This is a genomic window from Endozoicomonas sp. 2B-B (assembly GCF_053470045.1).
In genome coordinates, this window is record NZ_JBLZMU010000001.1 from 1,183,415 (window position 1) to 1,238,187 (window position 54,773).

Here is a 54,773-nt window from a genome sequence, read left to right on the forward strand (position 1 = left end):
CGGCATCCTGCTGAAGCGAATCACGGGCAAACTGTAACTGCTCTCTGGACAGCGTCACTCCGGAATAATTCTGTCCTCCCTGCTGCTGTAATGAGCGGGCAAAACCTCCCCAGCCACAACCGATTTCGAGCACGGAATGTTCTGGCATCACATCCAGCCAGTTCAGTACCCATTTGTATTTATTGGCTTGAGCCTGTTCAAGTGTTTCATTGTTGTCGCTGAATAAGGCACTGGAATAGGTCATGGAGTCATCCAGCCACAACCGGTAGAAGTCATTGCCCAGATCATAATGGGCGGCAATATTGCGACGACTCCCTGAACGACTATTGTTGTTTAAAAGATGACTTAATCGATTCAGTTTTCGAAACAGCCAGTTTGAGGAAAATTGCTTGTCAATCTGCTTTTCATTAAACATTCCCCAGTCCAGCAAAGCCTGCAGGTCTGGCGTATCCCAGTCGCCTTTCATGTAGGATTCTGCCAGCCCGATGATCCCCCGGTTAGCTGCCAGGAGCATGCTGAAAGGACGATTAATCATGACTCTGGCAATCGGTACGTCCCGTAAAGACGAACCTACTTTTATCAAACTGTTTTTTTGCTCTAACTCAATACGACTCAGCGAAGCCTTCTCCAGGCGTTTAACCAGCCAATTAAGGGCTTTGGACGGTGTTTTATTGAGAAACAATTCACTTTCGCCAAGGGCATTTCCTTCGCTTTGGGCGCTGCTTTCACTACGCAGGCTGGCTGCACTCTGCCCGGGAGGCAATCCATTCTGCGACAGGGTTTTTCCTGAGATGTCCAACATTTACGCCCCCTGTTTCTGGTACTTTTTTTGTTCGTTCATGGTTGTTGTTTTTCCTGTGCGTTTCAGGGTGCTATTCCAGCGGTGTGTGATGCCGCGACTCCAACTGAAGAAGCGATCTTTTGGAACATGTCGAACTACCTGAATACCTTTAATGAAAAGCCGCAGAGCTTCCCAATGAATGGCCAGAGTCACCTTGAAAGCCTGCAATGGCAAAACAAACAACTGCCTGAGAATGTTCAGATCACTGAGCGCCTGTCGCTCGCCTTTGAGAACTGCTGCAAACAGCCGACCATCAGCATTATGCAGATGAATGCCCAGTTTCAGAATCTGGTCGGGCAGGCGGGCCTTGAAACGGTATTCACATTCGGTTTCAAAAAAGGGTGAAACGTGAAGTTGCTTCTTCACGGACTGGTGAAAGGTTGTTTTTTTACCCCCACGGTTTTCTATCGGAATAACGTAACTGTGTCGTTCACCAAAGGTGTTGGACACTTCATAGATAAGGGTAGACAGTTTCTCCTCTGAGTCCAGACAGTAATAGACCGTCAGAGGATTAAAGATATAGCCAAGCACCCTGGGGTAACACAACATAAAGATTTGCTCAGGCGCCGGGATGTCATATGCCAACAAAAGCTTGGTTGCCTGGGTTTTGAGACAGTTTCCGGAACCGTCAGCAAAGTCTTTTGGATGAAAAGAGAGCACATTGAATCGGCTCACTGAAAACAGCTTGAGCTCGTCATCAAGCTGATTCAGCTCATCCAGATCGATAAGCCAGGAAGCCACCCGGTAACTGAAACGGTGCTTCCGGGGCCGAATACGGTTATGCATTAACTGTCCCCAATAGACCGCTGACTTCATGTCCGCCTCCCGTTACTGACACTGCTGTCCGTAAGGTTGTTGCTAATGTTGCTTGTGAAATGAGTAACCGGCCTTTTCCCGATACCGTGTTCGGGCCAGATCAACCTGTCATTCTGGTTTTCAACAGACCATGGTCTTCTTTTTCCACCCAGTGCTTCCGCAACGGCCAGTCCGGATTGAAGGCCGTCTTCGTGAAAACCGAAACCAAACCAGGCGCCACAGAACCATGTACGATTACGGCCCTGTAATTCCCATAATCTTGACTGTGCCTCCAGAGCATTTCGATCAAACACAGGGTGGTCGTAGAGGTAGCAACCATGAATAGATTCAGGCTCTATGGAAGGATTGAGAGTGACAAACAGAGGTAGGCCTTCCATATGCTGAAGACGATTCATCCAGTATGTGACGGAAGGACCCTCATTGCTCTGGGTGCCAAAATAGTTCCAGCTCGCCCAGGCTCTTTTTCGGGTAGGCATCAGTCGTTCATCGCTGTGCAAAATAGCCCGGTTACGCTGGAAACTAAACGATCCTAAGAGTAATTGTTCCAACTCACTGGGTTCACTCAACATCGCCAGAGAAGTATCTGCGTGACAGGCCATGACAACATGATCAAATTCATGAGTATCGCCCTGCAAGTCAGAAATGATAACCCGGTCAGCGTGGCGTTTGACCTTTCGAACACAGCGGTTTTTGATGGCCAGACCGTCCATGTCGTCCAGAATGCGGCGAACATACTCTTTGCTACCGCCATTGACAGTTTGCCACTGAGGACGATTTGTCAGCTGCAGTAAGCCATGATTCTGGCAAAAACGCATAAAAGCCAGGGCGGGATAATCCAGCATTCGATCGGATGGCGTTGACCAGATAGCCGCCCCCATCGGAACCAAGTGATCATCCATAAAACGTTGGCTGTAGCCCCGACCTGAGAGCAGTTCCCGGAGCGTGATTGATGGGTCCAGCTGTTTCATTAATTCTGCACTGGACCGATAGAACCGGAAAATATCCAGCAGCATCTTCAGAAATCCGGGCTTAACGGCATTCAATCTTTGGGCAAACAGTCCATTCAGGTCTGTTCCGGAATATTCAGTCTGTCCTTTATTCATGGATACCGCAAAAGACATATCCGTATTGGTGACAGGTACATCCAAATGGTCAAAAAGAGCCGTTAGATTGGGGTAAGTTTTATCATTGAAGACAATAAAACCGGTATCCACGGGTATAGACTGATCATCATCCTGAACCATCACCGTGTTACTGTGACCTCCAAAACGATCATCTTTTTCAAATAGAGTGACTTGATGTTGCTTGGACAGTAACCAGGCGCTGGAAAGCCCACTGATGCCTGATCCGATTACAGCAATGCTGAGTCCTTTAGCTGTCATAGGGCGACCTGTAAACATAATCTTCAAGATTTTTACGCTATAACAATTTATTTGGATCACTGACTAAAAAATCGGAATTCAGATGATCCAAACGACGTTTCATTGCGTAAAGAGAGACAAATGAGCTGGACACACGATATTCTGATGATAAGTCCATCTACGAACAAAATCACAATGGATTCAGAAAACAGTCACTCTGAAATGCCAGACAAGCTCAAGCAGTCACTGGTTGATCTGGGCCGCTACCGAGACAAACAAACGTTTGCGCTCCTGTATAGTTTTTTTGCACCCAGACTCAAAAGACACTTAATGACTAAAGGCGCACACGGAGAAATGGCTGAGGAGCTGGTTCAGGAAACCATGCTCTCTGTCTGGAGACATTGCAAAAGCTACGACCCCGAGAAATCTACGGCGTCCACCTGGATCTTCAGGATTGCACGCAACCTCTGGATTGATCGGTTGAGAAAGGAAAAAGCGGACTTGATGACGCCGTTAGATAATTATCCGGAAAGCCATTTTGAGCCAGCCATGGCGGAGCTTGATTCAGAAAAGATCAAGTCCGCTCTCAAGAGCCTGCCTCAACAACAGGCTCAGTTGGTGTACAAGGTCTACTACGAAGGAAAAAGCCACCGGGAAATTTCTGAAGACATGGACATGCCTCTGGGCAGTGTCAAGTCAGGCTTGAGACTGGCTTTCAACAAACTTCGTAGTCAGGCGGGAGGGTTAAAATGACTACACATCATCCTGACCTCAGCACCCTGATGAGCTACTCTGCGGGCAGTCTGCCTGATGCCATTGCTACTGTGGTTGCTGCTCATCTGAGTGTTTGCAGTCATTGCAGACAACAGGTTCAGGAAGCTGAACAAGTCGGTATCAGTTTACTGGAAGAGTTAGAACCAGCACCCATGTCTGACCATGCTAAAGACGACATTCTTGCCCTGCTTGATGAGATTGAGCAGGCTCCCGTCAGTAGCAGAGAGGAGCGGGATGTTCCGGTTGATGCCGATATACCGGCTCCATTCAGACCCTTGCTCGGCTATTACCTGGACGATCTGCATTGGCGGTACATGGCTCCGGGCCTGAAGCAATTCTTACTGCCAGCGTCTGGTGGCAGCAACCTGCGGTTGTTAAAGATCGCACCTGGCACCTGCATGCCTTCCCACGGGCATACCGGCTCAGAACTTACCATGGTATTGAGAGGTTCCTATTCGGATGAGCTGGGTCGATTCTGCGCTGGAGATGTAGCCGATCTGGACCCGGACGTTCAACATCAACCGGTGGCAGACACCGGCGAAGACTGCATTTGTCTGATTGCCACTGATGCACCTTTACGATTCAATGGTCTCGTTCCCAGGCTTCTGCAACCCTTCTTCCAGCTTTGAGTTGAGTCATTTTACAGTCAGTCTTCCGGGATGCATGGGTTATCCACACTCTTTGCGTTCCGACGACTGAATCTAAACGACAGCCTTAAAGTATCTACATAAATAGTTGGTTATTTTTTGATCAATTGACAAAAAAAAACCGTTTAATGAGGCTTCCAGATGTATCCAGAAAGAAGTCACAAGGTTATCCACAATATTTGTGGATAATGAAACATAACTGTCATCATCGTGCAGATATGACGTGGTATTCCAGCAATCCCCGGTGTTGCATCCAGCGGATAAACCAGACCAGCAGCCGCAAACGAATCCAGACTTTTGGACGGGTAACAGGCGACAGTTGACGATAGTGCTGCGAGAACCAGAAGCAGAAGCCCGAAAGAACATCCTGGCTGATGTCCAGACACTCAACTTTTTCAAAGCCCGCTTCTTTAAGATGGAATTCATACTTTTGCCGAACCATTAAGCCTTTCACAGAAATACCACAGGGTCTTGCCAGCAGGTTTACCATTCTTCGTTCCATGGGATTCCTGAAAGGGCGGCTGAGTATCATATCGGTCAGGGTAAGGCTGCCGCCATCCTTAAGGACTTTTCTGGCGTTGTTGAAAAAACGCGATTTGTTATCAAACTGGTAAGCGCAATCAAGGGCCAGCAATTTGTCAAAAGAATCAGCCTCCAGCTTCGCCAGCTCCAGCTCGTGGCCTCTTACCAGCTTTAGCTGGTCATAGTGATCACACTGGTCCTGGGCGCCTGCCAGCAGTTGCTCTGTTTCTGCCAATGCAGTGAGTGAATCAACCTGATAATAATCGAGCCAGACCAAAAGCTGATCGTTGCTGGAGAAACCCACATCCAGCACCTTATCCTGATTGGAGAGGCAGGCTTTATCGGCAAGCAGACCTGCCAGCTCGGAACAGGCATGACCATAATCGGAAGTCTCGCGCCAATAACCGATCAGCCTCCAGCCGGAGGAAGTTGATACACCACTGTTCAAAAGCCACTGATCAGCCAGCATGCCACGCTCTCCATTAGAAGGGGGCCACCAGATATTGACGATCAGACTGATCAGCTGGGACAAAAGTCCTGACATTACCAGCCAAGTTAACAGGATGCCTGAAAGAAATGCGAAGATGGTCATAGAGTATAAATAATTAATTCCTTTGGATAAGCCTGTATGTCCGCACAGAGCTCGGGCAGTTAGCTGATAATAGTGAGATCCTTCTTCTATTGCCAGCGGCAAACCGGGAGGCCATAGCCGTTTGCTGACGGACACTGTCACTATCAACAGGGAAGTATGGAGCACCTCTGATAACCAAACAGGCACATTTGTGTAATAATTGGCGGTTTATCTTTTAAATGATGTATAGGCTGTCTGGTCAGGCAGATCGCCAAGGGGGAGCTAGGTTATGCTGATAACGTCTAATGTGACCATGCAATTCGGGGACAAACCCCTCTTTGAAGATATCTCCGTCAAGTTTGGCGACGGCAACCGTTACGGTCTGATCGGTGCTAACGGTTGTGGTAAGTCCACCTTGATGAAAATTATCAGTGGCGAACTGGAACCCTCTGCCGGCAATGTCAGCTACGATCCCAACGAGCGTATTGCAAAGCTGAACCAGGATCAGTTTGCCTATGAAGAAAACACGGTGATTGATACCGTGATCATGGGCCATGCCGAACTCTGGAAGGTCAAGGAAGAGCGTGACCGCATTTATGCCAAGGCTGACATGACAGAAGAAGAAGGTATGCGTGTCGCAGATCTGGAAGTTCTGTTTGGTGAAATGGACGGTTATTCCGCCGAAGCCCGTGCCGGTGAACTGCTGCTGGGCCTGGATATTCCTCTGGAGCAACACTATGGTCCAATGAGTGCTGTTGCCCCGGGCTGGAAGCTCCGTGTTCTGTTGGCTCAGGTATTGTTTGCCGATCCGGACATCATGCTGCTGGACGAACCCACCAACAACCTGGACATCAATGCGATCCGCTGGCTGGAAGGGGTACTCAAGCAGCGCGACTGCACCATGATCATTATTTCCCACGACCGTCACTTCCTGAACAGTGTCTGCACCCACATGGCCGATCTGGACTACGGTGAGCTGCGAATGTTCCCGGGTAATTACGACGAGTACATGATTGCGGCTACCCAGGCTCGTGAGCGTATGCAGGCTGATAATGCCAAGAAGAAAGCCCAGATTGCCGAGCTCCAGAGTTTTGTCAGTCGCTTTTCTGCCAATGCTTCCAAAGCCAAACAGGCGACCTCCAGGGCCAGGCTGATCGACAAAATCAAGCTCGAAGAGGTTAAACCTTCCAGCCGACAGAATCCGTTTATCCGTTTTGAACAGGAAAAGAAACTGTTCCGCAATGCGCTGGTGATGGAGAAAATGTCCCAGGGTTACCAGGACAACATGCTGTTCAACGACGTTAACCTGATGGTTGAAGTAGGTGAGCGCATTGCCATCATTGGTCAGAACGGTATTGGCAAGTCCACATTGCTGCATACTCTGGCCGGTAAGATGGCACCGAAGGGAGGCACTATCCAGTGGTCAGAAAACGCTGATATCGGTTACTACGCCCAGAACCACAGCGACGAGTTCGATAAGGATATGAACCTGTACGACTGGATGAGTCAATGGATGAACGAAGGCGACGATGAGCAGGTGATCCGTGGTGTTCTGGGCCGTATGCTGTTCTCCCAGAGCGACATCAAAAAGTCAGTCCGCGTTATTTCCGGTGGTGAGCAGGGCCGTATGTTGTTCGGCAAACTGATTCAACAAAAACCGAACGTATTACTGATGGATGAGCCGACTAACCACATGGATATGGAATCCATTGAATCTCTGAACCTGGCATTGGAAAACTATCCGGGCACACTGATTTTTGTCAGTCATGATCGTCAGTTTGTATCGTCTCTGGCGACCCGCATCATTGAAATCACAGAAAATGGCATCGTCGATTTCCACGGAACTTATGACGATTACCTGCGCAAGCAGGGGGTTGTTGAAGAATAAGTGATTAATGGGGCAGAGGGCCTCTGCCCTTATATTGAATGAATGGTTTATTCGATACCCAGCAGCTCCACATCAAAGATCAGCGCAGAGTTGCCGGGGATTTTACCGGCACCCCCGCTGCCGTATGCCAGATTGGCAGGAATAAACAGTCGGAACTTGTCGCCTACCGACATCCGTTGCAGACCTTCGGTCCAGCCCGGAATCACCTGATTCAGTCCAAAAGAAATCGGCTGTCCACGGTCTACAGAACTATCAAACACCTGACCATTAATTAACGTACCGTGATAGTGCACTTTCACTTTGCTGGTGGCTGTGGGGTGATCGGAATCTTCACCCTTCTCAAGAATCTTGTACTGCAATCCGGACTCTGTAGTCATCACGCCTTCTTCATTCTGGTTTTTTTCCAGAAAAGCCTGACCCTGAACCAGGGCCTCCTGAGCCAGTTGTTTTTTCTGGTCAAAGCGGCGTTTGCCCCAGAACAAGATGACAGCAATAAAAACAATGAGGATAGCAGTAGACACAAGGATCACCCGATCTGTGGATAAGTCGATGAAAAATACCTTATCCGGACAGCTAACTCAAAAATATCAGCCTCCTATCTCCGCTTCCCTGTCGGTTTCTGCGGGCTCAGGTTTAGGATTAACCAGCTTTTCCTCTCTGGGCCATTCTCCACTCTGTTTTCGGGTCCCCATAAAAAGAACAGCAACCATGCCCACCAGAATCAGCCCCATCTGAACCATAAAGATCAGCATGATCAGCGGCAGCATCAGTACAAACAGGCCAGTGAGAATAACAGTGCCGAGAATTGCTTTAAACGGGCTGATGGCAGCGCCATTACGCTGCTCAAAAAAAGCAGTCTTAACTTGATTGAAGCCATTTTTTAATTGATTGAGCCATTTTTCCATGATTTACCTCGATCAGGGAGGAAGTTAGTCATGGCTCAAGTGTAGAGGGTTGTGGATAAACAGATCGTGTCCGGTAGATTAAAGTTTGTTCATGGAAAAGGGTTATGTTTATAAACGCCAGGAGTTTCCACTGGCCGGTGAAGGACTGTTTTGACGAAGATTACTGGTTTAGTCTGATCCCCCTTCTACGTTACCTCTGCTCCAGTCATAAAGCATAATGCCTACTCGAGGTGAATATACGCATGCTGCCAGACCTCCATAGATTAAAGCACCTCTCAACGCCCTGATGTGGGGTGATCCATAGTAAATACAATACCCTGTAACAGCGCCTATAAATGCGTGTGGAGTCACAATATAAACAACAACTCCCGTTCCAAACAATGCCACCAAAGTTTTCAAGAAGCTTTCTGCAGTGTATAAACCCCACAAAACGGGTTTTTTGCCGTGGCTGTCAGGACCAAAGTTGTCATCATCATCGCAGCAGCCATAATTGTAATTGCCATGATCACTGCCGCCACTGGAGAAGACAGCGCCTGAGAAAACACTCACATATCCAAGCATTATGACAAACAGGAAGTTTTTCATTAGATGATCTCAATGGCCATTAGTTCCTGATTGAACACGCAGGATAGCATTTGACTGAAAGCTTGCAAGCCGGGCTGCTTTGAGCATGATTGAAAAAATTCTTGGACTAGTGTCCAGACTAACAGGCTTCTGATTGGAATCAGCATCTTTGGTGAAAAGGAAAGAAAGAAACGAAGAGTACTTTGAGAATGAGGCAGGTGAATATTCATATTGTGCAAGAAACAATAGAGGATATTCACGCTTTAAGTCGGGGAGATTACGAAATATACGGGTGATCTGTTTTTCTTTCAGTGCGACCCCTACTTTACATTATCAATACGACAATTATAAAGCATAACGCCAGCCGCAGTTGAAAATTCACATGCTGACAGCCCTCCCAGAATTGCAGCACCCTTCAACGCCCTGATGTGGGGTGATCCAGAGAAAAAATAATAGCCTCCAACAGCGCCTAAACATGCACGTGGAATCACCCAATAAACAACAAGCCCCATTGCGTGCAATGCCAGCAAGGTCCTCCTCAAGCTTATCTCATCGTATAAACCCCACAAAATGGGTTCTCGATTGTGGTTGTGAGGGACAACGTAGTCATCATTGGAGTTTTCCTCATCGTATAAACCTGACAACATGGGTTTCTGATCATAGCTGCGAGGGACGACGCAGACGTCATTAGAGCGGGCAGTGCTTGAGAAAACACTCGTATACCCAAGCATTATTACAAACAGGTAATTCTTCATAAAGCGACCTCAATGTTAATTAATTCGTGATTGGACATGAAAAAATAGCATTTGACTGAAAACTTGCAATTCTGGCTGCTTTGGGTCTGATTCAAAGGATTGGAAAATTGGCTCGTTCCCACGCTCCAGAGGGTGTCGCAAAAGCTCAACAACTCGTTCCCACGCGGGGACCCACAGGGCCTAAAAGCATGGGAACCAGGGTTTTGCAACAGCCTCTCCAGCGTGGGGACGAGTCATATGCACCAACAGCGCGACATCTTTCTTGGCACATGGGGATTTGAACCCTTGGACTTTTTTAAGGATCCTTTTCTTTAAAGCAATATATCAGTTGCTTTTCTCAAAAATGAAACTAATATGTTTCTTTATAGCTAACAAAGCAACTGGTAAATTGACAAGATGATATGGATACTCTGCTTCAACAACTTAAAAAAAGGCGCTTAGATTTAGGTCTGAAACAAAACGACATGATGCTGCGTGTTGGTGTTTCCCGCCAGCAATATCAGCGCCTGGAGTCTAAAGGGAATCCACGGCTAGACACGCTCCAATTGATCGCAAACGGCCTGAATAGTGAGGTAGTGCTTATACCCAAAGAGAAGCTTGGCGCGGTTCTGGCTGTTTTAGAGAGAAGCGTTGACGAAGAACAGGAGGCAGGATCTGAAGGCGTTAGCTCAGGCCAAAGAGATCAGTCTAATTCAGTGAACAAGAAAAGCTTGTTTGATGATCCGTGGCAAGATTTGCTTGGAGATGATTCGTGAGCAACGATGTTAACGTCGTTAAGCTGACACTTCATGGAGAGTGCGTGGGTTATTTGGCTGGCTACCAGAGTGGTAGGAATGTACTTTTTTTTGCCGATGAATTTAGCAGTAATATTCATCGGTCAACGTTTAGCCTGATCACCCATCCTGCATTTCCTCATTCTGATAAATTGATGTCAGAGCCTTGGGCACGAAATCAACGCTTGCATCCAACGCTATCAAATTTATTACCAGAAGGATCGCTGCGAGAACTCATTGCACAGGGATTAAAGGTGCATATTGATAATGAATTTCAAATCTTCTCTTATCTGGGGGAAGATTTGCCCGGAGCAATCATTGCCACACCATTAGAGCCAGAACACGTACCTGATGATGTTGTATCCCTTATTTCCAGAGGTCAATATCGAAATGCGAAAGTGGTTAAGTTCGAAAAATTAGAACGAGAAAATAAATTTTCCCTGGCAGGCGTCCAGATGAAGTTTTCAATGGAAGAAAAGGATGGGCGTTATAACCTTTGTAAATCCGGGGTTTTAGGCGATTGGATTATAAAAACGCCATCAACAAAATATAGAGATGTTCCTGTTAATGAATATTCGGCGATGACTCTGGCATCCATAGCGGGTATTGATATACCGGAAATCAAGCTGGTTGATATGGGACAGTTGGATAACCTGCCACAAATCAATTTACCTGAAGAATCCCTTGCTTTTGCGATAAAGCGTTTTGATCGAAAAAAGAGCAGGCGAGTTCATATGGAAGACTTCGCACAAGTATTGGTGAAGTATCCCCATGAAAAATATCGCACCGCAAACTATGAACAGATTGCCAGGGTCTTGTACGAGTTTTCTGGTGATGCATTAACAGATGTACAGCAGTTCGCAAGACGACTGTTAGTGAATATTTTGTTGGCAAATGGTGACGCGCATTTAAAAAACTGGAGTCTTTTATACGAAGACAAGGTGACACCACGGCTATCTCCTGCTTATGACATAGTAACGACAAATGTGTATATCGATGGGGAGCGAAACTTTGCTTTGAATTTGGGAAAAACAAAAGATTGGTATGCTGTATCATTCTCAAACTTCAAGGTGTGGTCAGAAAAATCGGGCATACCATGGCGGGCAGTAAGGCCTCATCTAGAAGATGTAATGTATAGGGCCCGAACATTGTGGCATTCCGCTATTAAAGAACTTCCGATGCATGTGAAACACAAAGAAAAGTTAACAGAGCATTGGAAAAACTTGCATCAGGATTTCAGGCTGTAAACCTATCTTGATGAAGAAAAGTGACAGAAGGGGCAAGGCCTCACGTATTGCTCAGCGGATGGTCTGCCATCTTCCCAGCTCTCAAGACACTGCGATGGTGCTAGCAGCCTGTCGGACTTAAGACTGTCCTACTGCGGTTGCAATAAATTGGTCTAAAAATCTCTGTTTCTTCGTCAAATAGCTCGCTATTCTCCTCAGAAACAGAGATTTTTATCCTCAATTTCTTGCAATCCTCGCTACGGACGCTTAAGTCCGACAGGCTGCTAGTGGCAATGGTGTCTACAAACTTTTTTTGCGGCAACCTTTGGTTTGTTTCTGAAGGCAAATTACAGTTATTTTTTTGATTTGCCATTTTTCTGGTCTATCAATTAATCTCCACAAAATTAAATTGTATAGACCGAATAATGAAACAGCTGTTTTTTACGACATTGCTCTTACCGCTTCTGTTGCTGTCTGTCATCTGTCAGGCAGAATCGTTGACAACACGTTTTCTTGTCGAGCATGCACAGTTATACCAGAGCTTTTCTATTAAGTGCGCCTTGAATTCATTGCAGTACACCCCGTCAGACAATGCCGATAAAAACGACTATGCATGGGCAACTTTTCCGCCTGATGACCAACTACGAAGGCTTGTTGTTTTCGGGCGAAAAAAGAGCTTTGCCGAGTCCATTTCATGACGATTGCTTTTCTCCATCAATCTGCTGGTTGCTCACGAACTGATCCTGACCAAAGGTGACAACGCTCCCAGCGGCAAACCTTATTCATGGATACCAGCAGAAGCGTTTGTCGCTGTTAGCTGGCTTTTAAAAAGCTACTGGAACTCCGATACACTTCTGTTTAAGCCAATGGATCAACTGGAGGCAAGTCAGGATGACTCGTTTGCAACAACCACTTTGATGCTACCGGGACAAAAGCAACAACAAAGTGACCAACAAAAGCCGCCATCAGAATCATTCGGTCAGCAAGCCTCAGGGACAAGTACCCGTGTTTCAGGCTCTATCACTAGCCGACTGTCGTCTGGATCTGGCGGCGGAAAGGAAGACCCTGAACAAAACCAGCATACTTTGGATTTAAATTGTTACGTCGGTTCCTGTTGTGGTGTTTGTGAACTCCGACAATCATCTGATAGTAGTGAGCCACTTGTTAAGGCCTTTCCAGCGGAGCACAGCACTTTTTCGGCAGTCGCAAAGTAACCGCTCATTTGAAGACGTCCTCAAATGAGCGGTTACTCCGTAACAACGTGAACCTGGCTGCTACCCTACTATGGATGAAATTGAATGTTGATTTGTTGGATGGGAACTGCCAGGGGCAGGGAAAATAAATCAGCCTTGCTTACTCTTTTGTGACACCCTCGACAAGGCGGGGAGTGTCAAAGTGCACAGGTCGAATAATGAAACAATCGCTTTTTGCGACGCTGCTGTTCCTGTTTTTAGCGCTGTCTATTGTCTGTCAGGCAGAATCGTTGACAAGACATTTTGTTATCGAGCATACACCAATCACTCAGAGCTTTTCTGTAAAGCACAACTTCAATCCGTTGTTGGGCAATCCGACAGACCTTGCTGACACAAACGACTGTGCAGGATCAACTTTGCCACATGATGACAAGCCAGGTAGACACGGTGTTTACGGGCTAAAAATGAACTTTAGTGAGTCCATTTCATGGCGATTGCTTTTCGTCACCAATCTGCTGGTTGCTTACGAACTGATCCTGGCCACCAATCATGCCGCTCTGAGTGGCAAACATTATTCATGGATACCTGCAGAAGCGCTTGTCACTGTCGGCTGGCTTTTAAAAAGCTATTGGAAGCCCGATTCGATGCTGTTTAAGTCAATGGGTCAGCTGGGGGTAAGTCAGGATGACTCGTTTGCGATCACCACTTTGGTGCTACCCGGACAAAGCCAACAACAAAATGACCAACAAAACCCACAATCAGAATCATCCGGTCAGCAAGCCTCAGGCTCAGGGACAACTACCCGTGTTGCAGGCTATTTCACTTATCTACTGGCGTCTGACTCTGACGATGGAAAGGAAGACCCTGAAGAAGAACAGCATACTTTTGGTTTAAATTGCTATGTTGCTGCCTGTTATGGCATTTGTAAATTCTCTCTATCATCCAACAGTAGTGAGTCTGATGAAGGGGCGCTGAATTCCGTTGAAAGTTCGACAAGCCAAAGTCATCACGCGATGAAAGAAAAACAACGCTCTCAGCCACGCGCCGATAAGGCTATTGCAAAAGTAGAGAGACAAGCTAAGAAAAGAAAAAAAGAGAAACGGAAAAAGGAGAAAAAGAAAAAGGAGAAAAGGAGAAAGGAGAAAGTGTCAAAAAAACGCAGGTTTGAGGAAGTAGATGAGCATGTTGACGCCTCTTCTGACACTGAACAATCGAAGCGTAGGCGTACTTCTTCGACCGCTTCAAAAGCTCATAAAACTGTGCCAGGCATCATAAAGCATATGAACAGGTTAAAAAAAATCCTGACTGAAAACGATGAGCACTATCGCGCAAAAAAACCTAACCCGAAGATTCAGGTATTCGAGAACGCCATCCAATTACTTGAATATCTTCAACCTTGCGATATTTCAAAGGGCGAAGATGTTCATGACGGGAATAATATTTGTTCATGTTGTGAAGGTTATAGCAGTACTTATTATCGTGTCTATTATAGGGGTGAAGTGTTATTGACTGTAACTCAAACTGTTAGTGAGACAAGATTTGCTAAACAATATACATCTGGGGAATCTGCATATATTGAAACAAATAATTTGTTTGATGAACTCTATTTTGCTCCTGGTGCTCCCGGTTACCAATCTGCAAAAACTGAATTTGAGGCGTCTGCAAAATCAACTGGTCAGGTAGTCAAAGATTGATTCCGTTGGGCCTATTTAAACGACAATTTATATATTTAACCCATTTGATAAACCACCGTTAGAAATTATCAGGATCAACACAAAATGCAGAAGCGGGTATTTATGTTTATCTGCCTGAACTTGAGTGAGTTCTGAAAATACGTCTAAAGGTAATAAGTACCTAACCAGTTGGTTTCGCATATTCTGGACGGTGGCTTTTTCCATCCTTCTGCGTTCCAACTCTGGTTGCGTAGCTAAGGCTACGCGCCCGTCGTTGCGCCTTGAAGGATGAAAAAATCCACTCGCCAGAATATGCGAAACCAACTGGCCAGGTACTTATAGATGGAATTGCCGGTTTTTAGGTGGTTAATGTCGTATATATTGAAATTGTGATCTGCTTGAGACAAAAAGAAGTCATCCCGGATTCAGGCAAATCTGAGTTTTTTGTCTAGTATGATATTTTTGTCTTTATTTGAGCTTGGTTATCAACAATGAAGAATATGAGCCATGTCTTTATTTTTGCCAGCATCTTTTGGTCAGCTGGCGGCCAGGCTGTAATTCCTCACACTTCGTCATTGCTCTCCAGTGGTGGTGTCGATGCGATTCTTTCCTCTTTCTTATCTGACCCCATTCGTTTACCTGAGTCTAAGGTTGTTCCGTTTTTGCTGTTACAGAAGAAAAAAAAAGGTTCGATAGTCAGTTCACCTGTCTCTGAATGGGGAGGATTACAGCCAGATAAAGCAACGGTGTTTTCTGCCTATCCATTCGAATTGAACCGTTTTGGTAATGAAAACAAGAAACAGACCAAAACGGGCAATCAATCGCCACCACCACAGCAGAAGCGACAAAGCAAAAAGCAACGCAGTGAAGGGCTGGGCAGTTCAGGTTCCTCTGCTGCAGCGTCAGCGTCGGCTTCCGGAAACGATGAGGGGCATACCAGGTCTCTTGAAAAACTGAAAGAAATACTTAAGGCCACTGAAAAGTCGTTGAAAACAATGGATCAGAAAAAAAATATTGATGACTTTATTGAAGAAGTGAAAGCATTCTACGCCGCAAACCCCGGTATTCTGGAAGAAAAAGGCTCTCTGGAGAACAATCAATACCGTTGGAAAGCGATTCTGAGTTTACTTCAGCTTTATTTTCCTGGAAAGCTGGAAACTGGTGAAATGACACATGTTCTAATTGACTATCCCAAGCTTAAGAAATTACCAGTAAATTTAATCGAATTTTTTGCCAAAGCGGTGCTTCCTGAGCTTGAGTTACCCAAAGGGCTGCTCGACGACGAGTTAGTTGAGAGGGTTTTGGATGCTGCCAGCGCAGATATTATAAAACTCATGCATATTTATATTGGCTTCCCGCAGTGTCTTTACCAGCTGGTTGCGTTATTTATAACCGAGCTGCCATTAATGGCAACCGAAGAGCCAAAAAACTATATTTTTCAGGTTAAAACAGGCCACATTAGTGTTTTTTCTATCAGGAAAAATAGCAAAGGGCATTATCGGGTTTTTGTCGCTGATAGTCTGAATGTTTTTAAGCACTACAATAATGAACAAACTTATTCACCCCTGCCGCATTTTGTCGCTTTAGCTTTAACACTGGCGATAAAATATCACGGCTTTACTGATTCCCGGTTTTACTTTTTTCCTCAACGTCAAGTCAGTCGCTTTGGTTGTGAGTCATTCGTGTTTCACGATCTGGAAACATTGTTGGCATTCCCCATGTTGGCTGATAACGGTTATTATTCAGAAAAAGAACCTCTTGCTAAAGAGAAGATGTTGAGGTTTTTTTTGCAAATAATGTATCTGGAGGGAAGTGAACAACTGGGACGATTGGTAATCAATGGGGAGGATAAGGACTTTATTGAAACGCTAGACAAGCCTGCCTTTGATACCCTTGATCTGGAATCCCTTGTTATGATGGCATTGCGAAATTGGAAGGACTGGGGGCTGGAACCAGATTTGGTTAAACTTTATCAGCTGTGCCAGTTTCCTCCGAGGTTTGCATATCTGACCCAAGGGCAGCAGTGTCTGAAACGATTGCTGGAAAATTTTCCTGAAGAACGCCAACAGGAGGTGAATCAGGTGATCGATAAGACTCGGGGCCTGTTATCTCTCGATGATGGAACCTGCCATAACAACGTGAACCTGGCTGCTACTCTGATGTGGATGCAACTGAATATTGATTTAATGGATAAGAGCTGCTCAGGGCAGAAAAAATAGATCAGTGCGTTCAGTGTTTACTGTTGGTGGTCAGCACTAATCCCTGAATATTCCAGAGTGATGTTTTGTTTCTATTTGAGCTTGGTTATCTACAATGAAGTATCTGTGTTGTGCCTTTATTTTTGCCAGCATTTTTTGCAGTGGTCAAGTAAAAACGGACACCTGATTAAGCTGCTTTTTTCAATTTTTGCTTCTCGAAGTCTACTGGACTCATATAGTCCAGATAGGAATGCAATCTGTTATTGTTTAACTCCCGACACATAGCGGCAACCAAGCCAAGGTGGTTGAGGTTCTTAGACTGGTATTGAGCTTGAGGCATGTTGGTGCACCTGAATGTCTGTTTATTTCTTTGACAACAGATTTTAGGCAAATATCAATCGGTGTGGTGAAAGGCAGCTAGAATGTAAGTCGTTGTGATGTAGCGAGAGATTCCATTATGTTGATGCAAAATACAAGGCAGGCCTTTAAGCTCGCGTTTTTAACGGTTGTGTTCTCTTTATGCTCCCTGAATGTTCTCTCCGACGGTGTGAGGCAGGTAGAAATCTTTCAGAAAGTCGGACCCGATGAGGACGCCTACTCCGTTAAGGCAGTGTGGGACTCATCGGGCGTATGTGTTGACTTTGTCGTGCCTCGTTATGTGGGGACGATTCAGGCGTATGAAAACGGTCAATCCATGAATATCCATTATCTTGAATCCGGTGTTTGTAGCGAAAAGTCGGCTGCTACCCAGCTGTTCCTGGTGAAAAGCAAAGCACACTCTGAGAGAGTGGCGAAATTTTGGTGGGAGAAAAAGACTGGTGAGGCCCCCAGTGTCAGTGTGAGTGAAGGCGCGGATCCATATGGATTATTATGGATTGATAATGGCGATGCCAACAGGATTAAAGTCTGGGTCAGTTATGATGGCAAGAAGAAGCCTGATGGATTCGAGAGTCAGTAACGAGGGTTGATAGTTAATTTAAAATAAAAAGCCCTAATGGTTGCTAAGGACTCATTAGGGCTATTGACAAGTTGGTGGAGGCGGCGGGAATTGAACCCGCGTCCGCCGATTCTCCGCCTTCGGCTCTACATGCTTAGATTCCGTTATTAGGTTAACGCAGAACGACCCAACGGTCAGGGTGACACTGCGCGATCCTGAAAAGTTTAACCTGTCAGCCCCAGGCAGACATCAAGGCGATCCTGTTTTCAGTAGCGGTCATTTCCAGCCAACAGGCAAGTCGGAGTGACCGGGAGGAGGCAGGGTTTAGGCTGCCAGAGCTCCTTGGAAGTTGTCTTCGTTAGCAACTAAAAGGTTGTAGTGTTTTGATTTACGAGAATCACTACATTCTCGACATGCACCTAAGGTTTCGTAACCGTCGTCGAATCCAGATCGCCCCCGGTGAAACCTGAGGCTAATTATTCAAAAAGTGGGTTCAAAGTCAACCACTTATTATTAATGAGCGTAAAGCTTATCGTAGCAATAGTTAGTGGCTTCGATGAAACCTTCAATACTGCCGCAATCGAACCGTCTGCCCTTGAATTTATAAGCCAGCACACAGCCAAGCTGAGCCTGGGTCATCAGCGCATCGGTAATCTGGATCTCACCTCCCTTGCCCGGCTGGGTATCTCTGATCAGGTCGAAAATGTCCGGAGTGAGAATATAGCGCCCGATAATGGCCAGATTACTGGGAGCCTCTTCTCTGGCAGGTTTTTCCACCATATTTTCTACGCGAATCAGGTCATCAGAAATAGCCTGTCCGGCAATGACACCGTATTTATGGACTTCATCTTCCGGCACTTCCATGACTGCCACAATTGAGCAACGGAACTGTTTGTAGAGCTGTGCCATCTGTGCCAGTACACCAGGCCCATCGGCATTGATACACAGGTCATCGGCCAGGACCACACCAAAGGGCTGCTTGCCAATTAATGTTTCACCACAGAGAATGGCATGGCCCAGACCTTTCATCTCTCGCTGTCGTGTATACGAAAAAGTACAGCTGTCGATCAACTGTCGAATATTGGTCAACAATGTTTCTTTGTCCGTACCTGCGATCTGGTGCTCCAGCTCGTAATTGGTATCGAAGTGATCCTCCAGTGCTCGCTTACCGCGACCAGTCACCATACAGATGTCCGATAAGCCAGCCTGCAGGGATTCTTCTACACCGTATTCAATCAGTGGTTTGGACACCACCGGCATCATCTCTTTGGGCATACTTTTAGTAGCAGGCAGAAAACGCGTACCGTACCCGGCAGCAGGGAAAAGACATTTTTTCAGCATAATCAATTGTACTTTTGTGGTTTAAGAGCTTTTTATGCCCTTTGGGGAAAATGGCTAATACTTTAAGGCAGTGGGTATTTCTGTTCTATCTGTTTAGCCCGATGAGGATAAAGCGTTACCAGCCGCTGATGACTGCTATTGAGCATCTGCTGAGTCGGCTCAGTCAACCATCCGTGATAATATCTGCCAAGAATGCTGGCGTTTTCCATCACGTACTGTTCCCACGGACCGAGTTGGTCAGCGCGAACCAATGCCTGCTCAAACGACGAGTCAATTAATGATCGCTGTGAACGAGCCTGGGCATAGTTGCTCCAGCTATAGGGCCAGGCGGGTCTTGATAGAATGGATTGTTGCCAGGCGTCAAGTTCTGACAGCTCTCCGTAATCATGCTTTGACCAGCCCGCTTGTACTCCCCGATCAAGTACTTTGGCACGCATCACCAGCAAGTCCGGAGAGCCTGGCATATTGTCTAACGCCTTATCTGCACCATTCAGCGTGAGTTGCCACTCTTCTTTATCCAGCGAGAAGCCGTCATCTTCTTTCGTTTTAGCAGCCCAATGATCGAGAAAGTTCTCTGTCTGGGAGCGCCATATCTGCGACTGGACCAGATTCCATGCAGTATTCAAGGCGGTTACCAGCAGAACTATCGCTGGAAAAACCATCAACCATCGCTTAAACATCACGTCCAGCCTTTAAGAGTGATTGGTTACCAAAGAGCGAAAAGGTCAACAAGTCCGGATTGATCATCGTCAACTGATCCCGAAACTCCTTACCGTACCAGTCATCCAGCACCTCTGCAGCAGCCTTCATCGCGGGTGGTCGATGTTTGCTGTGATGAGCATCAGAAGCCACAAATTGCACCAGTTCATGATCCAGTAGCCAGCGGGCTGTGGTCTGCGCTTTTTCACCAAAAAAACCGGGAATGCAACCCGCAGTCACCTGCAACAAAGCGCCCCTCTCCACCAGCGGGAAGATTCGCTCAGGGTAGGCCATCAATTCTTTATTACGTTCCGGGTGAGCAATCACTACCCTCACATGCTGCCGAGTCAGCCACTCAAGCATCTCTTCAATGCCCATGGGAATATTCTGGTGAGGCATCTCCAGCAACAGACAGTCGTTGCCCTCCCACTTGCCGATCATCGGAATACGCTCATTGCGCAGCTGAAACATCAACTCATCACTGAAGCGCACCTCAGCGCCCATGGCCAGTTGAATACCCACGCCTGCTTCAAGGGCTAAGCCTAACAGTGCATCAAAGGCGGGAGCAATGGTGGTGATATCGTTATCGTAACGACCAGGATGCATATGGGGCGTACAGACTAACCGCTGGATATCATTGGCTTCGGCAATGCGCAGCAGTTCCAGAGATTGCTCCGGGGTGTCCGGACCATCATCAATGGCGGGGATAATATGGTTATGAATATCGATCATGTTTAAATGCTATTCACCGCAAGGGCACATGAAATTACCGGTTGAGCAAAACGTTCTCAGTGCAGCAGGCATTGCACGACAGCTTTCTTGCAAATCTTGGGTTTGTTTCTCTCAAAGACTTATGGATCAGGTTTCACCATCATCGCTGACTCTAGTAGTGCGGACCCGCACGCTACGCGGGGTGGGGGCTGGAGGTTAGAATCCTCCGGCTAGCTGATTTATGCTCCGCTGAAGAACACGGACGGCGATATTTTGAACCGTTGTGAAAGAGCCTGAATATGATCCCGGGTTAGATTTCTTGAACCATTCAAGATCATTGAAACCAAACTCTTACTTCCCAGCTCACTTTTTAAATCATCAGCTTTGAGATGATATTGATCCATTAGTGTTCTTAGAACAGCTACACCATCATCTAGAGCTTCAATTCTTGCATTGAAATCTGAAAAATCCTCAGACTCATCTTCCCATTTTTCAATGGATAGAGAGAGAACTTCGATTAGAGGAATATATTTATCGTAGTCTTCGATTAGTTCTTCCATCAATTCCAGAGCTCGTTCATACTCTTCCTCGCTATGAATACGACTTACAAAGCTTGCTTCAGAAAAAAAGTCTACAGCCTTTTGCTTAAGATTTGTGTATCTCATGTACCAGCCTCCTTTGCGTACTTCTTGCGTAGTTTGTCGTATTCAGAGTGTGAGACGATGTGTTTGACATACATTCTGCTGTCTCTGAACTCAATGAAAGCTACGAGTCGAAGGTTGTTGCCACCAATATCTATTACCCACCATTTATCTTTGTACTTGAAATTATCCAAGCTGGGGAATAGTGAACTCAACTCATTCGGGCTATGAAAATCACTATTTCTCAATGACTTATAGGTTGCGTCAATTGCAGTAGCATCGTTTGGATACTTTTTTGCAGCCTCGTTAAACGGCTTTCTTGAGATAACGTGCATAATAGTCTCTATGTTCACGTATTGTGAACTCTAGCACGCATAAGGGAATTTTACAAATTGTGAACTAGAAGAATTGATAGGAGCATAACGCCTGGTTCAACCGCGCTGCGGACGTCGGTTGGAGGGGGCGCAGGCCCGGAACGAACTGGAACCATTCGGTACTTATTGAGCCTTCTCCCCAGCTTATTGCCGAAACAATAAGCTAAAGGCAACCAATTCCACATGGAGAAGACCCAATGGGATTCTACATTAATTCTCACCCATATTACTGCGGTATAGATCTACATGCCCGAATGCTTGGTTGACTCGACTGGGGAGAGCTGGAGAAAGGCCAGCTCTTATCCGTTTAGGTGCGTGCTACAGGGGAGTACGAAAACTATAATACCGCTAACTTACTGATCTATAGCAGGTTGCCAGCGTGAAAAGTAAATACTTTCAGCATGTATTGTTTGTCATTTGCCTTAGTAGCTCATCTGTTCACTCTGATTACGAAGAGATATTAGATCGGCTTATGTATGATGAGCACAGGGTAGCATGGTGTTTTGGTGCTCGCAGAGTCTTAAACCTAATGATAGAAAATTTAAATCGATGCGATGATTGCCTGTCAGAATACTTCAATTTCATGATAGAAAATAGAATTCAAGGCATCAGGATATGGCGTTTATACCACTATCTATCTAATGAATCTCTTATTCACTTTATCGGAATCATTCAAGGTGGTATTTCCAAAGTACTAACTCCAGAAGCTATTCAGCAAATGGCGGACATGGAAAGACATGATATTAGGCCTAACTTTGAAATTCATCCAAATATTCATTTGTTCAATTGTCATGAATAGCACCTAACGATGAGCAAAGCGGCGGCACGTCTAGCGTCGTCTGCTTGTGCACCCTGTTATGCGTGCTCTCTGATTTTTGCAGCAAGAATGGTTAATTTTTCATCATCAGCTCTTTCATGGTCATGTGATGAAATATAGCCTTCGTATTGCTCGAAGTATTTCTTATTATTTGAAGAAATTGGTTTGAAAGTTGAATTATATCCTGTTCCGTGCATTGGAAACAGCTTGCTGTGCAAATGATCAATACCATAACCCTCAAAGAACATACCTGTTCTTGCCACACCATCAAGTGCTTTATCCAGAAGTTTTGCGACTTTCTTTGTTGCTAAAACAAGATTGCTCAAAACCTCATCAGATTGATCGAAAGCATAACTTGAATGATGTTGTTTTGGAATTACTACAGAAAATCCTTTAGTATTTGGAAAAATGGAAAGAAATGCTAAATGATTTTCATCTTCCCAAATCTTGTGGCATGGAACTTTGCTTTCAACAATGTCACAAAAAATACAGCTCATAGAAAACTCCTTTATAATTTTTGCAGGAATGATGAACTCCTGACGCCCTGACCCTGAGCAATCATCGGGATAATTAGGTACATCGCCATTTAATGCCTCTGGTCAGCACCCTCCGGCAACACCATCCTCCATGAATACACTTAGGGAAAGGTTAAAAGAAGTAGTACCTTCATGGAGGAAGATATGTTGTATTCTCTAAGGCTGCGCTATGCAGCTGGTTTTCTTTTACTGACTCTGATGCTGTTATTCCCACCACTGTCTCAGCCCCTTTCGGCCAGCACTTCTCAACAGTGCAATATTGGCAACCGTTACCTGGTGGGCCATCTGGAAACCGTGACTCGCATTGACCATCAGTTTGATACCCAACTTCCCGCACTGATTGACTCCGGTTCCACCACATCCTCTATGGATGCCAGGGATATTAATTTCGAAACCTCAGTCAATGGATCAGACTGGGTAAGGTTCAAGATCCTGACAGAGCGGGGCGGCTACGGTCGGGAAGTGACCCTGCTCAAACCCGTTAAACGGTTTATTCGTGTACTAACCCATTCCGGGAAACCACAACGACGGCCCGTCATAGAAGCCACTATTGAACTGGGCAATATAAAAACCACCACCGAGTTCAGCCTTACCTCACGTTCCAAATTTCCCCAGAGTATTCTGCTTGGGCGGAATACGCTGGATGACCTGGCAGTGATTGATACCTCACAGCAGTATCTTCTGGATAGCTGCCAGCCAGCCGGAGGCATTGCTTTCAGCCACTGAAAAGTGGCTGAAAGGCTTAAGAGCCTGGGGAAAATCACGAAACCTCACACCCAGCAAGGATTTCAGACAGGTATTGTGTGCTCATGGCTGCCTTTCATTGCCGAAGTCTTCAACTTCTTAACGATCTTCACAACCTGCAATGACCGCAGAGATGGTTAAGAGCAGAATATCAGCAAGTTTACGATCTACTTTCCATTGTTGACGTGCGTCATAAATGACAGATTCGTTATGTTGCTAATGCACAAAACTACAATTTGTTCATTTACCTTTGAGCCTGATACTTTTTATCTATTTCGAATACAAAAGAGTTGACTAGGGCTATACAGTATTGTAAATCTTGATCTTCAATTACTACTTTATTTCCTTCAAGATCGTAACCGTTTCTGTGAATGATGTGGTGCCTTATGTTGAGAATTTCAAGCAATGTTGTACTGATATTAATTTTTATACCAATTACATTTTTGAACAAAACATCAATATCGTTAAGTCTATGCCAGACCATGTTTTTCATTGCATTAATTAAATATTCTTCAACTGTATGATGAAGCAAGTAAGGAATTTTTAGTGATTCAGTTCTAAATTTATTCTGCATTCCTAATCTTACAATCGCCTCCCTATTTGAAGAGATTTCATTTATGAAAAGGTCATATAGATATTTTTCCATCAAGCTTATTACATTAGAAAAATATAATTTATTGTGAAACTTATCATTACTTTGGTTTTCTATTATTTCTATACCAGAACAGAATTCTTCATAGAAACTACTTTTGCATCGGTCAGAAGTCATTTGGGCGATACTCCACACCAATACGTTCTTTTAAGTTTTCTCTATTATTAGTTGACGTTATGTCTAGCTGCCAATCCACACCCACATTTGAAGACCATACCGATATTGAAAATTCATTTCCATTCGAGTCTTCAAATTCATCATGATTTTCTGAAATGCTGTCCTTATGTCTATCTGCAAATATATTTGGAGATGGAACACTGACAACATGTATTTCCTGGTTGTCAAGAAAAATGATTAAATAACCTCCTGAAAGTGGAGGCATGCAATCATTACCTTCAATAGTAAATTTCATGTTTATATGTTGCTCCAATACATATGTGACAGAAAATTATAGTCTATTAAGGTGGACATCCTTATAGCCATTGAACTCAGTGACTTCGGGGGCTTTCATGATTTATCCCTATTCAAAAGCCTCTCACCAGAGATCTTTTACCTGCGTGTTTTGCCAACCGTCGGCAAATATCGCGCCAGCAATGCCAGCGCCATCATGCAGACAAAATACGCTGAGTTAGAAGGGATTTGCAGATTAAAATCCACCGATGAGTGAATCATAATGGCCAGAATGCCCATAAAGGCAGTAAAGCCCATACCAATCATCAGCCGATTACGACGCTGGCGCATGGCCACAATGGCATGCCAGACCGCAGCGAGTACCATCAGCGCCAGAATGGCATAAGCGAGCAAACCAAACTCCAGGGGAAACTGTAGAAAATCATTATGGGCCAAGTCATAATACCCCTTCCAGCTACCATCGTGATAATAAGGCAGTGTCGTATAGAAGGAGCCGCCACCGGAGCCGGTCAGGCCAAAATCACCAATGGCATTTAATGTCACTTCGGAGACATTAGGACGGGTCTCCCGTTCCAGTGAAGTCTGCTCAAGACGCTCCACCACCTTCTCCAGGCCAAACCATTGACTGACAATAGCAATGTCGATCACCAGTAAACTGACAAACAGCACCACCATACTCCGGCTCAGCTGTTTTCGACAGATGACGTACAAAAAGCCGGTCACCATCAGGCTTGTGAAAAACGCAGTATTCCCCATACGTGAGCGCGAGAGCACCAGACCAATCACCATAATGGCCAGCCCGGTGCGGAGAATTACCTTATTGCTCATCAGGGTTTTCAGGGTGCGGTGCAGCCATTCCTGCCAACTTTGGGAAGGTCGCTCATTAAGCTGGGCAATCAGCAACCCCATACCAGCGGCTAAAGTCATCTCCAGAAAACCGGCAAAACTGTTACGGTTCACAAAGGTACCGGTGGCGACACCGAAGTAAGAGGGCTTATCCCGGAACAGCAAAACCTCCAGACCTGAAAGCGTAGTTAATGAACCAAACACTGCTTGTAAAATACCTGAAATGACCAGCACCCAGGCAAAGATTTTCAGTTTCTCAGGCCGGTCAATCAGTAGAAGACACAGGCAAAACAGCAGGTAATAAGCCATTGTCAGCAAGGCCGTAACCAGCGTGGCAAAAGGATCAATAGAGAGTGGAAGCCATTCGGGAAGACGCAATTCCAATGCCAAACTGGCTTGAGAATGAACATCCCATGCATGGGGGGAAATCGTTTTTACCCAGTCAGCCGGTAGCGGCGTTTGTTGTATAAACAGCCAGCTGGTGATCAGAATAAACCCAACGTGAAACCAGCGGGCTTTCTGAAAAACAAGGGTCACCGGCAGCCGATTCAGGGCATAACCCAGTAACCAGAACAACGCCAGCCCGAAGGCCAGCATCATCAAAATCCCCATCGCCCACTCGGGCTTGCTGCCTTCGGGTAACGGCAGCCAGAGCATCACCGCCAGCAATGCTAAAAAAAGAACTTGTTTCATGTTTATTTAAATCCGCTGCCCGCTGCTCATAAAAGTCTCAGTCTTATCTTTTTCGGGCAAGGCAGGCAGCGTCAAATCAATAGGCGTTAGGGTTCATAAACCCTTTAAACACGGTACCGATGATAATCCTGATATCCAACCACAGCGACCAGTTGTTGATGTATTCCAGGTCACACTCCACCCTTCGCTGCATCTTATCCAGTGTATCGGTCTCACCCCTGAAGCCGCGCACCTGGGCCAGACCGGTAATACCCGGTTTCACTTTATGGCGCTTCATATAGGATTCCACCAGGTCTTTGTAATAATCATTATGAGCCAGGGCATGAGGCCTTGGCCCGACAATGGACATCCGCCCCTGCAGCACATTAATAAACTGGGGCAGCTCATCCAGACTGGTGCGGCGAATAAAGGCACCGACTTTAGTCACTCGCGGATCACCTTTGGTGGCCTGGGTTACTTTACCCTCGCCTTCCTTATGTACCTTCATACTGCGGAACTTATACACTTTCACCTGCTTGCCAGAAGCACCGTGACGGTATTGCCTGAAAAACACTGGCCCCGGTGACGAAAGCTTCACGGCAATGGCGACACCGATCATCACGGGTGATATCAGCAACAGAATCAGGCTAGCAAACAGAATATCAGACATCCGTTTAATAAAAGCGTTACTGTTGTCCATGGGGGAGCAACTGATATCCAGGGTAACAAAATCACCGACTTTGGTAATGTTATGGTTTAACAGCGGCAGATCCTGCAGTCCTGGCATGTAACGAATGTTGGCGGTACTGTGGCGCAGGGTGAACAGCACCGGCTGAAGCAGAGCGTTTTTGTTAAAGGGAATACAAAGCCAGCACTCATCAAAGCCTTTATTTTCAGCAAGGTATTCTTGTAGCTCTGCCAGTGCCTGCTCATTACTGTGATGCTCAATCACATGTTGCAAACGGAAACCCAAGCTGTTGTCTTTGGAAAAATAGGCGCGCATTGCCTCAAAGTTACGGCCTTCGCCAATCACCAGCACATGCCGGGTATTGCGACCGCGCCGTCGAATCGACATCAATATACGATAGAGAACAAAGCGGGTCAGCAGCGCCATGAAAATGCCTCCCACCCCCCAGATCAATAACCAGATTCGGGAATACTGCGCAGAGGTTTTGGTCAATACCAAAATGGCAAACAACGTCATAAACGACAGAAGCCATGCAGCAAAAACTCTGCTGAGCCGCTCAATGAGTTTACGCCCCCGCCACGGCGAGTAAACATCACACAAAAACGAAAAAACCACGACCAAAAGGGCCTGTATGGCCATCACATTCACATAATGGGTGGCATGATTCCCAAAACGGATATATTCCGACAGCTCAGCACAACCAAGTGCGATGGCTATGTCCATAATCACCAGAGAAAAAAGAGGCAGCCGGGAGCGGCCCGATAACAAGGAGGTAGGCATTTACATAGACTCTATCTTTTTGGAGTACAACTCTTCTTCAGAATTCTCCACTGCGCTACCATAAACGGCAAAGCAGCCAACAACAACCCGATACAGGTTACGAGAAAATCCAGCGGGTTAAAATTTCGTAGGGGTAAAAAAAACTGCACGCTTTCATCCAGCGCACAGCCAATAATCAACAGTATTAACAACCAGCCCCGTTGCCAGAATCCTGAGCTGGCCAGATGTGCCAATGCAGAGAGGATAAACGCCATGACAAAATGCATCTGCAAATTGCCGCCCAGAAAATGCTCAATACTGCCCCAGGCCCATTTGCCATAGCCCAGACTCTTACTGGCGGAAAGAATCACCACAAAGGCCAGCCAGCCAGCCGCTATAATCCGTACCATTCACAACCCTGTTTATTGGCGACAAGGGCACGGAGAAAGAGTTTTTTAAAAAGAAAAACTCCGTGCCTCCGTGTCCAAAACAATCACTGCCGAATCAAACTCAACAGTTCAGATGTTTTTTCTTCCATCAGCGCCACATCCCCCCGGCTTTCCACATTCAGCCGAATCACTGGCTCAGTGTTAGAAAGGCGCAAGTTAAATCGCCAGTCACCCATGTCCAGAGAGATACCATCGGTATGGTCCACCGCCACCGCATCCTTTTCATAAATTGCCAGAGTGCGATCAATAGCCGCTTGTGGATTATCCAATGTACTGTTGATCTCACCAGAGGACGGAAACAGGGCAATCCGCTCGGCCACCAGTTCAGAAAGCTTCTTGCCCTTATGGGACATCAACTCCGCCACCAGTAGCCACGGAATCATCCCGGAATCACAGTAGGCAAAGTCACGGAAATAATGGTGCGCACTCATCTCGCCACCGTAGACCGCATCCTCTTCCCGCATCCGTTCCTTGATAAAAGCATGGCCGGTTTTACACAACACTGGCACACCACCGGCACTGGAAACCTGATCAATAGTATTCCAGGTCAATCGGGGGTCATGGATAATTTTCGCACCGGGATAGTGAGCCAAAAACGCCTCGCCCAACAGCCCGACAATATAATACCCCTCAATAAACTGGCCTTTTTCATCAAACAGGAAGCAACGGTCAAAATCCCCATCCCAGGCAATGCCCATATCGGCCTTGTGCTCAAGAACCGCATCCACCGTTGCCTGCCGACAGTCGTGTAACAACGGGTTAGGAATGCCATGGGGAAAGTGACCATCCGGCTCATGGTGAATCTTCACAAACTCCACCGGCACAGCAGATGCCTTAAACCGCTCCTCAATGGCATCAATCACATGCCCGGCAGCGCCATTGCCGGCATTGACCACCAGTTTCAGAGGCTTTAGCTCCTCCGGTTTGATATACCCCAGAATGTGATCCACATAGGGAGCAAGGTTGCTGATCTGCCGATAAGAACCTAATGGGGTATCCGGGGAGCCTGTTCTATTCGGCTCCACAAACACATCTTCAGCCAACCGCTGAATTTCACGCAACCCGGTATCACCGGAAATCGGCTTGCTTTCTTCCCGCACCAGCTTCATCCCGTTGTAGTCTTTCGGGTTATGGCTGGCCGTGACCATAATGCCGCCATCTGCCTTCAGGTGCGATGTGGCAAAGTAAATCTCTTCGGTGCCACACAGGCCGATATCAATCACATCCGCCCCGCCAGCCCGAAGACCGTCGCTCAGAGCAGCTTTTAACTCAGGCGTAGACAAGCGAATATCGCCGCCCACCACCATGGTTTTTGGTTTTAGATATTCCGCTGTTGCCCGGCCAATCCGCCAGGCGACAGCTTCATTCAATTCATCAGGCATGCGGCCACGGATATCGTAAGCCTTGAAACAGTTAAGTGTACTCATCTATAACACCAGAAGTGAAAAACAGTATACATTGACATATATTTAAGGTGTCCTGTAGATATATATTGGATACCTAAATAATCATGTTTGAGTATGATCCAGCAAAAAGCCTCGGCAACCTGGAAAAACATGGCATTGATTTCGAGCAGGCCCAGAACCTCTGGCTGGATGAAAATCGAGTGATTATCAAGACCTTGATTTCTGATGAGTCTCGTTTCCTACTCATTGCCAAATACGCTGGGAAGCACTGGACTGCCGTATTTACGCCACGTAAAGATAAAACCCGAATTATTTCGGTACGTCGCTCAAGACCCAAAGAGATAGCCGCTTATGAAAGCCAAAGAATTTGACCAGGCCTTTGATGAGGGCCACGACAGCATTGATGAACATATTGACTGGTCCAGCGCTCAGCGTCCCGGCCTGGAAACCCGTCGAATCAATATCGACTTTCCTGCGTGGATGATCGCCGCGCTTGATCGCGAGGCAGCAAGGCTTGGTATTGCCCGGCAAGCTGTGGTCAAAACCTGGCTGGCCGAAAGACTGGATCAGGGAAGGCGGAGTTAGTATGTCATCAGCACGGGATTTCAAACAGACAATACAAGCCCGGGCAGAACGAGACCCTGATTTTGCCTGTGCTCTTCTGGACGAAGCCGCAACCCTGTTCCTTAACGGTGAGCCCGATACCGCTCGAATGGTTCTCAGGGATCTGGTGAATGCCACGGTCGGTTTCGAGCAGCTGGCGAATACTACCCGAAAATCCGGCAAAAGCCTTCATCGAATGTTGTCGGGCAAAGGAAACTCCAGTATGGATAACCGTTAACTGACCAGAGCAGAATCAGGCAATCCAAAGGAAGCTCTGAAAATTCTGGACAGACTGGATGACCAGTCATGATTGAATTGGGAATAATTGCTGCTGGTAAAAGTTATTGATTAACTTGTAATCTTTCCCTGTCTTCAAACCAGACAAAGCACTTGATAGCAGGATTTAATATTGGTTTTAAAAGACTCTGGTATAGCAGACCAGGACAATGCCTGCACAATTATGGGTATGTTGGAGTCACGCAAGGCTTCATTAAATGCCGTTAACTGATCGAAACTATCATTCTCGTCTTGCCCATCGGGGAAGTGAACGACAATGTCCAGATCACTGGCATCATGATTAGTACCTTTTACACGGCTACCATAAGCCCATAGCCTGGTGCCACAGGAGAATATTTGTGATGCCAGATCACAGACAGACTCACGATCCTTTTCTCGTAAATCAATCATCTCTAACTCTTTTCAAATGCTGTCCTATCGCTGTCTCCAAAATAATGGCATCAGCGATAAAATCTGGTAGCAACTTAAGCGTGTATTCAGCGAATTTCTTACCATAATCGTGGGCTGTGGTATTACGATTATCCCGATAAATCAACCAGCGTTCGACTTCCTCAATGGACAAAAGGCTATGCTGTCCCGCTTGCCGGAAGACTTCTTTGAACACGAGACGATTTATCGCCTTGGGGCTATGGGCAAAATCCTTCAGGCACTTGCGAAGGAGTTTGCCAGCCTGTTCCAGGATGATCTCAAACTCTTTCACACAGGCTGACCGGTACATGTCGTACTCTATACTGCCTTCTTCACAGGCGAGTAGACGGTTATGAGCAGTCTCCAGAGTCTTGATGCAACGGGAAAAAAAAGTAGTATCTATAGTCATGTGTCTTAATGGCAATGTCTGTTTAAAGCATCATATCTCAGAAATTTCATTAGTACAGTCAGTGAAGCTTATTCATGAATCCTTATTGGTACAATGACTTATTGGGCGAACCCACCTAGGCGGCCCCACCTAGGCGGCCCCACCTAGGCGGCCCCGACGCTACGCTCCCAATGTGAGGCTATGGATGGAGAATTTTGCGAGTTTCGCTAAAGTCTAATACTACTACCTATTAATAATCAGTAGACCGGAGTCAGATCATGCGAATCGCCATAGTCAACCAGAATGGTCAGATCACCATTCCAGCTCAGATGCTGGCACAGCTTGGATTAAAAAAAGGTTCAGAGGTAATGATATCCATGACTCCTTCTGAAGAAATCATCCTGCAGGTACCTGACAAAAAAGTAAGACCAAGTATTGATGAGATATTTGATCGCTTCCAGCCTTCTCTGGAGCCTGAGGAGTTTGAGGAATTACTGGAAGATAACCGTTCAGAGATCAAGCAGTGAAACGAGTATTCCCTGATGCATGCATCCTGATTGACGCGTTCAACAGAAACAGCGAAGTTTGCAGCTGGTCAAGGTCATTTTCCGCTTTTCGGGCAGCGAGTAGCGATAATAGTTGCCCTGTGTACAATCTGTGCCTACAGATAATATTACTATTGCAACACAGTAATACATAAAGAGGTGCGATGTGCATAAATTAACGACCAAAAGGCAAGTGACTATTCCTCAAAGCATCTGCCAAAAGCTCGGGCTAAAACCAGGCGACTTTATACAGGTTTTCGAGCGTGACGGTGTGGCACATTTGGTAAAAATGAACTCCGATGACCTCTCTGGCACCATCAAATTATCCGCTGATACCCATCTGCCCCTGACGCCAGAGAACACCAAAAAAGCCATCAAAGGCAAAGCCGCCAGAAAATTCCGGGGCGAACAATGATTGCTGTGGCTACCAATGTGCTGTTGCGTTATGGCTCGCAACACATTGAACAGCCTGCATAAAATCTTTTTTCTTTTTCGAGAATTCTTCTTTAACAGGTCTATCTCACGTTCTCATTGATGAAGCAAAGCCATTGCCTGGGCAGGATTGTTGCGAAACATAATAAGTAGCGATCTGGCTGGCCCGAGCGGTTTTCTCACCTTTTGTTCCCAACTCTGCACTGTCTTGATGCTCACACCAATGAGGGCGGCAAACTTCTCCTGTGAAAGGTGCGTTGCCTTCCTGATAGCAAAGACGTCAATCTCTTCATATTTGAACGACCGTGAAGGTTTCTTAATGCCTTTGTTAATGTCGATCGCTTCCCTGACGCTCTCCACCAATTCATCAAAGTTAAATTTATGGTCACTCATTGCAAAACTCCCTCGCTAGTTCTGACAGTAACTTTTTCTCGGCACTTGTTAAGTCTTTTTGTCGGTTTTTGGTGTAGGCATACAGCATGTAGCAGATTTGCTGGTTATGCACAATGAATGACCAGATACCGGCTTCTTCACAGGGAATGAATAGTTAAGGAACGCCGCTCGCCTCCCGCTCCCCATAAAAGATAAGAGCTGTGTTTTTTCGGGCAGCGGGCGGCGTCAATCAAGCCCTACCGTACGTATCCTCAAACCGGACAATATCATCCTCACCCAGATACCCGCCGCTTTGCACCTCAATCAACTCAAGGTCAAACTTGCCGGGGTTTTCCAGTCGATGCACGACACCAATAGGAATATAAGTCGATTGGTTTTCAGTCAGCAGTATTTCCTGATCGCCATTGGTGACCAGCGCTGTGCCTTTGACAACAATCCAGTGTTCGGCCCGGTGATGGTGCATCTGTAAAGAAAGCTGCGCACCCGGCTTAACAGTAATGCGCTTAACCTGGAAGCGGTCGCCCATATCAATCGAGTCGTAGGCACCCCAGGGGCGATAAACCTTACGGTGCAATTTAGCTTCAGACCGGTTAGCTGCCTTTAGCCGTTCAACAATCTTTTTAACATCCTGCACCCGGTTCTTATGGGCCACCAGAATGGCGTCGTCGCTTTCGGTGATCACCAGATCATCGACGCCCAAGGTGGCAATCAGTTTTTTCTCACTGCGCACGTAAGTGTTACGGGTATCATGGAGCAGAACATCACCCAGGGTGGAGTTTCCAAACTCATCTTTTTCAGAAATATCTGCCAGCGATGACCAGGAGCCAACATCAGACCAGCCTGCATCCAAGGGAACCACCACTGCATCGGTGGTTTTTTCCATCACGGCGTAATCTATGGACTCCTCCGGGCAGGCTTTAAAGGCCAATTCATCCAAACGGACGAAGTCCAGATCAGCAGTTTGTACTTCCATGGCTTTCTGGCAGGCTTCCAGAATATCCGGACGGAACTTGTTCAATTCCTCCAGATAGCGCGAGGCTTTGAACAGGAACATGCCGGAGTTCCAGTAATAGTCACCTGTAGCCAGATAACCCTGTGCCGTTTCCAGATCTGGTTTCTCTACAAACTGCTCCACAGGCATTATTTTTACAGCAGAAAGGCTCGAAGGCTCAAAGGTTTCTTTTTGCTCATCAGAAGAAAAACCTTGTGCCTTTGTCCCACTGTCGTTCAAGGCTTTTATATAACCGTACCCTGTTTCCGGATGACCAGGCACAATCCCGAAAGTGACCAGCTTGCCATCAAGAGCCGCAGGCAAAGCAGCCTCAACAGCCTGATGAAAAGCATTGACATCATTAATCACATGATCCGCAGCCAATACCAATAACAGCGGCTCTTCATCTTCGGAGAGGGTCTTGGCTTTTAAAGCAGCCAAGGCAACAGCAGGTGCAGTATTCCGCCCCACTGGCTCCAGAATAATTGCAGAGGCTTTGCGATTCATCTGGCGAAACTGCTCTGCTACCAGGAAGCGGTGCTCTTCATTGGCAATCACCATTGGAGCGGAAACAGAGTTTAGCCCATCCAACCGGCTCAATGTGTTTTGCAGCATGGTCTGTTCATTAACCAGCGGCAGAAACTGCTTTGGGTATAAAGAACGGGACTGGGGCCAGAGGCGGCTGCCGGAGCCGCCGGACATGATTATAGGTATTAAATTCATAATTTTTAAGGTGCAGTCTTTTTAAAAAATAATCTTTGGTGTCTTAATACACTTGTGATAAGCATGGAGATTTCAGCCTTAAGACAAGGCGACGATCGCCAACACAGGATTAAGACTCAAATCTTCAGCGCAATAGGGAGTTAGGGACCGTTACTCACGTCCTGCTCAATATTGATCACTATAAAGAGATCACCCGCAAGGCTGCCAGTATTCTTGAACTGCTGGCTATGCCCGAAGCGAAGGATGTTGATCTGGTAGCAGAGCCTTTAAAAGACAACTTTCTGAAACCGGCAGATTTTTCATGATGTACCTGCTTGATACCAACGTTGTCTTGGAGCTACGCAAATTTGAAAGCTTATTTGCCCCATAGGCAACTTATTTAGAGGACAATTCCTAGGAGCCTGACCGAGACGGAGTTTTTCAAGATAGTTGTCCCGAAAACTGAATTTTAGGCTGCCTTTTTCTCGTTAATTCTTGCTTCAGACAACCGCTCAGGATTCAGTGCAACCGCACCTACAGGCTCCCAGTTTCTGATAACTCCTGACCAGCGCGTTGGATTAGCTTCTCGCGCTTTGGTATACACCTGTTTCCGGTGATTCAGGATTTCCTGATCTCTTTTCTCATGCCGTTGCGCAGGTGTCACAAAGCGGATTGAGCTATGGCGGTGTTCATTGTTATAAAAGCGCTCAAACTTCAGCATCCACTGTCGACTGTGTTCTAACGTCAGAAAACCTTGAGATGGCCACTGAGGACAGTACTTCACCGTTTTAAAGATCGATTCTGCAAATGCGTTATCGTTACTCACCCTTGGGCGACTATGAGAGGGAATAATGCCCAATTCCTCAAGCTTGGCCTTAAAGGTACTCGACGTCATTGGAGCCCCATTGTCTGAGTGCAGTACAAGCGGTGTTTTAGTGCATTTTTCAGCCACCATTGTCCGGTTAATCAGTTCACTGGCTAACTCACCAGACTCACGGCTATGAATCTCCCAACCAACAATCTTACGACTGTAAACGTCCAGTATCAGGTAGAGGTACCAGAACTGGCCGCGTACCCTGGAAGGTATGTAACTGATGTCCCAACACCAGACCTGGTTAGGGCCAGTAGCAACATAGGTTGTCGGCTTGTTGCTTTTCGATCGCTTTCTTGAACGACCGCGGTGGTGCAACTGACCATACTTTTTCAACACACGGTAAAAGCTAGATTCAGAAGCAACGTATACTCCCTTGTCTGCAAGGGCTGGCACGATCTGCGATGGTGGCAGGCTCGCATACTCATCTTCATTACTGATAGTCAGAATACGTTGCTCCTCTTCCTCAGTCAGTTTGTTAGAGGGTACCGGGCGCAAGGCATCCGGGCGTTTGTCCGTTAACACTGCACCATTGTCATCGCGCCAGCGATTCAGTGTTTTCAGGGATATTTCCAATTGTTCAGCAGCCTTCCAGCGAGAAGCGCCGTTTGCTATAGCCTCATCAAACCATGTCAGCAGTTGGCGGCGCTTATCGACAGGTGTCAGTTGTCCTCGCTGTCTATCCCGTAGAAGGCATCGAGCTTTTTTGATAGCACCAGCAGGGCTGCAGCTTCTGCCAACGCCTTGTCTTTACGGCGAAGCTCTTTTTCAAGGCTCTGATTGCGCTTACGCTCTTGTTTTAATTGCTTGCTTTCCTGGTCTGCACGCTGAGAAGCCTGAACAGCACCTGAAATACAAGCGTGCTTCCACTCCTTGACTTGTTGAGGATAAAGCCCTTTTTTACGGCAGTATTCACTTAACTCTGTTTCTGACAAAGCAGCGGTTTCGACGACCACGGCAAACTTGCTTTCAGCAGACCATTGTTCTGATTTTTGTTCGTTCCCTGGCACAGGTAATCCTTTGTCCCGTAGTTTTTTACGCCAATTATACAGGGTTTGTTCGCTGATACCTTCCTCTCTGGCAACATCCGGCACAGAGCGATTGTGTGGTGGTAACAGTTTTTTCAAAACAGCTGATTTACGTTCCTCTGAAAAACGAGGCATATTCAACGTCCATCGCCCACTGTCTAGCTTTTATTGGTTAATCAGTGAGCGGGACAACTATCCTGACACAGCGGGGAGAATAGACTGCCCTACTGCGGCGACAGCAAATTGGTCTGAAAATCCGCTTTTGTTCGTCAAATAGCTCGCTATTCTCCTCACAAAACCGAATTTTCATCCTCAATTTTCTGTCGTCCTCGCTACGGGCGCTATTCTCGGTCAGGCTCCTATGCAGCTGGCTTAACCAGTTTACCGGATTCTTCCAGCCTTTTATAAAGGCTGCCCGCACTGAACTCCAGGCCATTAGGCCAGCAAAGAGCACCCAGCTCGATAAAGAAGCGCTGAAAAAAAACGCCATCCTCTAAAGCCCGGGTAAGGCTGGTTTTATGTGACAACATTTCACTAAAATCCATAACACCAAAGCTGCCATCAGAAAAGCGAAGCTTTATTTCCAGCCTTGTCTGATAAACAGCCTGAACAATTTTAATCATTATCAGCTCCTGCTATACGCCCAAGTGGTTGGAGATCCATTGCCCTTTGCCAATTGTCTTTCAACTCAGCCTGATGCAACAAACACCAGTCACCAACAAGCTTTGCAGCTTTTTTGGGTAGGCGACCTTCCAGAATATAGCCTGTGGATATTTCTACAAGCGCCTCATGCCCCTGATACTCGGCATGAATATGCGGTGGCGCATGATCGGCGTGGTACATCCTGATATAAATCCCAAAAAAACTTGATATCACTGGCATCGCGGTATTCCTGTTGAGTGAATTATTTTGCATTCAACACCGCAGATACAGTCTATACCATTAGCTTTGGGTTATGAGGGAATAGTTAATGCCAAGAAACGCTGCCCTGTGCCCGCTTACCAAAAGAACAAAACGCTTGTGATTAACGTGAGGCGGGCAGCGGGTGGCGGCATTCACCCACGACTCATCACACCCTACCGTACGTATCCTCAAACCGCACAATATCATCCTCCCCCAAATACCCCCCGCTCTGCACCTCAATCAACTCAAGGTCAAACTTGCCGGGGTTTTCCAGTCGATGCACGACACCAATGGGAATAATAGTCACCGGAAGCAAGATAGCCCTGAGCCGTTTCCAAATCTGGCTTTTCCACAAAATTGTCTACCGGAGAAACCTGTTCACTATTCCCGGTTAACGTTTTACTGGCCTTAATATAGCCATACCCGGTTTCCGGATGGGTAGGTACGATACCAAAGGTCACCAGCTTACCATCGCTTGCCGCAGGTAATGCAGCTTCAATCGCCTGATGAAAAGCCTGAACATTCTGAATCACATGGTCCGCAGCCAATACCAGCAGTAATGGGTCTTTCTCTTCAGACAGGGATTGAGCTTTCAGGGCTGCCAGAGCTACGGCAGGTGCCGTGTTTTTACCGACAGGTTCAAGAATAATGGCTGAAGTCACCGTCCCATCTGGCGGACTTGTTCTGCAACCAGGTAGCGGTGTTCTTCATTGGCAATCACTAACGGATCAGATACCGAATCCAACCCATCAAGCCGGGAAAGTGTGTTCTGCAACATGGTTTGTTCGTTTACCAGTGGCAGGAACTGCTTTGGGTATAGAGAGCGGGACTGGGGCCAGAGGCGGCTGCCGGAGCCGCCGGACATGATTACGGGTATGAGGTACATAGAAAATGAATTTGTATGGGTTAGTAATTAAGCTGTTTTAAAATAAGTTGTGATATGTTTTTTTGTTAGAATGAAAAAAAGTATCAAACAAGTTGCAACAAATAAGGAAAATAGTGAAATATCAAAAATTGCTACTTTGTAATCTGTAAAATTTTTTTTACTAGAATCGTAGAAAAATAAGTTAATATATGGCATCAAAACAACAAAACTCAGCATAAAAAAATGCATATATTTAGTTGAATTAAATACATTCTTGTGAAGGATATAAAAACACTGAAAATAACTTATTAAAAATGAGCCAGACAAAAGAATACAGAGGATAATTACATCACCGTATAAAATCCCAGTAACGATAGCAGCTACATTAACAACAGATGAAAAAAGACCACACTTGAACATTTCCCTTGTTGCACCAAAGGCTTGGAAAACTCCACCTGTGCTGCTTAATACTACTTGAAGTGTTACTGTTACTGAAAGAACCTTTAGAATATTTGCAGTTTCGTTCCATTGAGGCCCGAATAGAATAAACACTGCCTCCTCTGAACACCAAAACAGTACTGTCGATGCAAAAAAACCAAAAAATACCAGCTTAGTTATTATTTTATAATATTCTATTTCAACCAACTTTGGTTTATCTTTGTGCTTAGTGAAGACGGGATGAAGAGCAGGTGTAATAGCAAATGTAAAAAGCTGAAGAGGATAGCGCATAATTTGATATGATTTCTCATAAACACCCGTTACAGTTACACCAAAGTATTTTGATATTAAGAGGGTGTCTAAATTTCTTGAAAAGAAATTAAGTATGTTAAATGCCATTTGGTATTTGGCCATAGAATAAAGTAAGGTTATTGCAGTTATTTTTTTTCCAAAAGTCGGCCTGCCAATAGATGTTTCTGCACATAAATAGTAATAACCAATGAACCGAGCAATTGGTACTATCACTAATTTTAACGCTAGTGCTTCAACTCCGTAGTTCCAAAAATAAAATAGAGCACAAACAGCTAAAGAAGTTATTTCTGCCCCAATCTCACACCAAGCAATACTACCAAATTTAATGTCTTTTTGAAGTGATGCTATAGGTAACATGGATAGTGCAGAAAAGAACACATTAAAAGCTAGAACGAATGAAAGAAAGTTGTATTCATTCAGGTTTAGCCAGCTAGATATAAAGGGTGTTAACAAGAAAAAAAACAGTGAGAATAAAATTCCTACTGAAAGTGTAAAAGTAAATATTCCATCTCTTTGTTCTTTCGTAAGTACATCATGATAAACAATCGAAGAAGTTAAACTTGAATTAGCTAACATTTGAAAAAATAGAATAAATACCTGGAAAGTGGCAATTACTCCAAACATTTCTGGTGTAAATAAACGGGATAAAATAGCAAGAGATAATATTTGGAATACATATAGTAAATACTTCCCCATCAAGCTGTTACGAACAGCGCGATTTATCTCTGTTGTCAGTTTCATTATCTACGCCATTAATAAGTTTTTAATTTTTTCTGAAAATTCAATATTTGTAATATCTATGGGTTTTGTTGATGTATTTTCTGAAATTAGATTGCTGAAATTGAGTTCAGGTAGATGATCTTCTGGAAAAACAACTTTAAATTTACCTTTGTTGATTTCTTTGGCTATCTGCAGCTGGTGATCGTCTGAAAACTCAGAAAATTTTCTCACCCTTGGTACAAATATGACATGTTTCTGGTATGTTAAAAACATATGAATACTGCCAATACCACAATGGCTAATAATCAAGCTAGCTTCTTTGACATATTGCTCTAGCTCTTCTCGAGTCAATGTAGAAACAACAAGTCCATTTTCTGGTTCAGTAATTACCTTTGTACAGCCGTATTGTATCAACCAGCGTACTCTGGAGTCCTTGTAGTAACTTGAATCTTGAACCAATTTTATCAAACGATCAAACGGATAATCATTTGTTCCTAAAGTTACGAGTATTAATGGTAAGCTTGAACTACCTTTAACCTGTTTATTCGTCAATCGATTTAAACCAAGAATATCAAAGCACTTTCCCATATATTCAACATTATTTACACTTGCAGTATTTTCCCATTGGGTAAAAAATCTAGAATATAGGTGATATTTCTTGATAAGCTTTCCAGTGTTAGAAAGTTCAACAACACGTGATAGAGTATCGAGATAAATAAATTTTAATTTGATAAATTTACAGATTAAAGCAAACGGTAATACGATTGGCCCACCTGTGCTAAATACTGCATATGGTCTTTCTCTGAATATGACAAAGGCAGCAAAAAAAATATTGACAAAATGAATAAATGGATTGTATTGAGTATCCCATATCCTATAAATTTTTCTTATTCTTGTGTTTTTTATATTCACTTTATTGGAAACCAGTACAATATTTTCACATTTTGTTGTAGAACACATTGCTTGTGTTAAGTGCCCACCAGCAGATGCTACTACAAGTATTTTTTTCCTAATATCTTGCATTTTTGCTCACTTCCTAAATTTGATTAATTTGGCAGGCGTGCCAGCAACTATTGCGTAGGGCGGTATATCTTTCGTTACAACTGCTCCTGCTCCGATAATTGCACCATCTCCAATAGTTACACCAGGTAAGACAATCACATTACGACCAAGCCATACATCATCACCAATGTTTACTAATTTCTCTTCTTTATAACCTTGTAATGAGATAGGTATGTTTGTTAATGAATACTCATGCATTCGGCTTAAGATAGCCACATTAGGAGCTATAAGAACATCATTTCCTATCGTTGCTTTTTCAATGTAGACATTCTCATTAATCCGGCACCCTGTGCCGAACTTTATGTGTTTTCCATCTGCAATGTAAACGTTTGTACTCACTAAAGATGGATTACCCCCTTTTTTCATAATTTTTAGAATATTTTTAAAGTACCACACCCTTATATTTGAGAAGGTTTTTATAAACTGTGACCTTGGGAGCTTAAAAAGAAAAAGGTAGTAAATGCCAACTTTTATCATAATCTGAATTTTTCAATCTTCGATAAATATAACTTTACAATAGAGTTTCCAGTAAATTTATCGAGAAAACCTCTTTTAATATTTTTATTTATCTCTGAACAGAGTTCTTCATTATTCTTTTCAAGAAAAATTATTGCATCACTTAGTTCATCAATATTTTGGCTATTCACCTTCACGCCAATTTTTTCGATTGAAAAAAAACCATCAATCCCAGTATTTGCCATATAAAGAATTGGTGCACCATTAGCTAATGATTCTATATATGACATTCCAAATGTCTCATTTAATGCAGGTAGCAACATACCTTTGCTCTTGTGTAATTTTTCAAGAACTATATTATGTGGTAACTGACCTAATAGTCGGACATTATCCTGTATTCCAAGTTCTACAATTTTATCTGAAATAATACTCTTGATTTTTGAATCACCATCTCCAATAACTTCAAGTATGATTTCGCAGCCATTCTTTTTTAATTTAGAAATGGCACATAACGTTGATAATAAACCTTTGCGAATGTATTGGTGATAGCTCAATATAAACAGGTAATTGCATCGTTGGCTATTTAAATGTGAGTTAATATTTTCAATTCTGCATATATTTGGGAAATTTACGTTATCAAAATTTTTAGTATTTAGATACATAGTGATTTTTTTTTTCGCCCAAGGGCTAACCCAAAATATACACTGAGCACCATTGAGGATATTAGAAAATGTTGATCTACAATCACTTAGTCTTTTAATATTTCTTATATCAGAACTTCCTCTAACGGATATAAAATAAGGTGATTTTGTTTTCTTTGCAAGGAAATAGGTAAACAAACCTTCAGTGGTTAGCTTATGACCATGTATTAAATCAAACTGTAGATTTCTTAAGATAAAATAAACAACAACTGTCCAAAAATAAATCAATGGTTTATAAATGAATTTAACAGGCAAAGCCCAGTAAACAAGTGAATAACCATCCTCGAACTTTTTGAAAGATATCTTGAAAGGATTTGATGTGCGGTTTATTGATAAAACATACTGTAAAGTTGAAGTATCAACTTTCTTTAACTCATGAAGAAGGTTATAAACTGCTTTCGTAGAAGGATATGGCCGCCCGTCAGGGTAGTCCTGATGTATATGTAATATTTTCAAATTATTACTCCAATAGTTTTTCAACAGTATTGGTAAAGGTTCCTCTAAAATTTTCTCTGGAAAATCTCTGAGCATTATCCCTGATTTTTATTGAAGAAAGTGTTGGTAGAATTTCTTCACTCTTATTAATAGCAGCAATGAGGCTGCCTAAACTTTGATCATTAAAATGCACTCCAGTTTCACCATCAATGACTGTTTCCAAACAACCCCCTTTACCCAATGCAATTACTGGAGTACCACAAGCCTGAGCCTCTACAGGAATAATTCCAAAATCTTCCTCTGCAGCAAATACAAATGCTTTTGCCGAACGCATATGCTCCACGAGGCTTTCATCCGATTGATAACCCAGTAATTCAATATTGCTAGCACTACCCTTAATTTTCTTGATTTTATCAAACTCAGGCCCAGCACCAATCACCTTTAGTCGCAGTTCTGGAAGCTTGGTAAATGCTTCAACAACTAAATCTACCCGTTTATACGGTACGAGCCTTGAAGCAGTCAGATAATAGTTTTGTTTACTCTCTTTCAGCTTAAATCTATCAATATCCACAGGGGGGTATATTACATCAGCTTGCCTGCGGTAGCATTTAGTTATGCGTTCCTTAACAAATTCTGAGTTGGCTACAAAATGATCCACACCAAAGGATGATCTCACATCCCAAATACGAAACTTGTGAAGAAAGTACCGAGCAACCATTGACTTTAAGCCTGACTCCATACCACTTTCTTTAAGGTACTGGCTTTGGAGATCCCATGCATACCTGGCAGGTGAATGGCAGTAGCTGATATGAACTTGATTTGGTCCGGTTATAACACCTTTTGCCACGGCATAGCTGGATGAAATTACCAAGTCATAGCCAGATAGGTCAAACTGCTCAATTGCAATAGGGAATAACGGAAGGTAACTACGGTATTTTTTTTTTGAAAATGGCAGTTTCTGAATAAATGAAGTGGTAACTATTTTATTGTTAAGCCACTGCCTACTAGCAACAGGTAGATAGTCAACTAACGTGTAAATGTCTGCAGCTGGATAGATTTCAATTAATTCTTGAAGAACTTTCTCAGCTCCACCGTTAACAACCAACCAGTCATGAATGATAGCTACTTTCATTTTTAAGAATTCCATTTTTAATCATAAAGCCAGAAGTAATTGTAGTAACAAAACAAAACCACATTACATGCTGATCTTTCAATAAAGATGACTCGAATAAACCGTGAACAAAAACGACAAATATAATAGTGCTTATTAAAGATGAGTTGATATATTTTAAGGTTAAAATTATAAAACCTAAAATCATCAATGAAAGTGCAGCACCTATCTGGAGAGCAAGTTCTATGTAGCTATTGTGCGCTGAGCTTATGAATCGAGTAAAACTATATTGATCATCTAGGATGAATGGTGGATTGCCTGTTGCAAAATAAGCTCCGTAACCATAACCATTAATTAGTTTTTGATAAGAAAAAAGATCATAATAAAGATTATCCCATAATATGCCTCTGCCAGTAAATGCACTAGCGTCGATATATTGTGCAATATACCAAACATCACCATGTATGTAATACACCATCGGTATAACGAAAAATATCAAAGATATTATGATGATAATTGAAATCGTAAAAATTTTTTGTAGGTTATTTTTAAAACTTTGAAGAAAATAAAACGAGAGCAAGAGCGCTATAGATGTTTTACTCATTGACCATAATAAAAATATAAATAAGAATAACAGTATATTTTTTTCATATCTTTTCGGTTTGTTCAAACTATCAATATTTTTTGCAAGTTTGTATAATAAAAAAATTACCAACAAATATGCGCCCAATGTATTTTTTGTTACAGCCCAACCACTAAATGCTATACCATTCATACCAACACCCATAATTATTGACAAAATGCCAACAAATAGAGAGGCAAACATTAATATATATATTGATGTAAAAAAATTATTATTTTTTATTGAATAATATGCAGAACTAGCGACTGTAAATGTGAAAATTACTTGAAATAGCAGTCTTTTTAGAGTAAATGCTGGCTCCTTAGACCATAAATAAGAAAAAGATAACATCAAGATTACTGAAAAGAAAAATAGAAGTGTTTGTGCATAGCTCTTGGAAAGTGTTTTTCTGACCAATTCTCTAAAAAAAGAAAAAATGTATAAACCAAAGAACAAGAGCCAGAATACCTGTTTTAGCTTACTCCCACCAGAGATCGTCTCATTAAAATCAGCAAAATCTATGGCCATTAAGAGTTTTTTTTGTGTTAGATCTGGTGTAAGCAACGAAAAACACCATAATGTGATTATGACAAATCCATAAGCTTCATTAAAATCTAATAATTTGTTAACCAATCTGCTTAACATACTAATTTTACTTATATAATTGTAATGCTTTCTTTGTGAAAAGAAAGCTAAGCTTCCCATAACAATCTGAAGCCTTTACTAGATATTTAGACCAACTCACTTTACCCAATGGCATGGTTAATAAACACATTGTGCTGAATACAAATAATTTTATAAGTTCTTTCGCAATGTAATTTGTTTTTTGCAAAGTACTAAATTTGATAAATCTGTAACTACTAAATGTTTGTCCAATCCTAAAAGCTCTTTTTATAAGATAATTTAAATTTAAACGTTCGCTTTCTATTTTTTCATAAACAATAGCTTCTCGGCAGTATACTAAGTTGGCTCCATTTATGTACAAGCGATTAAATAGTTCGGCATCCTCTCCACCTGTTAAACCATATGATTTATCAAATTTATACTTCCCGTTTTTCAATACAACTCTCTTAATTAGCGTGCAACCTGCACCGCCACTTGTTATTTTATGACCTGTTGCATATTCCTTTCTTTTAAAAAACCCCCCTTCAATAAGCCATGGTGAAGTGTTTTCAGGATATAAAGACACTACTTTTCCAAAAACGATATCAGCATGGTAATTCTCAGCTGTATTAATTAGTGAAATTAGCCACTTTTTATCTGCCAACTCATCATCATCAATGCTAGCAATATAAACCCCAGAAGCTTGTTCTAAATATGCATTCCTTGCTATTGAAATATTTTTTTCAGGTTCATTTAAATAAATTACTTTTTTTTCTGTTTCTTTTTCAAATTTTTCAACAATTGGCTTAGCCATTTTGTTTTCATCATTATCAACAATTATAATTTCGACTTTTAAATCTCTTGGTAATTCAAGCTCATTAATACTTCTCAATGTATTAATCAAATGCTGCCTTTTGTATGTACATAAACAAATAGATATAAGCACCTAATTCTCCTAAATAGACGAAACTCAAAAAACGTTTTTTTCTCTTGATATGGCAATAAAGTTGAGATAAAGCTCGGGGTTTGGTCTTTCCTTCGCCATGCGTTAAAAAAACTTTAAAAGAAACACCGTGGTCTTTTCTAGTTTCTTGTGATATCAAACCGAGTGGTAGTTCTTATGAAACTGGGAGGTTAGGGAAAAATCATGAAACCTCACACCCAGCATGGTCTTCAGACAGGTATTGTGTACTCATGGCTGCCTTTTTCTGTTTATGCTTCAAGCCTACTTTAAAGGTTTTGGTATTATTCAACATATTCACTGCCATGTGTCGAAAACCTGTGAGCATTTCAGCAGCATTGCCCCTTCTGATTCGACAATCATCTTCTCGCATTGCAACATCCATTTTCCAATGGAGCTTATTTTCGATCGCCCAATTCTCTCTTGCAGCATGTGAAAATTCTTCTGCTGTTGACTCCGCAGAGGAGATATAATAACGCACACTGATATCATCAGCATTGAATACTTTATCTTCGATTCTGGCAGAGAAAATAATCCCGAGTGTTTTCATTCCTTTCCAATCAAAAGAAATATTAACGAACTCATCAAAGGTATCACTTACTATGAAAACTGGGGTCAGGTCTTTCATTGTGCATTTTCGCTGTCGTCTATAAACAAAATGCTCTATTTAATCCAGCTCCGGCTCAAAACATTATCTAGTGTAGTGCGTTGTTCTTTTTGCAACTTAACCGGCGATTAGCCCGAACGACTTTTACTAAGATATCATTTGCCTTATGCATATTCTGGTCAGCTTGAACACCAAAAAGCCGGGGTCAAAAAGCCGGGGTCAAAAAAGCCGGGGTCAGGTCTTTCATTGTGCATTTTTGTTTTATTGGTCTACTTTTCCAGTTCCATCAATAAAAATGAAGTGATTGCAAATGAGCAGACCTCTACGGCTTGAGTATGCTGGTGCGTTGATGCACGTAACGTCCCGTGGCAATGAGCGTAAACCAATTTACCGCAACGATGCTGATTTTCAGCTATTCCTCAATACGCTGTCGGAGGTTTGTGAGCGGTTTAACTGGGTTATCCACTCTTTTTGCCTGATGACCAATCATTACCATCTGGTGGTGGAAACACCGGATGCCAATCTCTCTAAAGGTATGCGCCAGCTTAACGGTGTCTATACGGTTAGAATTAACCGGAAGTACGGAAGAGTTGGTCATCTTTTTCAAGGACGCTATCAATCGATTCTGGTAGACAAAGATGCGTATCTTATGGAGCTGAGCCGGTACGTTGTGTTAAACCCGGTTAGAGCCAAAATGGTCAAGTCGCCAGATGAGTGGCCGTGGAGTAGTTATTGCTATACCACTGGCCTTTTCGATTCTCCATCCTGGCTGGCGACGGATGCCACGCTGCGCTACTTTGCCAATGTTCGTGACGAAGCCATTCTCGGTTTTGCCCGATTTGTTGCCGAGGGCGTTGGGGTTAATATCTGGGAACATCTTAAACAACAGATCTACCTGGGCGACGATAATTTCATCAATAAGCAGCTGGCCTATAAACCTAAAGGGAAGGCCGTTCTTTCTGAAGTGCCCCACAAGCAGAGGCGGAAAACAGCGCCGCCACTGAGCCACTTTCTGGCAACAGCCAACCATCGTGATGAGGGTATTATTTCTGCTTATCAATCGGGTGGCTATAGCCTTACTGAAATTGCTGGTTATGTTGGCCTGCACTATACAACCGTCAGCCGGATAGTACGCAAATCTGTTGGTGAATCTCCATAGCTGCTGCAAAGTCTATTAGAAGAATCGGGGCCAGGTTTTTCTTTATGAATAACCTTTGTCGTTTATGAAAAAGCAAGAAGAAAACCGGGGACAGACCTTTCATCGTGCATAAAACACCTGCCCAACCTGCATGATGTGGTTCAGCAGGTTTGGATTTTCAATGGTTTCAAGTATAGATAGGTCAAACTGATAGGGGAGCATCAATTCTTCAAGTGCTTCTTCAATCTGATATTGAACCGTTAAATCCAGCTGCTTTTTTTTGTAGGCTACTAATGTTAAGTCGATGTCTGACCCGGTTTTAAAAGTGCCTTTTGCCCTTGAGCCATAGATAATCGCTTTCCCGACTTGTGGAAAAGTGGAGAACACCTGTTGAATTTCCGAGATAGTCTCTTCTTTCAAGCCAAAACGATCTATCATGCTTTATCATTTTCCTGCCAGCTCAAGAGTGCTTTTCTCAGTTCACAAAAGGCATCAAAGTACTGTTTCAGTATTTTTACTGCTATTTCATTGGCGACTTCTTCCCGGTAGGTATGGGAGGTGAGGTTCCTGCTTTTAAGCATTTCCATCCAGAGTTCGCCATTGATGATAATGCCTTCTCGAAAAGCAACCCTCACCGCATCTCTAGAGCCAGTAACATCCTGAATGCCCCGATAACCCAGAAAATCTTTCAGTGTTTTCCACGCCAGTTCGTGAGTAAACTCAAACCCCTGTATCAAGCCCTGTTGCTCCAGTCTGGATAATGGTCGTTGTTCCGAGAGTGTTACGGCCTCTTTCAGTGCTTCCAATGCGGCCTGGTAATTTTCAAAACGCTGTAACCAGCGGATGTCTTTTTGTTGGTCTGGCATGGTTTTCAGATTCAGACGAATGAGCTTTTGATCCTAGCAGGTTACTCAGAGTGATGGTAAGAAAAACCGGGATCAGTCTTGATTCTTGACGACAAAAAAAACTGGGGTCAGGTCTTTCGATCTGCATCATTAACTGTGTGCTTTGCTCAGACATGCCCACTTTGAATGACTGCATACCGTTCTCTAATTTTTTCTTTGATTGATTCTGGTATCTGATCCCAAATAAATAGGGGCTCTCTCACCGTAGAGTCATGAAAGTGACCGCCCAGCAAGGACTTCAGCCAGATAGCGTGTACTCATAGCAGCTTTCTTTTGTTTTCTCTTCAGTCGCGCTTTGAAGGTTTTCGTATTGTTTTGACCGTAAAATACCTAAAACCACCTACATCAAACCAACCGAACACCTTCCAGCTTGGCAATTCGGTGAATGGGCTGTTCAGAGTGCAGGGTGTCGTGAACCAGAATATCCACTTTTTGTTCACCCCATCGGTCTTCCAGTGCCAGGCGTAAGTGGATTTTCTTTTCGACCGGGTTGCTTAAACCATCGACTTCAATCAGCAAGTCAATATCGCCACCCCGTGCGTCATCTCTGACCCTGGAGCCGAAGAGCCAGACCCGGGCCTGCTGGCTGATCTCTTTCCTGACTAACTCGATGATGTCGTCTTCCTGTTACGGACTGATTCTCAATGGTCACCACCTAACTTTATATTGTCGAGCCTGAGTAGATATTCTTCGATCTGTTCGGTGATTTCAATCAGTTCGGGAGCCACAGCCCATGCCATGTTAAGCGCTTCAGCCCACTGCGATTCAGCTACCGGGTAGTCGTGAGAAAATGCATTGCGAATTTCACGCATTTTCCGCCAGCTGTCGGCAGAACTGAGGATATGTCGCTTTTGCATCCATTCAAAAACTTAACGAAGATATCACTGACAAAATACATCTGGCTTTCTGCCCTGGCAGTGACAGCACAGATGGTCAGAAAAAGGTTAGGTGTCTCTGTGCCATCTTTTATTGTCTGCTATGCTCAACGCACAAGAAATAATCACAGGGTGTACGAATGAACCACGATAAAGACACAGACGATTTCTTTAATGCCATCAGTCGCATAGAGGTCAGTGTAAAAAACTCACAGGACGATATTAGGAAGCTGTACCTGCACAGCGCACGGCAGGAAATAGCTATTGAGTCACTTGATGAAAAGATTGACGCTAACCAGCAAGAAAATCGTGAACGTTTTGACAAGATTGACGCTAACCTGCAAGAAAATCGTGAACGTTTTGACAAGATTGAAGCTAACCAGCAAGAAAATCTTGAGCGTTTTGACAAGATTTACGCTAACCAGCAAGAAAATCGTGAACGTTTTGACAAGATTGAAGACACTCTAGCTATCATTGTAAACCACCTCCAAAAATAACCACGGCACCTGATAACAGCATCCACGGGACTTCTCCCGTGATGCAAAAGGATGTTTTTTAGCTTTTGTCAACTTACCAAGCTTGGCGAGGTTACTGATAATAGAGAGCTGTGAAATCAAATCGTGAGCATTCATGCTGAGGTCTTATCCTGATGTGCAGGTATAAGACCATGGACGTATTAAAAAGAAAACAAATATAAGTTACAGGTTAGTAATTTCAGAGGGGTTCATGATTCTTGCCTGAGTCCTTATCCGATTTGCATGCGTTGTCGAGTTAGGCCTTCCCGTTTTGTTTTATTCGCTCGAGTAAGATGTAGACATCTGTATAAGGAGACTCCATTGGTGAGCCAACTTTCTCATGAACTGCTTTCAAATTCTCTGCTCTTTGTTTCGCTACCTTATACTTATCATCAATTTGTCTTGGGTCTATTACTTTACTACCCTTCACATCATAACCAGTTATGTGGCTTTTCAACTTTGCTTGTAAAGCTTTTCTATGGATAGGGGCTGAATGATCCACAAAATGGAGATATGGCCATAATTCAAAACACGGATTTGAGTATCCAATATTCACGCTGTTGGCATGAGCTTTGTCAAAGGCTTGCGATATGTTTGGATGCTCATCTCTATCAAAAACAGCCCAAACTTCATACTGTTTATCAAGAGGATCGCCGCTTTTCTTTGCAGCTTTTGCTAACTCGCATTTTTTCTCAGAAGCCTTATCAACTATAGTTTTTGGAACTCCTGCTGCCCCAACAGTTTCAACAGATACAAGGCCATTACTATGCATAGCACTAAACTGCTTCAAATATTGAGGCTCTGTATTCTTACCCTCACAATATGCATAAATCTTTAATTTTGGCTGTTTTTTTTTGCTTGCCTTTCTTTTGATGCTTCGGTGAGCCCTAAACTTCTTTGGAGGCATTTTCAGTCTCAAAAAGGTTAAAGTTATCAATTAGTCCTAGAAACGGAACTGCTCCAAACCGACCATCTAAATATCCATTTCTTAAGTTTGACCGCTTGCTAATGGAATATTCTGAAAGAGGGGCAACTTTAGTACTTCCATCTCTACACTTTTCTGTTAACCAAACTTCGTCACGCCTAACTCCATGAAAGTTTAGTAATTGTGTTTCGTGCGTAGTGAAAACAAGCTGTGCACAGTTTGGATTTGTTTCTTGGTTGTTAAATAGTTCAACAACTTTAAGAGACAAAAGTGTATGTAAGCTTGATTCAAGTTCATCTACTACGAACACGCCACCGTGCTTCAAAATCCAAAATACTGATGCTAGCAAAGATACTAAAGCTCTGGTGCCTAAGCTTTCTTCCTGAAACTGGAATAATAGTTCTTTGTCATCGCTATTTCTTCGGTGAATATTTATCAGAAATTCATGATCGTCAGATGGAAATTGAAAATTAACATCTTTATCTGAAAAAGAGTTTAGTAATGCAGTTTGAAATGAGTCTCTGAATTTTCTTTGCTCATCATCTATTTCTGATTTAGTTACTTCTAGCCTTGAAGCTCCTACATCAATTAAAGAAAGAAAGTTAGAAATTTCATGTTCTAATCCATATTTATTAATTTTTTTACCAATACTGCTCTCTGAAAATTCAGATTTAAAACGGAAGTTGTAATTTTCCTTGAAATACTGGCTTATGCCTCCTAGTAGTTCATGTTTTGCTTTTGCTGCAACTGATAGAAAAAGACTAGAGTCACCTGTTATTTCTGAAATTGACTTGTTTTTTCCTTTCAAGCCCTTACCAAAGTAAAATTCTGGTTCTCCATCTGTAATGTCCCTATAAAAAAGTACACTTCTTGACATTCTTGAGCCATAAGAAAATGAATAAAGCCATTCAGTTACAACTGTATGATCCTTTACTGAGAACCCATAGTGGTAATGAGTTTCATTAAAAATGAAGTCGATATCAAATGATGTAGGATTCTCGTTGAACTCACTATCTAATCTAAAATTTTGTATATTTGCATATTCAAAATCTCTATTTGCGCTAAGAATTATGCCTGTCACACAGAATCTCAACCCAAGTAATAAATTTGTTTTTCCTGAGCCATTGGCTCCGTACAAAGAGATTATTGGTAGAACTTTCTCTCTAACACCTGTAGGAGAAAATAGGTATGTATCCTCATCTTTTTTTGATGAAGACGTAAATAACACCTCTTGATATTCACCTATAGATCTGAAGTTTTCACAGCCAAAACGTAATATCATACCTTATAAGCACCATATATGCCTCTATAACGCTAATTTAAGGTAATCTATACCAAAAATGCAAGTTAGAGGTGGGTTGTGAATGCTTTTATTGCTAATTTTCGGACTTTTAAGCTGGTTTAAGCACATAACGCCGGGCTAACTCACTCGTCGTAGGCGCGTCGGGCGGAAGGCACGGCAAAATCATGAAAGTGCCTGTCCAGGGAAACCGGGGTCAGGTCTTTCATCGTTCACAATGTAACCCAACACCCTTATTATACTTTTATACTTTGTATTGTCCGATGCCAGAATAACACTAATGCTGAGGGCTGATTTTCAAACTCACTTCCAGAGCCTGAAGAATTTTGAACACTGTTTCAAACCTTGGTTTCGCACCTGGTGCCAGGGCTTTGTATAGACTTTCCCAACCAAGGCCTGAGTCATTGGCTATCTTCTGCATCCCTGTTGCCTTGGCTATATCACCAATAGCCGATAAGAGCAAAGCTTGGTCACCCGTTTCAATGACAGCATTCAGGTACTCTGCAATCGTTTCACTGTCGTCAAGATACTCTGATGCATCAAAGGTCTTTAGCTTCCTGCTCATGTCATGCCTCCAGATTTTTTAAAAGGGCTTTTGCTTTTTCAATGTCTCTGGACTGGCTGGACTTGTCACCATTTGGATACGTGTTCAAGTTACAAAAACGGGAAAGGAAAACCGGGGACAGACCTTTCATCTTGCATAAAACACCTGCCCAACCTGCTTGATGTGGTTCAGCAGGTTTGGATTTTCAATGGTTTCAAGTATGGATAGGTCAAACTGATAGGGAAGCAGCAATTCTTCAAGTGCTTCTTCAATCTGATATTGAACCGTTAAATCCAGCTGCTTTTTTTTGTCGGCTACTAATGTTAAGTCGATGTCTGACCCGGTTTTAAAAGTGCCTTTTGCCCTTGAGCCATAGATAATCGCTTTCCCGACTTGTGGAAAATTGGCAAGCACCTGTTGAATTTCCGAGATAGTCTCTTCTTTCAAGCCAAAACGATCTGTCATGGTTTATCATTTTCCTGCCAGCTCAAGAGTGCTTTTCTCAGTTCACAAAAGGCATCAAAGTACTGTTTCAGTATTTTTACTGCTATTTCATTGGCGACTTCTTCCCGGTAGGTATGGGAGGTGAGGTTCCTGCTTTTAAGCATTTCCATCCAGAGTTCGCCATTGATGATAATGCCTTCTCGAAAAGCAACCCTCACCGCATCTCTAGAGCCAATAACATCCTGAATGCCCCGATAACCCAGAAAATCTTTCAGTGTTTTCCACGCCAGTTCGTGAGTAAACTCAAACCCCTGTATCACGCCCTGTTGCTCCAGCCTGGATAATGGTCGTTGTTCCGAGAGTGTTACTGCCTCTTTTAGTGCTTCCAATGCGGCCTGGTAATTTTCAAAACGTTGTATCCAGCGGATGTCTTTTTGTTGGTCTGGCATGGTTTTCAGATTCAGACGAATGAGCTTTGATCCTAGCAGGTTACTCAGACTGATGGTAAGAAAAACCGGGATCAGTCTTGATTTTTGACGACAAAAAAACCGTGTTCAGGTCTTTCATTGTCCATCATTATTAAAACTGCGCATAACTTCTTCTGCGAACCCGTTAATTTCATCAACATGGTTTTCTATAACAGATTTGAGAATAGCTATGTTCAATTTTTGGTACTCATGGACCGCTATATTCTTGAACCCCACCATTTTTATCATACTGACTGTGAGTGGGGCTGATACCAGTCCATGATCGTTTAGTAGCTGGAAAGAATCTCTGGCATTCTGGGGGATTCCCAATTTTTTCAGTTTGATAACGTAGTTCGCCATATCCTGGGCAGCCTGGCACGCTCTCTGAATATTCAGAATTATAGAATCCTGCTGAGTGTAATTTGTGGCCAGTTCAGACTCATGACCTTTGTATTCTTCATTAATACGCGCAATACAACGCTGAATGATTGAGTATTTGTTAAGAATAATGTCATTCATTACGCAGCCTTCTTTGTAAGTCGTCCAGAATTTCCCGTCTATCGTATTGTAGTTGCTGGTACAACGACATAACCTGGAGTTCGAATAAGTCACAGGTTAGGGTATCTTGCTGCCACAGCCAGATTCCTGTATTGATCACTTCATGCTGTAGTACAGTGGTTGCTGCGCGTAAATCTATCAGGTCAATATTGGTATTCACCTGGCTGGCTAGTGTCTGGGCGTTTTCCCATAGTTCAACCGGGTCAGCCATACCATCTATCAAAATACCCAAGTCTATGTCACTTTCTTTATTGGCTGTGCCGTTGGCATGGCTCCCAAAGAGCAGTATACCTTGTGACAAGTCACCATAAGCTTGCCTGAGAAATGAGATGATGACTGCCTTGCGCAGTGGTTCCATTGGTTTGATATTAGCTCTATCGATAATGGTTTAGGCAGCGTAACTTTTTTGCCGGGTTTTTCCAAGAGATATCGGGATCAGGGCTTTCTTTGTGCACAACTTTCGTCGTTTACAAAGATAAAAGAAGATATTTTCACAATGTAAGGTCTGCCTCACATTCCCCTTTCTAATCTTAACAACTCTACTCTCTCAATTTCTTACTTTGCTTATAAACGATAGAATTTGTACACAAAGAAAGACCTGAGTCCTTTTTTTGACCACGCTTTTAGACCCCGCTCTTCGAAAGTGTGCCAGAATGTAGGCCATCAGGAGCATTCACAAATCATCAAAAACAGGATTCAACCCACGGGCTAAACAGTTCAGCCTGGCTCTGTCGCATATCATCGATATTCCGCGTAACCACTGTGCAACTATGGACTAAACCTGTCACTGCAATTAACCCATCAATAGCTGGTATTGGGGTGCCCGCCAGTTCGGCTTCGGCTTGAATAGCACCCCATTTAGGGCCACATTTAAGTCCACTGACAGGATTCGCTGCCTGAATCTGTCTTTAAGGTCAAACTCCAGCCAGTTGCGTAATTTTCCTTGCCGGGCAGGGTCTTTATTTTTTTCGACTCCTTTTTCAATCTCTCCGAGTGTTAATATACAAAGGTAAAGACTTTGTTCATCCACACTTCCTAACCAATCGATCACTTGCGGATTCGGTTTCTTTTTGAACACTTCGGATAATACACAGGTATCGAGTAGATATTTCACAGCTCAATATCCCTCGGCATCTCTTTGTCTCTGGTAAACGCTTTCGTTTCTGTGGTGCTTGCAAAAGGTGAGCTGCGTAAAAAGTCAACCAGGTTGTTTTCAGGCAGGGCCATTCTCTGGTAATCATCGTAAGAGATGACCACT

Annotated in this window: 68 protein-coding genes, 1 other RNA gene and 1 pseudogene (2 of these 70 running past the window's edge); 19 read left to right on the forward strand and 51 right to left on the reverse strand. The window is 43.8% G+C overall.

All coding sequences use genetic code 11. The annotated features are described in order from the left end of the window. The 3 genes in view from ACOMHB_RS04880 to ACOMHB_RS04890 are tightly spaced (each overlapping or abutting the next) and all read right to left on the reverse strand, a layout consistent with a single transcriptional unit that may run on beyond the window. On the reverse strand, positions 1–802 hold the 5' portion of the coding sequence (locus ACOMHB_RS04880; RefSeq protein ID WP_448215700.1) for a class I SAM-dependent methyltransferase. The gene continues 506 nt to the left of window position 1, outside the view; the window shows 802 of its 1,308 coding nt (coding positions 1–802); it begins with the start codon at positions 800–802; its stop codon lies beyond the left edge, outside the window. Beyond that, the gene (locus ACOMHB_RS04885; protein WP_448215701.1) at positions 803–1,657 is read right to left on the reverse strand and encodes a DUF1365 domain-containing protein; all 855 of its coding nucleotides are present in this window, start codon (positions 1,655–1,657) and stop codon (positions 803–805) included. Continuing rightward, the gene (locus ACOMHB_RS04890; RefSeq protein ID WP_448215702.1) at positions 1,654–3,039 is read right to left on the reverse strand and encodes an NAD(P)/FAD-dependent oxidoreductase; all 1,386 of its coding nucleotides are present in this window, start codon (positions 3,037–3,039) and stop codon (positions 1,654–1,656) included. The genes ACOMHB_RS04885 and ACOMHB_RS04890 overlap by 4 nt, the downstream gene beginning before the upstream one ends. Before the next feature lie 120 nt (positions 3,040–3,159). Between ACOMHB_RS04890 and ACOMHB_RS04895 the strand changes: the two genes are divergently transcribed. Further along, complete coding sequence (locus ACOMHB_RS04895; protein WP_448215703.1) at positions 3,160–3,771, forward strand: sigma-70 family RNA polymerase sigma factor; 612 nt, start codon at positions 3,160–3,162, stop codon at positions 3,769–3,771. Beyond that, a complete protein-coding gene (locus ACOMHB_RS04900) occupies positions 3,768–4,421 on the forward strand; it encodes a ChrR family anti-sigma-E factor (RefSeq protein WP_422136872.1) in 654 nt (217 codons plus the stop codon). Before ACOMHB_RS04895 ends, ACOMHB_RS04900 begins: the two co-directional genes overlap by 4 nt. A gap of 223 nt (positions 4,422–4,644) precedes the next feature. On the opposite strand, the gene ACOMHB_RS04905 is transcribed toward ACOMHB_RS04900, so the two are convergent. Continuing rightward, on the reverse strand, positions 4,645–5,505 hold the full coding sequence (locus tag ACOMHB_RS04905) for a methyltransferase domain-containing protein (protein ID WP_448215704.1): 861 nt from the start codon (positions 5,503–5,505) through the stop codon (positions 4,645–4,647). A gap of 316 nt (positions 5,506–5,821) precedes the next feature. On the opposite strand from ACOMHB_RS04905, the gene ACOMHB_RS04910 reads away from it, so the two are divergent. Beyond that, a complete protein-coding gene (locus ACOMHB_RS04910; RefSeq protein WP_448215705.1) occupies positions 5,822–7,420 on the forward strand; it encodes an ABC-F family ATPase in 1,599 nt (532 codons plus the stop codon). A gap of 47 nt (positions 7,421–7,467) precedes the next feature. On the opposite strand, the gene bamJ is transcribed toward ACOMHB_RS04910, so the two are convergent. The 3 genes from bamJ to ACOMHB_RS04925 form a co-directional block, all read right to left on the reverse strand. After that, the gene (gene bamJ, locus ACOMHB_RS04915; protein WP_422139866.1) at positions 7,468–7,941 is read right to left on the reverse strand and encodes a BamJ family beta-barrel-assembly machinery protein; all 474 of its coding nucleotides are present in this window, start codon (positions 7,939–7,941) and stop codon (positions 7,468–7,470) included. Positions 7,942–8,007: 66 nt separating this feature from the next. Then, positions 8,008–8,325, reverse strand: coding sequence for a hypothetical protein (locus ACOMHB_RS04920; protein ID WP_448215706.1), 318 nt, complete (start codon positions 8,323–8,325; stop codon positions 8,008–8,010). A gap of 168 nt (positions 8,326–8,493) precedes the next feature. Further along, positions 8,494–8,910 (reverse strand): hypothetical protein, encoded by a 417-nt coding sequence (locus ACOMHB_RS04925; RefSeq protein WP_448215707.1) that lies wholly within the window; start codon positions 8,908–8,910, stop codon positions 8,494–8,496. A 1,135-nt stretch (positions 8,911–10,045) separates the two neighbouring features. Between ACOMHB_RS04925 and ACOMHB_RS04930 the strand changes: the two genes are divergently transcribed. From ACOMHB_RS04930 to ACOMHB_RS04960, 7 genes are all read left to right on the forward strand, one after another. Continuing rightward, positions 10,046–10,399, forward strand: a complete 354-nt coding sequence (locus tag ACOMHB_RS04930) for a helix-turn-helix domain-containing protein (protein WP_448215708.1) — start codon at positions 10,046–10,048, stop codon at positions 10,397–10,399. Beyond that, on the forward strand, positions 10,396–11,664 hold the full coding sequence (locus tag ACOMHB_RS04935; protein ID WP_448215709.1) for a type II toxin-antitoxin system HipA family toxin: 1,269 nt from the start codon (positions 10,396–10,398) through the stop codon (positions 11,662–11,664). Before ACOMHB_RS04930 ends, ACOMHB_RS04935 begins: the two co-directional genes overlap by 4 nt. Positions 11,665–12,068: 404 nt before the next feature. Further along, positions 12,069–12,341, forward strand: a complete 273-nt coding sequence (locus tag ACOMHB_RS04940; RefSeq protein WP_448215710.1) for a hypothetical protein — start codon at positions 12,069–12,071, stop codon at positions 12,339–12,341. 3 nt (positions 12,342–12,344) lie between these two features. Next, positions 12,345–12,857: a hypothetical protein gene (locus ACOMHB_RS04945; RefSeq protein ID WP_448215711.1), complete on the forward strand. Its 513-nt coding sequence runs from the start codon at positions 12,345–12,347 to the stop codon at positions 12,855–12,857. A gap of 197 nt (positions 12,858–13,054) precedes the next feature. Beyond that, complete coding sequence (locus ACOMHB_RS04950; RefSeq protein ID WP_448215712.1) at positions 13,055–14,530, forward strand: hypothetical protein; 1,476 nt, start codon at positions 13,055–13,057, stop codon at positions 14,528–14,530. A 470-nt stretch (positions 14,531–15,000) separates the two neighbouring features. Next, positions 15,001–16,728 (forward strand): hypothetical protein, encoded by a 1,728-nt coding sequence (locus ACOMHB_RS04955; RefSeq protein ID WP_448215713.1) that lies wholly within the window; start codon positions 15,001–15,003, stop codon positions 16,726–16,728. Positions 16,729–17,164: 436 nt separating this feature from the next. Beyond that, on the forward strand, positions 17,165–17,665 hold the full coding sequence (locus tag ACOMHB_RS04960) for a hypothetical protein (RefSeq protein WP_448215714.1): 501 nt from the start codon (positions 17,165–17,167) through the stop codon (positions 17,663–17,665). Positions 17,666–17,737: 72 nt separating this feature from the next. On the opposite strand, the gene ssrA is transcribed toward ACOMHB_RS04960, so the two are convergent. The 6 genes from ssrA to ACOMHB_RS04990 form a co-directional block, all read right to left on the reverse strand. Next, positions 17,738–18,102: a transfer-messenger RNA gene (gene ssrA, locus ACOMHB_RS04965) on the reverse strand. Between the two features lie 55 nt (positions 18,103–18,157). Continuing rightward, complete coding sequence (galU, locus tag ACOMHB_RS04970; RefSeq protein WP_422136884.1) at positions 18,158–18,985, reverse strand: UTP--glucose-1-phosphate uridylyltransferase GalU; 828 nt, start codon at positions 18,983–18,985, stop codon at positions 18,158–18,160. 62 nt (positions 18,986–19,047) lie between these two features. After that, on the reverse strand, positions 19,048–19,665 hold the full coding sequence (locus ACOMHB_RS04975) for a hypothetical protein (protein ID WP_448215715.1): 618 nt from the start codon (positions 19,663–19,665) through the stop codon (positions 19,048–19,050). After that, the gene (locus tag ACOMHB_RS04980; RefSeq protein ID WP_422139873.1) at positions 19,658–20,416 is read right to left on the reverse strand and encodes a tyrosine-protein phosphatase; all 759 of its coding nucleotides are present in this window, start codon (positions 20,414–20,416) and stop codon (positions 19,658–19,660) included. The genes ACOMHB_RS04975 and ACOMHB_RS04980 overlap by 8 nt, the downstream gene beginning before the upstream one ends. Before the next feature lie 218 nt (positions 20,417–20,634). Then, positions 20,635–21,060, reverse strand: coding sequence for a helix-turn-helix domain-containing protein (locus ACOMHB_RS04985; protein WP_448215716.1), 426 nt, complete (start codon positions 21,058–21,060; stop codon positions 20,635–20,637). Further along, positions 21,057–21,371, reverse strand: coding sequence for a type II toxin-antitoxin system HigB family toxin (locus ACOMHB_RS04990; protein WP_448215717.1), 315 nt, complete (start codon positions 21,369–21,371; stop codon positions 21,057–21,059). Before ACOMHB_RS04990 ends, ACOMHB_RS04985 begins: the two co-directional genes overlap by 4 nt. A 418-nt stretch (positions 21,372–21,789) precedes the next feature. Between ACOMHB_RS04990 and ACOMHB_RS04995 the strand changes: the two genes are divergently transcribed. Next, positions 21,790–22,209 carry a hypothetical protein gene (locus tag ACOMHB_RS04995; RefSeq protein ID WP_448215718.1) on the forward strand — a complete coding sequence of 140 codons (420 nt, stop codon included), beginning with the start codon at positions 21,790–21,792 and terminating at the stop codon, positions 22,207–22,209. 56 nt (positions 22,210–22,265) lie between these two features. Here the strand turns inward: ACOMHB_RS04995 and ACOMHB_RS05000 are convergent, their stop codons facing one another. Beyond that, positions 22,266–22,724, reverse strand: coding sequence for an HIT family protein (locus ACOMHB_RS05000; RefSeq protein WP_448215719.1), 459 nt, complete (start codon positions 22,722–22,724; stop codon positions 22,266–22,268). Between the two features lie 183 nt (positions 22,725–22,907). Between ACOMHB_RS05000 and ACOMHB_RS05005 the strand changes: the two genes are divergently transcribed. Beyond that, the gene (locus ACOMHB_RS05005; protein WP_448215720.1) at positions 22,908–23,489 is read left to right on the forward strand and encodes an ATP-dependent zinc protease family protein; all 582 of its coding nucleotides are present in this window, start codon (positions 22,908–22,910) and stop codon (positions 23,487–23,489) included. Positions 23,490–23,751: 262 nt separating this feature from the next. On the opposite strand, the gene ACOMHB_RS05010 is transcribed toward ACOMHB_RS05005, so the two are convergent. The 6 genes from ACOMHB_RS05010 to ACOMHB_RS05035 form a co-directional block, all read right to left on the reverse strand. After that, the gene (locus tag ACOMHB_RS05010; RefSeq protein WP_422136894.1) at positions 23,752–24,276 is read right to left on the reverse strand and encodes a hypothetical protein; all 525 of its coding nucleotides are present in this window, start codon (positions 24,274–24,276) and stop codon (positions 23,752–23,754) included. After that, positions 24,266–24,571, reverse strand: coding sequence for a hypothetical protein (locus tag ACOMHB_RS05015; protein ID WP_422136895.1), 306 nt, complete (start codon positions 24,569–24,571; stop codon positions 24,266–24,268). The genes ACOMHB_RS05010 and ACOMHB_RS05015 overlap by 11 nt, the downstream gene beginning before the upstream one ends. Before the next feature lie 137 nt (positions 24,572–24,708). After that, positions 24,709–26,109, reverse strand: coding sequence for an O-antigen ligase family protein (locus ACOMHB_RS05020; protein ID WP_448215721.1), 1,401 nt, complete (start codon positions 26,107–26,109; stop codon positions 24,709–24,711). A 76-nt stretch (positions 26,110–26,185) separates the two neighbouring features. Next, entirely contained in the window at positions 26,186–27,556 is a 1,371-nt protein-coding gene (locus ACOMHB_RS05025; protein WP_448215722.1) for an undecaprenyl-phosphate glucose phosphotransferase, read from the reverse strand. Positions 27,557–27,567: 11 nt separating this feature from the next. Next, positions 27,568–27,945, reverse strand: coding sequence for a VanZ family protein (locus tag ACOMHB_RS05030; RefSeq protein ID WP_422136898.1), 378 nt, complete (start codon positions 27,943–27,945; stop codon positions 27,568–27,570). A gap of 83 nt (positions 27,946–28,028) precedes the next feature. After that, positions 28,029–29,411 (reverse strand): phosphohexomutase domain-containing protein, encoded by a 1,383-nt coding sequence (locus ACOMHB_RS05035; RefSeq protein ID WP_448215723.1) that lies wholly within the window; start codon positions 29,409–29,411, stop codon positions 28,029–28,031. 83 nt (positions 29,412–29,494) lie between these two features. Between ACOMHB_RS05035 and ACOMHB_RS05040 the strand changes: the two genes are divergently transcribed. The 3 genes from ACOMHB_RS05040 to ACOMHB_RS05050 are packed head-to-tail and all read left to right on the forward strand — an operon-like array spanning position 29,495 to position 30,231. Continuing rightward, positions 29,495–29,761 (forward strand): BrnT family toxin, encoded by a 267-nt coding sequence (locus ACOMHB_RS05040; RefSeq protein WP_448215724.1) that lies wholly within the window; start codon positions 29,495–29,497, stop codon positions 29,759–29,761. Next, positions 29,742–29,975: a type II toxin-antitoxin system BrnA family antitoxin gene (gene brnA / locus ACOMHB_RS05045; RefSeq protein ID WP_422139882.1), complete on the forward strand. Its 234-nt coding sequence runs from the start codon at positions 29,742–29,744 to the stop codon at positions 29,973–29,975. Before ACOMHB_RS05040 ends, brnA begins: the two co-directional genes overlap by 20 nt. 1 nt (position 29,976) lies before the next feature. Further along, the gene (locus ACOMHB_RS05050; protein ID WP_448215725.1) at positions 29,977–30,231 is read left to right on the forward strand and encodes a helix-turn-helix domain-containing transcriptional regulator; all 255 of its coding nucleotides are present in this window, start codon (positions 29,977–29,979) and stop codon (positions 30,229–30,231) included. Between the two features lie 134 nt (positions 30,232–30,365). On the opposite strand, the gene ACOMHB_RS05055 is transcribed toward ACOMHB_RS05050, so the two are convergent. Continuing rightward, the gene (locus ACOMHB_RS05055; RefSeq protein ID WP_448215726.1) at positions 30,366–30,680 is read right to left on the reverse strand and encodes a nucleotidyltransferase family protein; all 315 of its coding nucleotides are present in this window, start codon (positions 30,678–30,680) and stop codon (positions 30,366–30,368) included. Beyond that, positions 30,673–31,107 carry a nucleotidyltransferase substrate binding protein gene (locus tag ACOMHB_RS05060; protein ID WP_448215727.1) on the reverse strand — a complete coding sequence of 145 codons (435 nt, stop codon included), beginning with the start codon at positions 31,105–31,107 and terminating at the stop codon, positions 30,673–30,675. The genes ACOMHB_RS05055 and ACOMHB_RS05060 overlap by 8 nt, the downstream gene beginning before the upstream one ends. Before the next feature lie 257 nt (positions 31,108–31,364). On the opposite strand from ACOMHB_RS05060, the gene ACOMHB_RS05065 reads away from it, so the two are divergent. Continuing rightward, a complete protein-coding gene (locus tag ACOMHB_RS05065; protein ID WP_448215728.1) occupies positions 31,365–31,613 on the forward strand; it encodes an AbrB/MazE/SpoVT family DNA-binding domain-containing protein in 249 nt (82 codons plus the stop codon). A 184-nt stretch (positions 31,614–31,797) separates the two neighbouring features. Next, positions 31,798–32,046, forward strand: a complete 249-nt coding sequence (locus tag ACOMHB_RS05070; protein WP_422411907.1) for an AbrB/MazE/SpoVT family DNA-binding domain-containing protein — start codon at positions 31,798–31,800, stop codon at positions 32,044–32,046. A 113-nt stretch (positions 32,047–32,159) separates the two neighbouring features. On the opposite strand, the gene nadS is transcribed toward ACOMHB_RS05070, so the two are convergent. The 16 genes and pseudogenes from nadS to ACOMHB_RS05150 form a co-directional block, all read right to left on the reverse strand. Then, complete coding sequence (gene nadS, locus ACOMHB_RS05075; RefSeq protein WP_448215729.1) at positions 32,160–32,456, reverse strand: NadS family protein; 297 nt, start codon at positions 32,454–32,456, stop codon at positions 32,160–32,162. 229 nt (positions 32,457–32,685) lie between these two features. Further along, positions 32,686–34,170: a mannose-1-phosphate guanylyltransferase/mannose-6-phosphate isomerase gene (locus ACOMHB_RS05080; RefSeq protein ID WP_448215730.1), complete on the reverse strand. Its 1,485-nt coding sequence runs from the start codon at positions 34,168–34,170 to the stop codon at positions 32,686–32,688. 448 nt (positions 34,171–34,618) lie between these two features. Continuing rightward, positions 34,619–36,183, reverse strand: a protein-coding gene (locus ACOMHB_RS05085; RefSeq protein ID WP_448215008.1) for an IS3 family transposase whose coding sequence is annotated in 2 segments (ribosomal slippage) — positions 34,619–35,730 and positions 35,730–36,183 — 1,566 coding nt in all. Because the reading frame shifts where the segments join, the coding sequence is not laid out codon by codon here. Positions 36,184–36,407: 224 nt separating this feature from the next. After that, positions 36,408–36,671, reverse strand: coding sequence for a DUF2442 domain-containing protein (locus ACOMHB_RS05090; RefSeq protein WP_448215731.1), 264 nt, complete (start codon positions 36,669–36,671; stop codon positions 36,408–36,410). After that, a complete protein-coding gene (locus ACOMHB_RS05095) occupies positions 36,664–36,963 on the reverse strand; it encodes a DUF4160 domain-containing protein (protein ID WP_448215732.1) in 300 nt (99 codons plus the stop codon). The genes ACOMHB_RS05090 and ACOMHB_RS05095 overlap by 8 nt, the downstream gene beginning before the upstream one ends. Positions 36,964–37,117: 154 nt before the next feature. Then, complete coding sequence (locus ACOMHB_RS05100; protein WP_422136909.1) at positions 37,118–37,258, reverse strand: cupin domain-containing protein; 141 nt, start codon at positions 37,256–37,258, stop codon at positions 37,118–37,120. Continuing rightward, entirely contained in the window at positions 37,203–37,613 is a 411-nt protein-coding gene (locus tag ACOMHB_RS05105; protein ID WP_448215733.1) for a sugar phosphate nucleotidyltransferase, read from the reverse strand. The genes ACOMHB_RS05100 and ACOMHB_RS05105 overlap by 56 nt, the downstream gene beginning before the upstream one ends. Beyond that, positions 37,610–37,837 (reverse strand): sugar phosphate nucleotidyltransferase, encoded by a 228-nt coding sequence (locus ACOMHB_RS05110; RefSeq protein ID WP_448215734.1) that lies wholly within the window; start codon positions 37,835–37,837, stop codon positions 37,610–37,612. Before ACOMHB_RS05110 ends, ACOMHB_RS05105 begins: the two co-directional genes overlap by 4 nt. 27 nt (positions 37,838–37,864) lie before the next feature. Continuing rightward, positions 37,865–39,307 carry a lipopolysaccharide biosynthesis protein gene (locus ACOMHB_RS05115; protein ID WP_448215735.1) on the reverse strand — a complete coding sequence of 481 codons (1,443 nt, stop codon included), beginning with the start codon at positions 39,305–39,307 and terminating at the stop codon, positions 37,865–37,867. A gap of 3 nt (positions 39,308–39,310) precedes the next feature. Beyond that, the gene (locus ACOMHB_RS05120; protein WP_448215736.1) at positions 39,311–40,309 is read right to left on the reverse strand and encodes a glycosyltransferase; all 999 of its coding nucleotides are present in this window, start codon (positions 40,307–40,309) and stop codon (positions 39,311–39,313) included. Positions 40,310–40,321: 12 nt separating this feature from the next. Beyond that, positions 40,322–40,477: pseudogene (locus ACOMHB_RS05125) on the reverse strand (DapH/DapD/GlmU-related protein); the annotation flags it as partial. A gap of 344 nt (positions 40,478–40,821) precedes the next feature. Continuing rightward, a complete protein-coding gene (locus ACOMHB_RS05130) occupies positions 40,822–41,961 on the reverse strand; it encodes a glycosyltransferase family 4 protein (RefSeq protein WP_448215737.1) in 1,140 nt (379 codons plus the stop codon). A 4-nt stretch (positions 41,962–41,965) separates the two neighbouring features. Next, positions 41,966–43,072: a glycosyltransferase family 4 protein gene (locus tag ACOMHB_RS05135; RefSeq protein WP_448215738.1), complete on the reverse strand. Its 1,107-nt coding sequence runs from the start codon at positions 43,070–43,072 to the stop codon at positions 41,966–41,968. After that, positions 43,050–44,237 (reverse strand): O-antigen ligase family protein, encoded by a 1,188-nt coding sequence (locus ACOMHB_RS05140; protein ID WP_448215739.1) that lies wholly within the window; start codon positions 44,235–44,237, stop codon positions 43,050–43,052. The genes ACOMHB_RS05135 and ACOMHB_RS05140 overlap by 23 nt, the downstream gene beginning before the upstream one ends. 88 nt (positions 44,238–44,325) lie before the next feature. Continuing rightward, on the reverse strand, positions 44,326–45,222 hold the full coding sequence (locus tag ACOMHB_RS05145) for a glycosyltransferase family 2 protein (protein WP_448215740.1): 897 nt from the start codon (positions 45,220–45,222) through the stop codon (positions 44,326–44,328). A gap of 199 nt (positions 45,223–45,421) precedes the next feature. Further along, complete coding sequence (locus ACOMHB_RS05150) at positions 45,422–45,865, reverse strand: ISAs1 family transposase (protein ID WP_448215741.1); 444 nt, start codon at positions 45,863–45,865, stop codon at positions 45,422–45,424. Between the two features lie 289 nt (positions 45,866–46,154). Here ACOMHB_RS05150 and ACOMHB_RS05155 point away from each other — a divergent pair, with 289 nt between their 5' ends. After that, complete coding sequence (locus tag ACOMHB_RS05155; protein WP_448215742.1) at positions 46,155–47,003, forward strand: transposase; 849 nt, start codon at positions 46,155–46,157, stop codon at positions 47,001–47,003. Between the two features lie 99 nt (positions 47,004–47,102). Here ACOMHB_RS05155 and ACOMHB_RS05160 read toward each other — a convergent pair whose 3' ends face one another. The 4 genes from ACOMHB_RS05160 to ACOMHB_RS05175 all read right to left on the reverse strand — a co-directional run bounded on the left by ACOMHB_RS05160 (position 47,103) and on the right by ACOMHB_RS05175 (position 48,699). Then, on the reverse strand, positions 47,103–47,420 hold the full coding sequence (locus ACOMHB_RS05160) for a nucleotidyltransferase domain-containing protein (RefSeq protein WP_448215743.1): 318 nt from the start codon (positions 47,418–47,420) through the stop codon (positions 47,103–47,105). Continuing rightward, positions 47,417–47,848, reverse strand: coding sequence for a nucleotidyltransferase substrate binding protein (locus tag ACOMHB_RS05165; RefSeq protein ID WP_448215744.1), 432 nt, complete (start codon positions 47,846–47,848; stop codon positions 47,417–47,419). Before ACOMHB_RS05165 ends, ACOMHB_RS05160 begins: the two co-directional genes overlap by 4 nt. Positions 47,849–48,232: 384 nt before the next feature. Further along, a complete protein-coding gene (locus ACOMHB_RS05170; RefSeq protein WP_448218606.1) occupies positions 48,233–48,502 on the reverse strand; it encodes a nucleotidyltransferase domain-containing protein in 270 nt (89 codons plus the stop codon). A gap of 26 nt (positions 48,503–48,528) precedes the next feature. Then, entirely contained in the window at positions 48,529–48,699 is a 171-nt protein-coding gene (locus tag ACOMHB_RS05175) for a hypothetical protein (protein ID WP_448215745.1), read from the reverse strand. Positions 48,700–48,902: 203 nt separating this feature from the next. Between ACOMHB_RS05175 and ACOMHB_RS05180 the strand changes: the two genes are divergently transcribed. After that, positions 48,903–49,259 (forward strand): hypothetical protein, encoded by a 357-nt coding sequence (locus ACOMHB_RS05180; protein WP_448215746.1) that lies wholly within the window; start codon positions 48,903–48,905, stop codon positions 49,257–49,259. A 274-nt stretch (positions 49,260–49,533) separates the two neighbouring features. On the opposite strand, the gene ACOMHB_RS05185 is transcribed toward ACOMHB_RS05180, so the two are convergent. From ACOMHB_RS05185 to ACOMHB_RS05225, 9 genes are all read right to left on the reverse strand, one after another. Next, complete coding sequence (locus ACOMHB_RS05185; RefSeq protein ID WP_448215747.1) at positions 49,534–50,184, reverse strand: RloB family protein; 651 nt, start codon at positions 50,182–50,184, stop codon at positions 49,534–49,536. Next, positions 50,165–51,484: an AAA family ATPase gene (locus tag ACOMHB_RS05190; RefSeq protein WP_448215748.1), complete on the reverse strand. Its 1,320-nt coding sequence runs from the start codon at positions 51,482–51,484 to the stop codon at positions 50,165–50,167. Before ACOMHB_RS05190 ends, ACOMHB_RS05185 begins: the two co-directional genes overlap by 20 nt. Before the next feature lie 295 nt (positions 51,485–51,779). After that, complete coding sequence (locus ACOMHB_RS05195) at positions 51,780–52,067, reverse strand: addiction module antidote protein (RefSeq protein WP_448215749.1); 288 nt, start codon at positions 52,065–52,067, stop codon at positions 51,780–51,782. A gap of 126 nt (positions 52,068–52,193) precedes the next feature. Further along, positions 52,194–52,511, reverse strand: a complete 318-nt coding sequence (locus ACOMHB_RS05200; protein ID WP_448215750.1) for a nucleotidyltransferase domain-containing protein — start codon at positions 52,509–52,511, stop codon at positions 52,194–52,196. Next, a complete protein-coding gene (locus ACOMHB_RS05205; RefSeq protein ID WP_448215751.1) occupies positions 52,508–52,939 on the reverse strand; it encodes a nucleotidyltransferase substrate binding protein in 432 nt (143 codons plus the stop codon). The genes ACOMHB_RS05200 and ACOMHB_RS05205 overlap by 4 nt, the downstream gene beginning before the upstream one ends. Before the next feature lie 114 nt (positions 52,940–53,053). Continuing rightward, entirely contained in the window at positions 53,054–53,476 is a 423-nt protein-coding gene (hepT, locus tag ACOMHB_RS05210; protein WP_448215752.1) for a type VII toxin-antitoxin system HepT family RNase toxin, read from the reverse strand. Then, complete coding sequence (gene mntA, locus ACOMHB_RS05215; RefSeq protein ID WP_448215753.1) at positions 53,469–53,873, reverse strand: type VII toxin-antitoxin system MntA family adenylyltransferase antitoxin; 405 nt, start codon at positions 53,871–53,873, stop codon at positions 53,469–53,471. The genes hepT and mntA overlap by 8 nt, the downstream gene beginning before the upstream one ends. 435 nt (positions 53,874–54,308) lie before the next feature. Beyond that, positions 54,309–54,629: a PIN domain-containing protein gene (locus ACOMHB_RS05220; protein WP_448215754.1), complete on the reverse strand. Its 321-nt coding sequence runs from the start codon at positions 54,627–54,629 to the stop codon at positions 54,309–54,311. Further along, positions 54,626–54,773 carry the 3' portion of a type II toxin-antitoxin system Phd/YefM family antitoxin gene (locus ACOMHB_RS05225; RefSeq protein WP_448215755.1) on the reverse strand. Its footprint extends 110 nt past the window's final position, so only the last 148 of its 258 coding nucleotides appear in the window; the start codon falls outside the window, past its right edge; the stop codon is at positions 54,626–54,628. Before ACOMHB_RS05225 ends, ACOMHB_RS05220 begins: the two co-directional genes overlap by 4 nt.

Bases quoted from the DNA above. Each gene is read 5' to 3' on its own strand.
- ACOMHB_RS04885 (WP_448215701.1), bottom strand. From the start codon at position 1,657: ATGAAGTCAGCGGTCTATTGGGGACAGTTAATGCATAACCGTATTCGG.
- ACOMHB_RS04890 (WP_448215702.1), bottom strand. From the start codon at position 3,039: ATGACAGCTAAAGGACTCAGCATTGCTGTAATCGGATCAGGCATCAGT.
- ACOMHB_RS04895 (WP_448215703.1), top strand. From the start codon at position 3,160: ATGAGCTGGACACACGATATTCTGATGATAAGTCCATCTACGAACAAA.
- ACOMHB_RS04900 (WP_422136872.1), top strand. From the start codon at position 3,768: ATGACTACACATCATCCTGACCTCAGCACCCTGATGAGCTACTCTGCG.
- ACOMHB_RS04905 (WP_448215704.1), bottom strand. From the start codon at position 5,505: ATGTCAGGACTTTTGTCCCAGCTGATCAGTCTGATCGTCAATATCTGG.
- ACOMHB_RS04910 (WP_448215705.1), top strand. From the start codon at position 5,822: ATGCTGATAACGTCTAATGTGACCATGCAATTCGGGGACAAACCCCTC.
- ACOMHB_RS04920 (WP_448215706.1), bottom strand. From the start codon at position 8,325: ATGGAAAAATGGCTCAATCAATTAAAAAATGGCTTCAATCAAGTTAAG.
- ACOMHB_RS04925 (WP_448215707.1), bottom strand. From the start codon at position 8,910: ATGAAAAACTTCCTGTTTGTCATAATGCTTGGATATGTGAGTGTTTTC.
- ACOMHB_RS04930 (WP_448215708.1), top strand. From the start codon at position 10,046: ATGGATACTCTGCTTCAACAACTTAAAAAAAGGCGCTTAGATTTAGGT.
- ACOMHB_RS04940 (WP_448215710.1), top strand. From the start codon at position 12,069: ATGAAACAGCTGTTTTTTACGACATTGCTCTTACCGCTTCTGTTGCTG.
- ACOMHB_RS04950 (WP_448215712.1), top strand. From the start codon at position 13,055: ATGAAACAATCGCTTTTTGCGACGCTGCTGTTCCTGTTTTTAGCGCTG.
- ACOMHB_RS04955 (WP_448215713.1), top strand. From the start codon at position 15,001: ATGAAGAATATGAGCCATGTCTTTATTTTTGCCAGCATCTTTTGGTCA.
- ACOMHB_RS04960 (WP_448215714.1), top strand. From the start codon at position 17,165: ATGTTGATGCAAAATACAAGGCAGGCCTTTAAGCTCGCGTTTTTAACG.
- galU (WP_422136884.1), bottom strand. From the start codon at position 18,985: ATGCTGAAAAAATGTCTTTTCCCTGCTGCCGGGTACGGTACGCGTTTT.
- ACOMHB_RS04975 (WP_448215715.1), bottom strand. From the start codon at position 19,665: ATGTTTAAGCGATGGTTGATGGTTTTTCCAGCGATAGTTCTGCTGGTA.
- ACOMHB_RS04980 (WP_422139873.1), bottom strand. From the start codon at position 20,416: ATGATCGATATTCATAACCATATTATCCCCGCCATTGATGATGGTCCG.
- ACOMHB_RS04985 (WP_448215716.1), bottom strand. From the start codon at position 21,060: ATGAGATACACAAATCTTAAGCAAAAGGCTGTAGACTTTTTTTCTGAA.
- ACOMHB_RS04990 (WP_448215717.1), bottom strand. From the start codon at position 21,371: ATGCACGTTATCTCAAGAAAGCCGTTTAACGAGGCTGCAAAAAAGTAT.
- ACOMHB_RS05000 (WP_448215719.1), bottom strand. From the start codon at position 22,724: ATGAGCTGTATTTTTTGTGACATTGTTGAAAGCAAAGTTCCATGCCAC.
- ACOMHB_RS05005 (WP_448215720.1), top strand. From the start codon at position 22,908: ATGTTGTATTCTCTAAGGCTGCGCTATGCAGCTGGTTTTCTTTTACTG.
- ACOMHB_RS05010 (WP_422136894.1), bottom strand. From the start codon at position 24,276: ATGACTTCTGACCGATGCAAAAGTAGTTTCTATGAAGAATTCTGTTCT.
- ACOMHB_RS05015 (WP_422136895.1), bottom strand. From the start codon at position 24,571: ATGAAATTTACTATTGAAGGTAATGATTGCATGCCTCCACTTTCAGGA.
- ACOMHB_RS05020 (WP_448215721.1), bottom strand. From the start codon at position 26,109: ATGAAACAAGTTCTTTTTTTAGCATTGCTGGCGGTGATGCTCTGGCTG.
- ACOMHB_RS05025 (WP_448215722.1), bottom strand. From the start codon at position 27,556: ATGCCTACCTCCTTGTTATCGGGCCGCTCCCGGCTGCCTCTTTTTTCT.
- ACOMHB_RS05030 (WP_422136898.1), bottom strand. From the start codon at position 27,945: ATGGTACGGATTATAGCGGCTGGCTGGCTGGCCTTTGTGGTGATTCTT.
- ACOMHB_RS05035 (WP_448215723.1), bottom strand. From the start codon at position 29,411: ATGAGTACACTTAACTGTTTCAAGGCTTACGATATCCGTGGCCGCATG.
- ACOMHB_RS05040 (WP_448215724.1), top strand. From the start codon at position 29,495: ATGTTTGAGTATGATCCAGCAAAAAGCCTCGGCAACCTGGAAAAACAT.
- brnA (WP_422139882.1), top strand. From the start codon at position 29,742: ATGAAAGCCAAAGAATTTGACCAGGCCTTTGATGAGGGCCACGACAGC.
- ACOMHB_RS05050 (WP_448215725.1), top strand. From the start codon at position 29,977: ATGTCATCAGCACGGGATTTCAAACAGACAATACAAGCCCGGGCAGAA.
- ACOMHB_RS05055 (WP_448215726.1), bottom strand. From the start codon at position 30,680: ATGATTGATTTACGAGAAAAGGATCGTGAGTCTGTCTGTGATCTGGCA.
- ACOMHB_RS05060 (WP_448215727.1), bottom strand. From the start codon at position 31,107: ATGACTATAGATACTACTTTTTTTTCCCGTTGCATCAAGACTCTGGAG.
- ACOMHB_RS05065 (WP_448215728.1), top strand. From the start codon at position 31,365: ATGCGAATCGCCATAGTCAACCAGAATGGTCAGATCACCATTCCAGCT.
- nadS (WP_448215729.1), bottom strand. From the start codon at position 32,456: ATGAGTGACCATAAATTTAACTTTGATGAATTGGTGGAGAGCGTCAGG.
- ACOMHB_RS05080 (WP_448215730.1), bottom strand. From the start codon at position 34,170: ATGAATTTAATACCTATAATCATGTCCGGCGGCTCCGGCAGCCGCCTC.
- ACOMHB_RS05090 (WP_448215731.1), bottom strand. From the start codon at position 36,671: ATGATTAAAATTGTTCAGGCTGTTTATCAGACAAGGCTGGAAATAAAG.
- ACOMHB_RS05095 (WP_448215732.1), bottom strand. From the start codon at position 36,963: ATGCAAAATAATTCACTCAACAGGAATACCGCGATGCCAGTGATATCA.
- ACOMHB_RS05110 (WP_448215734.1), bottom strand. From the start codon at position 37,837: ATGTACCTCATACCCGTAATCATGTCCGGCGGCTCCGGCAGCCGCCTC.
- ACOMHB_RS05115 (WP_448215735.1), bottom strand. From the start codon at position 39,307: ATGAAACTGACAACAGAGATAAATCGCGCTGTTCGTAACAGCTTGATG.
- ACOMHB_RS05120 (WP_448215736.1), bottom strand. From the start codon at position 40,309: ATGCAAGATATTAGGAAAAAAATACTTGTAGTAGCATCTGCTGGTGGG.
- ACOMHB_RS05135 (WP_448215738.1), bottom strand. From the start codon at position 43,072: ATGAAAGTAGCTATCATTCATGACTGGTTGGTTGTTAACGGTGGAGCT.
- ACOMHB_RS05150 (WP_448215741.1), bottom strand. From the start codon at position 45,865: ATGAAAGACCTGACCCCAGTTTTCATAGTAAGTGATACCTTTGATGAG.
- ACOMHB_RS05155 (WP_448215742.1), top strand. From the start codon at position 46,155: ATGAGCAGACCTCTACGGCTTGAGTATGCTGGTGCGTTGATGCACGTA.
- ACOMHB_RS05160 (WP_448215743.1), bottom strand. From the start codon at position 47,420: ATGATAGATCGTTTTGGCTTGAAAGAAGAGACTATCTCGGAAATTCAA.
- ACOMHB_RS05165 (WP_448215744.1), bottom strand. From the start codon at position 47,848: ATGCCAGACCAACAAAAAGACATCCGCTGGTTACAGCGTTTTGAAAAT.
- ACOMHB_RS05175 (WP_448215745.1), bottom strand. From the start codon at position 48,699: ATGCGTGAAATTCGCAATGCATTTTCTCACGACTACCCGGTAGCTGAA.
- ACOMHB_RS05180 (WP_448215746.1), top strand. From the start codon at position 48,903: ATGAACCACGATAAAGACACAGACGATTTCTTTAATGCCATCAGTCGC.
- ACOMHB_RS05185 (WP_448215747.1), bottom strand. From the start codon at position 50,184: ATGCCTCCAAAGAAGTTTAGGGCTCACCGAAGCATCAAAAGAAAGGCA.
- ACOMHB_RS05190 (WP_448215748.1), bottom strand. From the start codon at position 51,484: ATGATATTACGTTTTGGCTGTGAAAACTTCAGATCTATAGGTGAATAT.
- ACOMHB_RS05195 (WP_448215749.1), bottom strand. From the start codon at position 52,067: ATGAGCAGGAAGCTAAAGACCTTTGATGCATCAGAGTATCTTGACGAC.
- ACOMHB_RS05200 (WP_448215750.1), bottom strand. From the start codon at position 52,511: ATGACAGATCGTTTTGGCTTGAAAGAAGAGACTATCTCGGAAATTCAA.
- ACOMHB_RS05205 (WP_448215751.1), bottom strand. From the start codon at position 52,939: ATGCCAGACCAACAAAAAGACATCCGCTGGATACAACGTTTTGAAAAT.
- hepT (WP_448215752.1), bottom strand. From the start codon at position 53,476: ATGAATGACATTATTCTTAACAAATACTCAATCATTCAGCGTTGTATT.
- mntA (WP_448215753.1), bottom strand. From the start codon at position 53,873: ATGGAACCACTGCGCAAGGCAGTCATCATCTCATTTCTCAGGCAAGCT.